We start from the raw sequence: 56,498 nt of genomic DNA, 5'->3' as shown, positions 1-56,498 counted from the left end.
CAGTTGAGTACAGGTACGCGCACCAATTTTCAGCAGCAGCTTATTGCCGTCAATCAGCCTCGCTACTTCCACTCGGGTTTTCAGTTTCGGTTTCGGGCGACGGGCAACCTGGCTAACACCCGCGACGCCTGGAGTCTGGACTATATTCTGCTCAACCAGGGCCGCTCAGCCACCGACAATTCCTACCGCGATATTGCCACCAGTGCCCCGCTTACCAGCCTGCTGCGGCGCTTCGCGGCTATGCCAGTGGAGCAATTTAATGTCAATGCCGTCGATGAGCTAAACCCCAATACGCTTACGACCATCAACAACTTCGACGTAGGCCCCGCTCCTACGCCCATTGCCTGGAACGGCACCCTACAAGTACTGCCGAATGGTCCGCGAACTACCTTCCTGACCGGCAACAAATCGTTGTCGGCGCGCCAGCAGCAGGATGTTATTGCCGGCAACGTCCGTACTGCTCCCATCCCTGTTACTCCCCAGGCGAAGCGTATCACGCACCGTATTGCTATTCAAACCAACGAAACCAATCCCCTTACGCTCTCCAACGACACCATTTCGCGCGTTACGGAACTGGCTGATTACTACGCCTATGACGATGGCTCGGCCGAAGCTACCATAAGCCTGCCGGCCTTATCCACCGGGCCGGCCAGCTACCTTGCCTACCGCTTCGATTTGAACCGCCCGGACCGGGTGCTCAGTGTGCGTCTTTACCCCTCGCCTACTGGTGTTAGCCGAGCAATTACGGTGAACGTGTGGGACCATGACCCGCGAACTAACTTGCCTACGGCCGAGCCCAAGGCTTCTCAGAGCTTCACTATTCCGGCAACATTGCCCCCCGGACAGGCTTTTGTAGATATTCCCTTTGCCCAACCAATAAATGTGAGCGCCACCTTTTATGTAGGCTATGGACAAGCTTCGCTAGGCTTTTTTATACCGTTTGGCATTGACTTAAACAGCACCGCCCCGGAAGGCTACCTGCTTACCAACGCGGCCAACGCCTGGACCATCACCTCGACCACGCCCGCTGGCGCGCCCCTGATGCGTCCTGTCATGACGGGCAGTACCGTTACGGCCAGTGCTGATCCAGCCTTAGCCGCTACCATTAGTATATATCCCAATCCGAGTGCGGGCCAAGTGCGCGTGCAAGGCCGTTATACCCAGGCTATAGTGCTCGATGCCTTGGGGCGCACTGTTTGGGAGCAACAAAAAAACCAGGCTGGCCAAGGAGAGCTAACCCTACAAAATCTGCCTTCTGGAGTGTATACAATACGTTTTACGTTGCCTGGAGGTCAGACAATAATGAAGCGTCTAGCATTAAACCAATAAGTTTGGACACAATAATGAAACGCGTAAGGTGTGAGGAGTTAAATTTTCTTCCTAAACTACGCATCTAAACAGACGCTTCTCTCCCACAAATAGCCCCCCAGAGTATGAGTGATATTGCTTCCGATGAGTTGAAACAGCGGCAGGCCGCTGGTGAAAAACTGGTTATCTTGGACGTTCGTGAAGGCTGGGAATACGAGGAGTCGCGCATTGAAGGCAGCCAGCACATTCCTTTGGGCTCCTTGCCCCAGCGCGTTGATGAGTTAGAAGACTTTAAGGAAGGGGAAGTCATAGTGCACTGCAAAGGCGGTAGCCGGGCAAATTCCGCTAAAGCTTTTCTGGCTCAAAATGGCTTTCGCAACGTGCGCAATCTGATCGGTGGCATCACGGCGTATCAGCAGTAGCTGCTGTTGGCTGATGGCTGACCCAAGTGGAGTAGCCGCCGGGCGGCGTTATGTATTAGAAAACGGGTAGATAGTGTACCCTAGCCGCCGTGCGGCGGCAGCTCTGCCACTTGGCTGAAATAAGGAATTGTTAAAAAAGCCCCCCAGCCAACTTACTAGGTCCGGGGGGCTTTTTTCCCTTTGCACTATAACCCCCGGAAGCGTATTGCTGTTTAAGTAGCCGGTCCAGAGATGTCAGGCTACGGGCAAAGCTCTTACACACAATCGTGGCTGATTTGATCGCTAAAAGCCTGGCCTGCATTAGACAGCCAATGACAGCAGCCCAACACCTTGATGGAAAAAGCCCGAAAGGCATCAGCCCGCAGCTAATACAGCCTGCTTCTTCACCGAACGCCACCAGTGAGCGCTTCCTTTTTTTACAACCAACTCCATGAGCTTCAAACGACTGTACACTGCCAAAGCCAAAGCCACCGGTGGCCGCGACGGCCGCGCCATCTCCTCCGACAACGTGATTGACCTGCCCCTGACCACACCCAAAGAGATGGGCGGCTCCGGTAAAGTCGGCGCTACCAACCCCGAGCAGTTGTTCGCGGCCGGCTACGCGGCCTGCTTCGACAGCGCGCTGAACCTGGTGGCTCGCTTCGAGAACCAGCCCATTGCCGGCAGCTCCGTCGCCGCCGACGTCAGCCTGGGCCACGAGGGCGACAAATACGACATCGCCGTGGACCTGCATGTGAACATCCCCGGCATGGAGCAGGCCCAGGCCGAAGACCTCGTGGCTAAGGCCCACCAGATCTGCCCCTACTCTCGCGCCACCCGCGGCAACATTGAGGTTAACCTGACCACGACGACAAACGCATAACTCCTTTTTAAGTAGGACTATCGCAGTTGCGGTTGCTGAAGCAGCTCTTACCCCTCCAGCAACCGCAACTGCGGTAGTCCTATTAAGGAAAAAAGAGGGCACGGCCAACCGGCTGTGCCCTCTTTTTAGGTGCTTACGCTTTCCGGTTACGCCCGCAGCTGGCCGTTGGCCTCATAGCGCAGCACCCGCGTATCTATCAACTCGCGGAGCAGCTGGGTTACGGTTTCGGCCTGCTGGGGAGCAAATTGAGTGAGCAGCTCGCGGGGCGTCTGGGGGGCTTTTTTCAGCAAGTCCACGAGCTGGGTGCTTAAAGTGGGGTTGGGCGCGGCAGGTTGCTCGGCTTTCTTTCTGGCCAGGCAAAAATCGCAGACCCGGCAGGCGGGCGCATCCATTTCACCAAAATATTCCAGTAATAGCTGCTGCCGGCACCGCCCGCCCAGACTGTACTGAATCACGGCCTCGGTTTGGTGCTGGGCCAGCTGGCAGGCGGCCCGCAGCGCCGGCTGATTCAGGGGCAGTTTGTCCACGTCGTGGCGGGGCGTGGTAAACAGGGCCTGGGGGGCATTATGCTGAGGCTGATACTGAAGTATGCCCGAGCGGTGCAGAAACAGCAGCATTTTGCGCACGTCTACCACGCTTAGGCGCAGGTGCTGGGCCAGGCTGTTCTCGGATATTTTCTGAAAGCCCGCGAAGATTTCGCCCCCGTTCAGGCGCAGTAAGGACTTGATGAGCTTATCGTGCGCCGCGTTGGCGACCTGAAAGCGGTACAAGTCGTTGTGGTCGATGGGAATATGGACGCGGGCCGGATTGTTTACGGCCTCATTTATCTGCACCAGGCCTTGCCGGGCCAGCGCTTTCAAGGCATTATGGGCGTCGAGGGCTTTGATTCGGTAGGTTTCGGCGAACTGCTGAATGTCGAAGTCAAACGCTACCAGCTCGCCCCCGCCCACGGCCGTCCGCGAGAAGTTGGCCAGCGCTTGGTACACACGCCGTACCGTATCGAGGGGTGGGTGAGCCAGCTCGGCCCGGCGGCGCTGGTCGGCCGCCTCGTTGGGGCCGGCGAGCAACACGGCAAAGGCGTACTTTTCGTCGCGGCCGGCGCGGCCGGCTTCCTGGTAATAGGCTTCCAGCGTATCAGGCGCGTCGAGGTGCACAACCAGGCGCACGTCGGGCTTATCGATGCCCATGCCGAAGGCATTGGTCGCAACTATTACGCGGGTTTTGTTCTGCATCCAGTCCTGCTGGGTGCGGTGGCGCTGCTCGCTGGGCAAGCCGGCGTGGTAAGCCGCCGCCGACACCCTATGATGCTGCAAAAACGCCGCCGCGTCCTCTACCTGCCGGCGCGTGCGGCCGTACACGATGGCCGTTTTGTCGGGCCCCACGCCGCGCAAAACCTCCTGCAAGCGCCGCAGCTTATCTTCGGTCTGTAAGACGGAGTAGGACAAATTGGGCCGGGCAAAGCTTTGCTGAAAAACCTGATGGTTGGAGCTAAACCGCAACCTTTCGATGATATCCGCCTTTACGGGCTTGGTTGCCGTGGCCGTGAGAGCAATGACCGGCACCAAGGGCAACAACTCGCGCAGCTCCGCAATTTGCAGGTAAGGCGGCCGGAAATCGTAGCCCCACTGCGAGAGGCAGTGCGCTTCATCTACGGCCAGCAGGTTCACTTTCATCTTCGCCACCCGCACCCGAAACATCTCCGTCAGCAGCCGCTCGGGCGATACGTACAGAAACTTTACCGGCCCGTACACGCAGTTGTCCAGCGTCTGGTCGATTTCCTGGTGGCTCATGCCCGCGTACACCGCTTCGGCCTTAATGCCCCGCGCCCGCAGCTGCTCCACCTGATCCTTCATCAGCGCAATCAGCGGCGACACGACCACGCAAATACCTTCCCGCGCTAGTGCCGGCACCTGAAAGCACACGCTTTTGCCCCCGCCCGTGGGCAGCAGCGCCAGCGTATCCTGGCCCGCCAATACTGAGCGAATTATATCCTCCTGCAACGGCCGAAAGGCCGTGTGGCCCCAATGCTGGCGCAGCAAGTGCAGGATGTCGTCGGTGGGTAGAGGCAAGGTTTTGAAGCGCAGGTAGGATAACGAAGATACTACTACCGCGTGGGAAACCGAATCAAACGCAGTTTGCGCCTCCTGCTTTTAGCTGACATGTAATGCTCCATACAGGCCAGATAGTTATCTGGTAATCCTATTTTTAGCTTAAACACTTTACGGCTTCTCAGAACGGCACCAAAAGTCAAGGGAACAAAAAGCACTGGCTAGCTGAACTGTAATTAAACATTTTTAATAATAAATATGATATTATTGTTGAAACCCAACGTACAACTGCTTATATTCAGTAGTCAATTGACTATCAGCATCGCTCCGTGGAGGGTGATAATACGCTGCCCCGAAACAGCAGTGCTTAACCAACAGAGCAATAGCGCCCTGTTCGAGTGAGTAGAAGAGACCCTTGGCCATAGCGCCAACGCCGGCAAGAGGCTACATCAAGCAGCTTCTTATAGAAATTCTGAAGTCATTCCTGGGCTCGACGAGCAATTTCGGACTGCCTTTCTGGCTAGCAGGGAGACCTATGCCTTTTTAGATCGATTTTTTAAAGCAGGTTTTATGAAAAAGACTGTTACGTGGCAGATGGGCCTACTATTTCCCATTGCGCTACTTTTTGCGGGCTGTGATTTATTAGATGACACTCCCCAGTGCGTGAACCACGCGGTTGCACCAGTTACCACCTTTGCCACCGGCCTGAATAATCCCCGTGGATTAAAATTTGGCCCCGATGGCAACCTTTACGTAGCAGAGGCCGGCACAGGCGGAACCAATTCCACGGCGGGCCAATGTGAGCAAGTAGGCGGCCCAGTAGGACCTTACACAGGCAGCCCGACCGGAGGGCGCGTTTCTAAAATTAGCTCTGCTGGTATACGCACTACTGTTACCGACAAACTACCTTCAAGTCAGGCGCAGGAATTAATTGGAGGAGATGTAGAAGGTGTAGCAGATGTTGCCTTCATTGGCAATACGATGTATGCGCTACTTGCCGGAGCAGGGTGCTCACATGGCGTTACATCCATGCCTAACGGAGTTGTAAGAATAAATCTGAACGGGTCCTTTACACAGATTGCCGATATCAGTGCGTTTTCTAATGGCTAATCCTGTGCAGTTACCGCACGAGGGTGGTGGATTTGAACCTGATGGGGTTCCATATAGCATGATCAGTGTGGGTGGTGATCTTTACGTCATCGAACCTAACCAAGATCAAATGCTCAAGGTAACAACTAGTGGTACCGTTAGTCGTGTCATTGATATCTCAGCCAAGTTAAACAAGCACATCACCCCGACTGTCGTAGCATCACGGGGGGGGGCAATTTTTATGTTAGCAATTTGGGTCTGTTTCCAATCGTTCAGGGGAGTTCTAGTATTTACCAGGTTACCCCTGGCGGCGAAATAAGTGTCTATGCAACTGGGTTTACAACTGTTCTGGGTATTGTTTTCGATAAGTTGGGCCGGCTGTACGTGCTGGAGAATACTACCGGAAATCCCTTTCCAACGCCCGGCACTGGCAGGGTTGTACGCCTTAATCCATCGGGAAGCAGAGAAACCATTACGTCAGGGCTTTCTTTGCCTACCGGCATAACGATAGGCCCCGATGGTAAACTCTATGTTTCCAATGTCGGCTTTAGCCCAGCTGCAACCGGCGGCGGACAGGTGCTTCAAATTAATGTAACCACCTGCAACGGCTTATTTGGCAGAACGCTTTAACGCCTTGTAAGTCAATTAGGGTAACCAGCAGATTAATGTATCAACAAAAAAGCCCGGCTCCAAACGGAACCGGGCTTTCGGTATAGTAAGTAAGCTAAACCTTAAGCGGCAGCCGACTCGCCGTTCTCACGGTCTTCGATGGCCTTGCGCAGCTTAGCCACGGCCTGGTTAGCACGCTCCTCGTCCAGACGATTGATGTTGAGCAACATCTTGGTCTTTTCCTGGCGCGTGATTACCGGATGGTTGAGCAGACGGATAATCTCCTCCTTCTGCGCAGCCGTAGCGTACGCAATGGCGGGCGCCGGAGCCTCGGTAGGCTCAGCGGGTACGGCCTTCATAGGCGTAGCCTCAGCAGCTACAGCGGCAGGAGCAGCAGTTGGAACGACGGCCAGCGCGGGCTTCACCTCGGGCTGATTGCCACCATACTCCATTTCCTCAGCAGGCGTAGGCTCGTAGCCGGCAGCGCGAATAATCCAAGCGAGGATATTGCGGTATGCCTTGCCGATAGCGCGCGTCTGCGCCATGCTCATGATGGCAAATTCCTGGTAGAACTTCTTGCCTGACTCTTTATTCGAGCACACAGCAAAGCCAGCGCCTACAGTATGACCCGAACGCAGGTCGAACAAGGTCACCTTAGCTTGATATTTTAACTCCGTCTCGGTGCTGACATTGATGACGTGGTCTACGATGGGCACGATGCCTAGGCGCGAGCCAGCATACTGCCAGCCTTCCACGTTCACAAACTCTTTGCCCTGCACCGTCGTCGTGAGCTTGTTTTCTTTGATAAACTTCGCCAGATCCGTAGCCAAGTGCAACGTCTCATCGGAGCGCGAAATGTCGTAGCTCTCAATCTTGCTCTTGCGAGCCTGGTCTTTAGCGGGTTTGGTTACTTCGTTCATGGCGGTTTCCATAAGTGTCCTGTAGTACGTTTTGTTATTTGGGTATATAACTAAGGATACGTTCGAAAGGTGCAAAAAGCGTACTTTTTATATGTAATTTTTATCACTGACTATCAGATACTTATGAATTAAATTCCTAAAATTTTTAGAAAACTAAAAAAATACGGATTCATAGCCGACAAACCACCCTTTTCTTTGCTTGAGTAAGCCTAAGTTGATAGCATAAAAAAGCCCCCCAGAAACGTTTCTGGGGGGCTTTTTTCTTATGGCAAATAAAAAGACGGTCATGCAGCGCAGCGCGAAGCATCTCGCGTGCTGATGTTAGATCACTATTCTCACTAAACACGCGAGATGCTTCCTTCGGGACGCTAGATAGAGCATGACTGTCTAGTGGGAACATCTTAATAGAGAGTCCTATTCCGTGATATAGCCATCCTTCATAGTAATGGTCCGGTCAGCCATTTCGGCGAGCTGGTCGTTATGCGTAACGATAACGAAGGTCTGCCCCAGCTCTTTGCGCAGGAGAAAGAAAATCTGGTGCAGTTCCTGCGCATTCTGCGAATCGAGATTGCCGCTGGGCTCATCGGCGAAGATGATTTCGGGCGAGTTGATAAGGGCCCGAGCTACCGCTGTACGCTGCTGCTCCCCACCCGACATTTCTGACGGTTTGTGGTCGGCGCGGCGCTCTAGGTTCAACATCCCAAGCAATTCGCGGGCTCGTACCCGCACTTCCTTCTCCGAGCGGCCCGCCAGATACGCCGGCAAACACACATTTTCCAGCGCTGTGAATTCCGGCAGCAGGTTATGAAATTGGAAGATGAAGCCAATATGCCGGTTGCGAAACCGAGCCAAGTCGGAGCGTCCCAGGGAGCTAACCGACTGGCCATCAAACAGCACCTCACCCGTATCTGGGTTATCTAACGTGCCCAGAATGTGCAGCAAGGTACTTTTGCCCGCCCCCGACGAACCGACGATGGACACGATTTCCGACTTCTCAATCGTCAGGTCGATGCCCTTGAGCACTTCCAGCGTGTTATAGCTTTTGCGAATATTGATGGCCTGCAGCAAACGATAAGCGGATTGGGGGTGAGCACTTGGGAACAAACAAAGCTACGGATGAATCGCAGATTATGGCATCGGATTCAATTCCTTAGCTTGCCGGGGAGCATCAGAAGGCAAATCCCGATTTTGCTGCTTACATTTTAGCTTTAAGCGGCTTATAATTAGTTGATAATCTGTTTATGCCAACCTCTCTGTTGCTCCGCCGCTGGTGGGCGTTCGTCCCACTCCTGACGATTTTGAGTATTGTGCTAGTGGTCGTGGCCAGTTGGTGGTGGCCTCGCACGGCTCCCTCGCGCGCCCTCCCAAGCACGGCCGCCAGCTTTGCCCCCTCAGCCAGTCCCAACCGCATGCGGGGCGTGAGCTGGGTTGGCAGCGACTCTATAACCGATGCCGAGTTGGCCCCACTCAGCCAGCACCATGTTACCTGGATAGCTCAAATACCCTTTGGCTGGCAGCGCGGCGCTACCTCCCCTACCATTGGTATGAACACCGGCCGAAGACGCGTGTATTGGGGCGAGAGCGACGCCGGCCTGATTCAGACCGCCCAACTAGCCCGCAGGCGCGGCCAGAAAATCCTGCTCAAACCCCACCTCTGGGTGCGCGGCGACGGCAGCTGGCCCGGCGACATCCGCATGACCTCCGATGCCGACTGGAAAGCGTGGTTTGAGAGCTACAGCACCTTTATCCTGCACTATGCCAAGCTGGCTGAGCAGCAAAAGCTCGACGGCCTGTGCATCGGTACTGAACTGGAGCAAACAACCACCGCCGCCCACGAAACCGAGTGGCGCGCACTAATCCGCCAGATACGCCAAGTGTATCATGGCCCGCTCACCTACGCCGCCAACTGGAGCGGGGAGTACGAACATATCCACTTCTGGGATGCGCTGGACTACATTGGGATTCAGGCCTATTTTCCGCTCACCAAAAATAGCAAGCCCACCAAAGCTGAGCTACTCGCCGGCTGGCAGCCGCATTTGAAGGCTATCGAACGAGTGCAAAAACGCTTTAATAAGCCGGTTGTGTTTACCGAAATGGGCTACAAATGCACCCCCGACGCAGCCGTAGAACCCTGGGTGTGGCCCGACCGCACGGCCGCCTTTCTCCAGCCCGATGAGGCCACGCAAGCCGCCTGCTACGCGGCCATGTTCGAGACCTTTTGGCCCAAGAAATGGTTTGGGGGGCTTTTTGTCTGGAAATGGTACCCCAACCTAGCTGCCGACGGCCCCGCCCGGCGCCATGCCGATTTTACGCCCCAGCATAAAGAGGCCGCTCAGGTAATGGCGCAGTGGTTTGGCAAGTAGCTTCTGCATTTGTAACACCCCGCGTCGCATTTTTGCCTACTTTCGTGCACTGTACACCACCCCATCATCCCCATTGAACTGACCTCTATGAACATTCACGAGTATCAGGGTAAAGAAATTCTTAAAAGCTACGGCGTACGCATTCAGGAAGGCGTCGTGGCTAATACGCCCGAGGAAGCCGTTGCCGCCGCCAAGCGCCTAACGGAGGAAACCGGCACCAGCTGGTACGTTATCAAAGCGCAGATTCACGCCGGCGGGCGGGGCAAAGGGGGCGGCGTAAAGCTGGCCAAAAACCTGGAGCAAGTGAAGGACATAGCTGGCCAGATCATTGGCATGCAGTTGGTTACGAAGCAAACGGGGGCCGAAGGTCGTAAAGTACACAAGGTACTCATTGCCCAGGACGTGTACTACCCCGGTGACTCGGAGCCTAAGGAATACTACATGAGCGTGCTTCTGGACCGCTCCACCGGCCAGAACGTTATCATCTACACCACTGAAGGCGGCATGGACATCGAGGAAGTTGCTGAGCAGCATCCCGAGAAGATTCACCGCGAGCACATTGATCCCCGCGTAGGCTTGCAGGGCTTTCAGGCCCGCAAGATTGCCTTCAACCTGGGCCTCACTGGCGAGGCGCAGAAGGAGATGGTGAAGTTTGTAACAGCACTGTACAAAGCTTACGACGAGACCGACTCGGCCATGTTCGAAATCAACCCCGTGTTGAAGACTTCGGACAATAAAATCCTGGCCGTTGATGCCAAAGTAACCCTCGACGAAAACGCCCTCTACCGCCACAAAGATTTCGCTACCCTGCGCGACACCAACGAGGAAGACCCGCTGGAAGTGGAAGCGTCGGAGTCTAATCTGAACTATGTGAAGCTCGATGGCAACGTGGGCTGCATGGTAAACGGCGCCGGCCTGGCCATGGCCACGATGGATATTATTAAGCTGTCGGGTGGTGAGCCGGCTAACTTCCTCGACGTAGGGGGTGGGGCCAACGCGCAGACGGTAGAAGCTGGCTTCCGCATCATCCTCAAGGACCCGAACGTGCAGGCTATTCTTATCAACATCTTCGGCGGCATCGTGCGCTGCGACCGGGTAGCTAATGGTGTAGTAGAAGCCTACAAGAACATCGGCGACATTCGCGTGCCCATCATCGTGCGTTTGCAAGGCACCAACGCTGAGGAAGGTGCCCGCATCATCGACGAGTCAGGTTTAAAAGTATTCTCGGCCGTATTGCTGAAGGATGCTGCTCAAAAAGTAAAAGAAGTACTGGAATCACAGAGCACATAAAGTAGCTAGTAGTTCAACAGTAAAAAATCCCCCCAGAGATGCTCTGGGGGGATTTTTACGTTAGAGCAAAAAGAACTAAGCTGTAACGTTCGTATTCTCAGTAGTACTAGAAGCTTCAACACCATTATTTCCGGCTACGCCAGCGTTTTCTTCCGGCTGTACTGGAACGGTCTTGCCCATTACACGCAATTCTACTTCCATATTGCCGCGGGTACCCACCGAGTAAGGGCAGATTTTGTGAGCCTGACGAACCATATCGATGGTTTTCTCCTCGTCAAATTTCTTCAAATCGACATCAAGAATGGCGCTCAGACCATACGCCTCACCTTCCTGAAACAGAGTTACGGAGCATTTCACCTCACTTTGTGAGTCGAGCCGGTCGCCGGCGCGCTGGGCAATTACCAATAGCGCCTGCTGAAAGCAAGAGGCATAACCTGCTGCAAATAGCTCCTCGGGGTTGGTAGCGCCTTTTTTGCCCCCCAGGCCCTCTGGCACCGACATATCCAGATCAATGATGCCCGTAGCGGAGCGTACGTGGCCGCTGCGGCCGCCTACGGCCGCAGCATCGGCCGTATAAAGCGTTTTTTTTTCGTTTGTAGACATAAGGTAAAGGTTCGGGTTGTATGTTGGGATTAACTGATTTTGGCCCTTTAAGGTTATACTGACTCGCAGAACCACCAAAACTGCCCCCCACGTTTGGCCAGGCGTATTTTTCTCTCTACTTTTGCCCACCTTCCGGTCACGTCGTACAACGGATAGTATGAGAGTTTCCGAAGCTCTTGATCTAGGTTCGATTCCTAGCGTGATCACTGTCTAAACTCATAACTAGCTGTTTTTTTAGCTAGTTATGAGTTTTTTTTGTTTCACTCTGGTATCGTCTGGGTATCGTTATATTCCAAGCAGGGAGACAATAACGCGCCTCATACGGAGTGAAAGTTTGTACGAAATGAAATTAAGTGAGGGCGATTTAAAGATGATTCCCCAACCCGACTCCGTCAGTTTACCCGTGCCGTATCCGCGCAAGCCATATCATCACCTGACTCCAACATTTCAGGGATTAACTATAATCTCCAAGTCCTGTTACGAAGGCACACGAAAGTCTCCTTTACTACGCGCAGCGTAACTAAGGGAGATGTCATAGGGGAAGTTTTTGAGACTAATGCTTCATGGGCATCGCTCCCATCTTACCCTTCCCCAACTGGTCGAGCGCGGCTCGAAAGCCCGTGGCAATCTGCATGGCTGGCCCCCGACCGTAATAATGCAGAAACATCATCCGAGGCTGGTCGAAGAGCATGTGATTGTGTACGGCTACGACTTCCAAGTTGTGCGCCCGCAAGGCCTTAATGACGGGGTTGACCTCGTGCTCCAGCATGGCAATATCGCCCGCAATATGGGCGTCGGCCTGTTTCCCCGCGAGGGCGGCCCAGGAGTTTAGACCGATGGCTGCGGTCATCTCCGTACCCATCATAATGGATTGCACATCGGCGCGGCCCACCGTATACTTGTAGGTGGGGCCATTGACTACCCCCTGATAGCCCACTAGTTTATTCAAGGCTGGAAGATCGAACAGCTCCTTGCCAGTTGGTGAGCCGGCGCTAGGTGTCGCATTGTTGCCGGGTTGGGCCGCCGTAACACCCGCGGCTGGCTGGGGCTAGTTAGCGGGCAGTAGCTTGGAATTTTTTAGCGTGGCCGCGAACTTCTGCGCCAGCTCAGCCGGGGAGCCCATACCGTGAATGTGCATATAGAAGATGCGGGGCTCCTCGCAGAAAAAATGGTTGTGCACGGCGCCAATTTCCAACCCGTTGGCTAGGGCAGCCGATATCAGAGGATTCACTTCTTCTTGAAGCAGGACCGTATCACTCATGAGCATGGCTGACTTACCGTCGAGCGTATGCTTGATAGCCACCCACCCACCGAAGCCAAAGGAAATGGGTACCGGCTCTCCCTTAATGGTTACTTTTAAATCGTTGCGCGGTAGTGGAGTGCTATGGGTGGCTTGGGCTTGCACGTAGATTCCTTTCTTGCCTAAGGCGGCCTCCACGGCAGTGATTTCTGCGGCCGTTAAAGTGGGGGTTTTGCCCGGAGCTGGGGCGGCTATAATAGGCAGGGCGGGCAGCCCCCCAGCAAGGCAGGAGTAGTGGCCAGCGCGGCGGTCTTTAGCCAGTCGCGACGGGAAAAGTGGGATGGAAGTATCATAGAGCGCAGGCAAGAGGATTGGCGTGTAGAATATCAGCTTACGAGAACCAGGAGCAAATAGTAAAGCAGCCCGGCCAGGGCACTACTCACAATCCAAAAAATTATGTTTACCCTGAAGCGGTAAAGCGCGACCAGCAACATCAGCAGCCAGACCAGGCTAGGGTATCGTGGTAGACGGGTTCGGCATCGTGGGCCTGGTTATCATCGACGCCATTCTGGATGCCTCGGTTCACTGGTAATCTGATGCCCCGCGATTCGTAAAGTCCGCGCTGGAATGGCTATGTCCGTTCCGGTGCGGACCTTTTTGCGCACCGGCTCTGGCCGGTCCCCCTATAGTTCTAGCTTATCCTCCTTTCGCTTAGCAGTCCATGCTCGACTGCATCACTCACTTTTCCATCACCCATAAGCTGCTCGTCGGCCTGCTCACGCTGGCTTTGGTAGGCTGGGGTGGATACTCGGTGGCACATCTGCCCATCGATGCCGTGCCCAACATCACCAACAACCAAGTACAGATCATCACCCAAACTCCCTTGTTCGGTGCGCCCGACGTGGAGCGGCTGGTCACCTCTCCCATTGAGCAGGCTATTGCGACCATTCCCGACGTGCAAGAGGTGGGTTCCTTCTCGCGCTTCGGCCTCTGTTACCATCGTGTTTCCCGATGAAACTGATGTGTACTGGGCGCGCAACCAGGTCACCCTCTCGACTGATGAGCAGCAATTAGCTGCTGTGCGAGTAACGAGTGCAAATTCAGGTTTAGGATATAGTTATTAATAAGGGTAGTAAAGGGTATTATATTTGATCCTAGCTCCCCCGGCTATTAACTCCGCGGATAGCATCTTGCAAACCAAATCATCTTTATGCCTTTATGGAACTACATCTACTCAATACCACTCCAGATTCTCAACGACTCAGCAAAAAAGCAGCGCAAACAGCCCTGCTCACAAGTCAGCATTGGATAGTAACGGATAATGAAACGGCGCGCAAAGTCAAGTATATTTTCCGGCCGAATGGGGACTTATTAATTGCTCAAGTAAAGGAAGGAAAGGCAGCCAACTGAGTACTTGGGGCTGGGTATATATGTTCCTTTTTCTGCTGTTATGAGTGTAGTACTTTTTTGGCTGTTGAGCAACCGCCATAGGCAGAGAGCTTACCACTCTGAGGATAAGCCAAAGACAATATCCTCCACCGGCAGCGCTATGCGCCACTTCATTAGTGACAAGATCGAGATTCCGATTATTATGCCTGATAGTAAGCAGGTTACAACTGCAAAATAGAGCAGCAATCGGGCATCTTTGAAATTCCATTGACTATCGTTGCTGCCCATCCTACCTGCCGGGGCGAATTGCAGACCTATATACTTTAACGCAGCAGTGGTCGGGGACCGCGAAAAGCATCAGCGGGCAATAGGGGAAGCACGGCGGCAAGACCACAGTTCTCTACCCGTGCCCGCACCGCCGGGCACAGACCGCACACATGCAGGGCTGAGCCATCGGCATGGAGCTTACGAAACCAGGAAAAAACCATTCGCAGTCCCTGGGTGTCAACATCGGCTAATTGCTCACAATCAAGCCAGATTTCGGCGGCATGCGTTGCGTGGGCCTCTCCTAGCAGTGCATCCAGCTGCGCGCATGCGGCTGCTCCTACGCAGTGGCCCTGAAGTCCGATGCTGAAGTACCGAGGATGAACACTTTTGAGCAGCACAAAAGAAGTGATATGTGGCATTACAAGCACTATAGCAGCACCGGAGCCAAATCCGACTCTTACACCAAATATATCATAATCGGGTAGCTAGCTCCTCCGTTTTACTACGGATTGAATTGGGTCGCAATACCTATTATTAGCTAAGTATATTCTACCAGCCGTCGCTTGTGCATATACAACTCAGGGCAGCGCTATTGGCTTTTCGCAGGAATGGGAAGGGCCACCCGTACAGTAGTTCCGAGTTCGGGATGAGAGTCAAGCGAAAAACGCCCCCCAAGTAGCTCAGCACGGTTGCGAATACTGACAATACCCATCCCCGGATCGGCGGCGGGCAGTGGGGTAGCGGGCATACCCCGACCGTCGTCTTGCACGCTGAGAACTACCTGGTCATCCTCGTGCTCCACTTGAATATGTACTTCATGGGCGTGCGCGTGTTTGATAACGTTGCTGAGCAGTTCCTGAATAATGCGGTATACAGCCAGCTCGAGGAGCAGCGGGCGGAGCTGGTGCAAACCAGTCAAATGCAGGTAAACCTTAAGCGTGCCCTGCGGAATATGCTTGACCAACTCCTGCAATGCTACTTGTAAACCAAAGTCTTCCAGGATGCCGGGCGTCAGTTGGTGCGACACGTTGCGCGTGGCCTGAATGGCTTCGTTCAGTACCTGCAACACAGCCGGATCGGGCGGGAACCGGCTGCCATTTTCGAGGGTAAGCTTGGTAACGTAGAGCAGTTGGCCGACACCATTGTGCAATGCCTCGGCGATACGCTTACGCTCAGCTTCCTGGGCGGCAAATACGGCCCGAACAACAGCTTGCTGCTGCTGGCGCTGAAGCTGGACAGCGGCGGCGAGCATCCGGTTACGTTCGGTTATATCACGAATGGTGATTAGAATACCGGTCACTTCGCTACTGTCAGGGTTCTGTAGGGGCACGCAGTAGATATCGTAGCTACCAGGTCGGCGCCCTAAGGTCTGGTTAAATAAAGTGATTGACTTTCCTTGCCGTACCTGCTCCAGCAGATGGGGAAATTCAGCTGTTTCGAGGTGATGAGGGAGGAGTTCGAAAAATGACTGACCTATCGCCTTTTCCTCAGGCACGGAAGCATACTGAGCGACCTTCTGGTTCCACGCCGTCACGCGCAGGTTCAGGTCCAGAGCGATCAGGGCATCCGGACTGTGGTCAATTACCTGCTTGGTAAAAGCCTTCTCGGCGTGTAGCTTCTGCTTTGTCTGCTCTGACTCCGTAACATCGATGGCGAAGATGACGGCTTCATGCCTTTCCTGGTCGAAGAAGCCGTAGTTCTGATAGTAAATCCGCTCGCCCTGCTCAACGACAAAAGTTACATACTTAACCGACTCCCCGGCCAACAGGCGGCGCATGGGCTCAGCATGCTCAGGGAATGCCTCGAACGTACTCACGCCCCGGAGCTGATTATCCTGGATATTCAGATGCCGCAGGCCCAGCCCTATCAGCTCCAGAAATACTCCCGTATTACTGAGCCTGCCCAACACCAGCGGCATATTGTGCACCACATGCTCCAGCAGCCGGTTTTTGTAGCTTAGCTCTTCTTGGGCCTGGCGCTTAGCACTGATATCGCGCATTACCCCGAGTAGCCGACCTGGTTGGCCTTCCTTTTTCTCGATCTCGCCGCGAAACCGAATGTGGTGAATCGAATTATCGGCCCATACCACCCGAAACTCCAGCACTACGGGTTGGCCGGTTTGCTGCGCCCTCGTCATAATCTCGCTGGCCGGGACCAAATCTTCAGGGTACACTTGCCTGATAACTTCCGTAGAGGGCAGAGGCCCTGCGGCGGGGGGCAAACCGAGTAAGGCGCGGGCACGCTCATCAAGCACCACTTCTTTGCTCCCTAAGATATATATCACGGTGCCTACACCCGCTGCCGCCAACACCCGCCGCCGGTCTTCCTCGCTCTCGCGACGCTGCTGCTCCGCCATTTTGAGCGGAGTGGTATCGCGCCACACGGCATGCAGTAAGGTGTGCGTGTCCATCTGGACTGGGGTGAGCAGGATTTCTCCCCAAAACTCCTCCCCGGTGCAGCGTTGGCCCAGCCACTCGTAGCGATGGCGCCCCTGAGCTATGGCCAGCCGGCAATAATCGTCGGCGCGCTCGCGGCTGGGATGGCCATCAGGTTGGTGCGAAGGAGCCAGCTCCGCCATATGCTGACCCAGAAGCTGTTGCTTATCCGTGGCCCCAATCAGGGCCAACATAGCGGCATTGCAGTCGACGAAGTAATTGTCGAGCAGCAGAAATACGGCATCGCTACTGTGCTCAAACAGGCGCCGGAATTTATCGGCGGCGGGGTCGGCAGCGGCAGTGGCGTGAGCGGCCGCCACCGCAGCGGCTTGCTGCAGGGCTTTTATCTGGGCTTGGGCGCGGTGCAGCTCCTGCCGCTGCAACGTCAGCATGGTGTGATACAGCAGTTCCGCAGGCGGCTCCGCCGCCAAGCTGGCGGCATCTGTGGCGGCCAGGTGCTGCAATGCCTGTTGGTGCAGCGCGCTAAGCTCTGCGGATAATGGAGAAGGGGAAAATCTACCCATGATCAGATCGACTGGCTACGGCATGCGGCCATTGCTGACCGAACAGTTCGAATAGTGATGAATTTGCCCCCCAGTGCCCTCAGAAACTAAGCTGACCGTTTTCTGGGTAGAGCACTTGGTGAAGCAGTAAGCCGCCATTAGTCCAGCAGGCCGTGCGCAACGGCATATTTGATTAAAGCGGCCGTGTTTTTTACCTGAGTCTTTTCCAGAATATTCTGTCGGTGCGTTTCTATCGTGCGCCGGCTGACAAATAGCTTTTCTGCGATGGCGTTGTTGGTGAGGCCTTCCGCGATGAGCCGGAGTACCTCCAGCTCCCGATACGACAAGCCATCCACTTTTTTGGTCTCCGCGGACGCTTCCGGGTGCAGAACTTTTTGCAGCAGCATCAAGCCAATTTCGCTGCACAGAAAGCGCTTCCCGGAGGAGACGGCCCAGATGGCGGCGATTATTTCGGTCTGATCCGCGCTTTTGAGAATGTAGCCCGCCGCGCCGGCATCCAGCGCCTGTCCCACGTACCGCTCGTGCGCCAACATCGTGAGCACCAGCACGCGCACCTCCGGAAAACGGGCCAGCAACAAAGGCAGCGTCGCGAAGCCATCGAGTACCGGCATTTGCAGGTCCATCAGCACAATATCGGCCGGAGTAGTTGACAGGCGGTCGAGTAGTTCCTGCCCGTTGCTGGCATCGCCTACTATAAGCAGGCCGGGAGCCCCCGTTAGCAGGGCCCTCATGCCATCGCGAATAAGGCAGTGGTCGTCGACCAGGAACAGGCGAATCATGAGAGCGTGTGCAAATAAAATTTTGACCCCCCCGCCAGAGCAGCTAACCAAGCTGCCCATTTCCCCCGCATTTACCTATGAATGTAAGTAATTGTAAATGAGCTAAAAAACAATTCGCGACCAAGAGCCATATAAAGAAGCGGAGGTAGCCGAAATTTATAAAATAGATACCCCACCCCTCGTCGTCTTTAAAACGAGTATAAAGCAGTATAAGTCTCTAAAAAGCAGCCTTCGGAGCGAGTCTTATTCGTAGCTTTAGCTACAGAGAAGACTTGCTCCTCTAACGCTGTAGTTTACGCAGGGCCAGCAGACATAAGGCTACGGAGCCCGCCACCCGAATCTGGCCGCTGAGAATCATGCTTTCTATCTGCGCGAGGGGCGCGGTCAGGACCTCAATATTTTCAGTTGCGTCGAGCTGTTGTGAGGCTATCTGGCGCGCGTTGCGGGCCAGAAAGAAGTAAGTAGTATTCGTGTCTTTGGTGGGGTTATCGTTTACCGCCAGCAACAGCTCCAGCTCGTGGGCAGTGTAGCCGGTTTCCTCCAGTAGCTCGCGTCTGGCCGCTTCCTGGGGGGCATTTTCATCCTCGTCTATCACGCCGCCTGGCAGTTCAATCAGTATCTGGCCGATACCGTGCTTGTACTGGCGAACCAGGACTACTTGTTCGTCTTCGGTCACGGCAAATATCAGCACCACATTGTGGCGCACACTCACAAAGTAGTCGTCAAGCTGTTGCCCATCGGGCAGCTCCACATGGTCGCGACGAACCTTGTACCACGGATGATCAAAGATCAGCTCCGATTTAAGCGTCTTCCAGGGTTCAATTATTTTTGTCATGCTGTGTCTGTCAGAAATCAGCTGGCAAGGTACTACACGAGTGCATAACGAGTGCATAGCGCCCGTACGGGCTTATGATTGCGGAGCCAAGTTCTACCAGTGCTCCCTCGCGGATGAGCCTCAACAGATATGCGGGCCGTTTTTGTGTCTTCGAACTCCTTAGAGCATATTTGGCGGGTAAATCAGCACGGCAACCAAAAAAATTTATGCTCTCCTAGCCTTTATTATGCAGGAGTGCTGATGCAGAGTCTGGCAAGCTATTCGCACCAAGTGCTATTTCCTCCAAGGGGTCGTAGAGAGGGTTGCCCCCAAGGCTCTATTGCTCTTTTTTTCTTCCTCCATTTGTGAGCATCGCTACTCAATATTTTCACAATGCTGCCGCGGTTATCTCCTATCACGCGCCGGGCTATCTGCGAGTTACCTGGCATCCAACGGTTGTATCTGTGGCCGACTTGCAGGCCATTTATGAGCACGTCCTGCGGGCTATGCATCATTATGGCTGTACCCGGCTGATGAGCGTACATGGGCAGCGGCCGCCTATTCCGCCGCAGATTCAGGAGTGGCTTACCGCCCAGTGGGTGCCACGGGCTATGGAGGAAGCGGGCTACGACAGATGCGCCGTGGTAGAGGCCGACGCCCCCCTGAGCCAGCTCGCGGCTCGCTCTATTGGCAATAGCCTTATGCAACCGCTACGCTACCACTACTTTCCAACCGTGCGGGAAGCGGCCGACTGGCTCCAGAAAAACTAGTACTAGTGAACCAGTAGCCCCCCCAGGCCCCGCTTGCTCTCCTCGCTTGCCGTGCTCACCATCAGGCCCCGACGATACACGTAAGCGGTGGCGCTAGCCAGCAGCGACTGGCTGCTTAAAGTGAAATAGGCATTCTCGGTACGAGTACGAAACGAGACGATAGAGGCCGTTACCTGCTGCCCTACCCACTCCTCCCCCAGCGGGCCGCTGGTAGGCAGGCCATAAAGCCGAATAAATTCTTGTCGCAGGCCGGCTATTACTTCAGCACCGGTGGCCAGCAGGTCGATGCGGTAGAGCTGCTCGTCGAAGAAGCGGTAATGAATCTGCCGCAGCGGATAGCTTAAGTAAAGCAGCTCATCCACTTCGCGGGCGTACGTGGATACGCGTGGATCATGCAAGACCGACACCAGCACCAGCCTACTTAGCTCATTTACCTTCTGTCCGAACCGAACCTCACGGAAGCCATTCTGCTGATCAAGATAGTGCGTGCTGCCCACCATTACTTTTTACTGAGATTGGGCCAGAAATGACCGTATTGCCATGGCAAATATATAATTTTTATGGGCCGCTACAAAGGTTATAGAATTCAGATCGAAATGCTACTCAGTTACTTCGATCGGGTATAAAAACGGTTAATTAATTAGCTAAAAGCATTTTATAAACATAATCACAACTAGCCCGCGGGTTTTGCCTTCACTTCGATCAGCTGTTGAGCTTATTTTTATAATCCAATATTGACGCGTTATCGTATAGTAGTGCAAATCCATTTATTCCTTAACTCAACCGTAATGAAAAAGTCTTTGTTGACTACCCTCGCATTTGCCTTCGCCATAAGCCTGACCACGCCGGCGCTGGCCCAAACCACTGCCAAAACCAAGTCAGACGCCGACAAGATCAAAACCAAAGAAGACGGCAACATGTCGAAGACCAAGATGGCCGACGACGGCAAGATGAAAATGAAGGGCAAGACGGCCGCTGGCGACAAAATGAGAGCCAAAGGCAAGCCCGGCAAAGCCGCTGAGACGATGGTGAATGCCGCCGACCTGCCCATGAGCAGCGCCGAAGGGATAATGGTAGGCGGCGCCATGATGGTGCCAAGCAAAGACATCGTCGACAATGCCGTGATGTCGTCGGAGCATGGCACGCTGGTAGCGGCCGTGAAGGCAGCTGGCTTGGTAGAAACGCTGAAAAGCGCCGGCCCTTTCACCGTATTTGCGCCCACCAACGCGGCCTTTGACAAGCTGCCCGCTGGCACGGTGAACACCTTGGTAATGCCCGAAAACAAAGCCAAGCTTACTACCATCCTGACCTATCATGTGGTGCCCGGTGCCGTGCGCGCGGCCGACCTGCAAAACGACCAGACCTTAACCACGGTTCAGGGTGAAACCTTGACGGTGATGAAAAGTGGCACGAGCGTGATGCTAAAAGACGCGAAAGGCGGGATGGCCACCGTAACCACCGCCGATGTAATCTCCAGCAACGGCGTGACCCACGTTATCGACAGCGTTTTGATGCCTGCCAAATAAGCGGCATTAATCTCACAAAAAAGCCCCCCGGACTACTCCGGGGGACTTTTTTGTGAGCAGTTAACTTGGCGCGATGCCGCGAAAGGTTAGGTTATCCCTATTGTGGCTTCGGCCGGCTGGTTTGGGCTGGCCTCACTTCGAGCAAAATATTTTTCCGGGCGTCAACAGTTGTCGGGCAGACGTTTTGCGTAGAATGAGGATACTGTCCCAAACAGGCTTCCAACCTCTACCTATGAAAGACTCTTCGAAAAAAGCCCCCCAAAACTCCGACGAGAAGCCCCCGCGTCGGACTACGCAGAACCAGCCGGCTACGACGGCTGACCCGAATGCCGCGTTTCCCGGCACCGCCGATGAGCATCGGCCCGGCGAAAACCTTTATACGCTACCCGAAATGCAGGAGCCCCAGCCCCGCAACCCCTCGGAGCCACAGGCTACGGCGGCTGGTGAGCCTGCCGCGGCCGAAACATCAATGCTGGACCGCGAAACCCACGGCCAGCTCCTCGATGAGCCCGCGCCGGATGGCAAGTCCGGCATCAGCGACAGCGTGATTACCCCCGTCATTGCGCAGTCGAGCAGGCTCGAAGACAATAACCGCGGCGAGTAAACTGCTCTTCTAACCGTTGGTATAAAGCCTGTCCGGCGCGCGAACTGTACGATTCGTGCGCCGGACAGGCTTTATTTTGATAGTAAGTTTTCGTATTCCGCCTGATGGCGCTTCACGAAGGCGGCCACAAAATGACAGCTGGTAAGCACCTTAAAGTGTTGGTCGCGGGCATAGGCCAGGGCAGCACGGGCCATTTCTTCGCCTACCCCCTGGCCGCGCAGGTTCTCATCGACGAACGTATGCGTAAAATCAATGGTGTCGGCCGCGGGCATGCTGTATGCTAGCTCGGCTTCGTAGCCATGAACGGTAGCGTAGAATGCTTGATCTTCCTGATTATGAATGACGGAAACGGCCATATGAGTAAGGGTTATAAAACGGGTAAAAGCCAGTCTGGCCGCCGCTAACAATCGGGGCAGCTTGTTACTCACTACGCGGCTGGGGCCATATGGATGGAATTTTATTGACCCTTCAACCGTCGTTTTGCGTACTAGCCAACTAGTTGCCTGATACTAAGTATCTTGTTACACCTTCACTCTTCACTCCACCTTCCCTATGAAAACACAAGCAGATGACCCTAATACCGACGATAACAACAGTCGTTCGTTAGCCGAAAATGAGAAGGTAGGCGCTAAGCTGGCCCAGGAAAATCCGGAACACACCACCGGGAGAACAGCTGGCAAAAACGCCGTGCCCCAGACTTCGCAAGACACGCCAAACTATGGTGACTTTGGCCACGCGCCTCTCTCGGACGAGGAAATGAACGGTCCGGTAGCGGCGGGCGCTAACCGGGGTGCGGCCGCGTCGAGCACGCCCGCCCCCGACCAACGGGGCGCGGCTCCGCAAAACCTGAACAATGAAGCGGTGCGCGCCACCACAAACGATGAGTCGGACGACCGGCGCGAGGCCGCCAAGCTCGACGACCCGCGCTACGGCAGCGGCACCCGCAACTGGGAAACCGCCGAGCCCGCCAACCGCACCACGCAGGCCGATATTGACACGAATGAAGAGTATCGGCCCGCCGCCGACTAAGCTGGTTTTAGCTTCCGGAAAACGCCGGGTGTCGCGAGGTGCGAGGCCCGGCGTTTTCTTTCACCTTTATTTGAACGCCATACACCGATGAAAACGCCCGAAGAACAAGCGAGTAATCAACAGATTAATCCGGCCGCCGCCCAGCCCACTGATGCGCCCCGCGTAGACGCCGGCTCCGACGAAAGCGCCGGCTCGGCTGCCATGCTGGATGCCGCTACCCACGGCCAGGTGTTGGGTGGTACTACACCCGACCCCGACACCTCCGATATGACGGATGAGCGCATGAACCCCGGCGCTGAACAGGCACCGGCTGCGGACGAAGATTAAAAGTTGAAACACCGGCAAAAAGCCCCCCATCGTACTTTGGGGGGCTTTTTTGTGAGCGGAGGTACCTGGAACGCGAAGCACTAGTATACTTGCACAGCTTACGCTTGACCTTAACACTATGATTAAGCACTGGTACCTAAGCACACCTACTCTCTTACGCCCATGCCACTCCTATCAGCCACGGCCGCTCACTGGCCTGCTGTGGCCGCCATTTATACCCAGGGCATTGCCACCGGCAACGCTACATTCGAGACCCAAAGCCCGAGCTGGGAAGCCTGGGATGCCGGCCATTTGGCACACAGCCGGCTGGTAGCCGCTGATGCCAATGGCAACGTGCTAGGCTGGGCGGCGTTGTCGGCAGTTTCGGGGCGGTGCGTGTACGGGGGTGTGGCGGAAGTGAGCGTATATGTAGCCGATGCCGCCCGCGGGCAGGGCGTAGGCCGGCAGCTACTGAGCGCGCTGGTAGCCGAGTCAGAAAAGAATGGTATCTGGACGTTACAGGCAGGTATTTTTCCCGAGAATACGGCCAGCATCCGTCTGCACGAAACCCAGGGCTTCCGGGTGCTGGGGCGGCGCGTGCGCATCGGAAGGCTGTCCGGCGCGTGGCGCGACACAGTGCTGCTGGAGCGCCGCAGCGCCGTGGTGGGCGTCTAGGGTCATTTTTTCTTTGTCTTACTTGCCCGAAGCCTAACGCACCTTCCTGCTGAAAAAAGCCCCGCACGCACGCACGCGACCAACGACTCACCCTAAAGCATCCCTGACGGCAGCGGTGGCGTATAGCATCGGATACCGCCTTCCTTACGCGCCTGCTATGCCTGCTCCGCTCCTACTGCTCACCGATTTTACGCCCGCTGCCGACCGCGGTCTAGCTTACGCCGCCGCAATAGCCGCGGAGTTGCGGGCGCCACTCGTGCTGCTGCATGTGCGCCGTACTTCTCTGCTCGACCCGGAAGCCTTAAGCGGTCGAATTCCGCACCGGAGCGAGGGCGAAATTGCCGCGGAGCTGAGTAGCCGCACGGCGACGCTGACAGTGCCCGTTACGGTAGAGATTTCCAACGACATATTGGAGAATGCGGTAGCGGCGGCGGTAGAACAGCATCAACCCCAGCTCATTGTGTTGGGTCGCCCCGACTATAACAAGCCCGATGAACTCATCGATACTACCTCGTTAAACTTGTTGCGCCATTCGCCCGTGCCGCTATTGGTAGTGCCCGTTATGGCTCCCGCCAAGCCCAATTTGTGCCGCGTAACCATCGGAGCCGATAATCAGTCTTTCTCGCTGAGCCCCCAGGTAGTGGAGTTGGGTCAACGGCTGCTGAGCGCCTTCAACGCCACCATAAACGTCGCGCATGTGGTAGAGCCCGAAGACGACGATACCTCGTCGTTGGCCTGCCAACAGGTTGAAAAAAGCGGCCTCACCGCTGGGTTTCAGCGCGTCACGATGCGGGGACAGCGCCACTTACACCCTATAGATGGAATTTTGGCGGCGGCAGAAGAAGATGGTGGGGGTCTGCTGATCCTTATTGCCCGGCAACACAGCATCCTGCAACGGCTGTTTTACCAAAGCGTATCGGCGCAGGTGGTGCGGCGTAGCCTGGGCCCGGTGCTGGTATTGCCGGCGCAGCCGTAAGGTTGGGCCAATAGCCACGAAAATTACCACCGCCACCCCAGCTGCACGCCACTGTACCAATTTCGCCCCGGCGCGGGCTGGAAATACCGTTGCCCAAAGGCATTCAAATCGTTGCCGAGACTGTAGCGCCGGTCGGTGGCGTTTTCGAGGCCAGCGAAAATGTCGGTTTCCAATTTGCCCCCCAACACCCGTCGCCAGCCGGCGCGCGCGGCAAGTGTCCAGTAGCCGGCCGCGTATACGGTGTTAGCATCGTTGAGAGGAATCTGCGCCTGGTGACTGAGGGTGGGCTGGAGGTAAAAGCCGAACTGCTCACTAAAATCGAGGCCGGCGGTGAGGGTGTGTGGGGCGGTGCCGGTGAGGCGGTTGCCGCTAAAGTCCTGATCGCGTTGCTGATAGTCACGGAAGCGGAAATGATTGTAGGCGTAGCTGGCCCAGGCGCGCAGACCGGGAGACAGGCTAGTGGGCGAAGCGCTGGAAATGCCCCCCGCAGCAGTGACGGGCCGCCACAGCCAGCCGCTTAGCGCCGCCTCCACCCCGCGCTGCCGGGTCGAGCCGGAGTTGAAAAACACATTCACGCCCGCCGCCGTAGTGCGCGTAACGATGGTTTGCCGCAGGCGAAAATCGAACGCGGCCACGTCGAAGGTGAGGCGGTTATTAAATAGCGTGCCCCGCGTGCCCAGCTCATAGCTCGTGCCGCGCTCGGCTTCCAGGTCGCGGTTGATGCTGCCGTCGGAAGGGCGTATTTCTTCCTCGCTGGGGGGCGAAAATCCGCTGCTCACGCTGGCGTAGGCCGATACCTGGGGGGCAATTTCTTTGAGCAGCGCCACCCGCGGCGACACTACAGGCCGAAATCCGCGCCGCAACGCGAAGCCATCTGGCCGCGCCGCTGCGTCCGACACCCGCACGATGCGGTAGCGCAAACCGTTCAGGCTCGCGCCCACGGTCAGCAGAAAGTCGGCGGGCAGCTCCCAATCGGCCTGCGCGAAGCCGAAGCCCGCGCTGGTCATGATTTCGTCGTCGTAGCGCAGCGGGCCGGGCGTGCCGCGGCGGTTCTGGTAGTTGCGGGCATTCTCGAAGCTGTTTTGCAACTCACCACCCGCGCTCAGCCGCAACAGGTGGCCGGCCAGGGCCGTGCGGTAGCTCACCACCGAGCGCGCCCCCCAGCCCAGCGCCGTATTACGCTCTATATCAACTAGAAACGGTGTTTTGATTGTGGTGCCCGAGGCGTAGAGCGTCGTCTTATTCGACCAGCGGCTGGTAAACTGGTATTCGTGCGTGACGCCCAGCAGCGCCGAGCGCGAGGCGTAGCCCGCCTGCTGCGCCACGGTGCCCGGTTGGGTGCCAACGGTCGGCCGCGCCTGCCGCGGATTCTGCTCAAACTGCGCTCTGGTCAGGCTGCCCGGAATTTGGTAGTCCAGATCGGCGTAGAGCGCGTGGACGGCCACGGTGCGCTGGGCTGAGGGGGCAAATTCACCGTCCACGGTCAGCACGTCGCGGCGCAGGGCGCTGTTCTGGCGGTAGCCATCGAGGGTCTGGCGGGTGTATTGGGCGCGCAGAATGGCCGTGGCCGAGCCGGTTTCGGCCGCCACTGTGTAGCGCCGCAGTCCGAAGCTACCCGCCGTGAAGCCCGCCTGCACTCGCGCCTCGCCAGGCGTTGGGCGGCGGGTGCTCAGCAGTACCGCTCCGCCGGTGCCGGCCCCATACACGCTACCCGCCGGCCCTTTTATCACCTCAATCTGCCCGATAGAGGCCGGATCCAGCAAGTTGAGCGGACTGCTGCCGCTGGCTTCGGTGAAGGGAATATCATTGTAGTAGAGCTTCACATTGCGCACCCCAAACGGCGAGCGAAGCGTGCTGCCGCGCACGCTCAGGCGGTAGCTGGCCGTGGCCCGCTCCTCCAGCCGCACGCCCGGCAGCGTATTCACGGCCTGGGTAAGCGAAGTCTGGTTGAACCGGTCGATGACGATGGCATCGAGCACGCTCACGCCGGCCGCCGTGCGCCGCAGCGGCAGGTTCTGGCCGTAGCCAACCACCGTGGCCTCGGGCAAGCGCACGGTGCGGGCAGTATCGGGGGTTTGGGCGCGCAGAGGAAGCTGAAGCAGCAAAAGCAGCGGCAGAAGCTGGCAGGAACGAGGAAGCATTGGGGAAGTGTAGCGTAACCTTTGCCCGAACGGGAAAGCGGCCGGGCAGGTTGGTAAAAAAGCCCCCAAGCTGAATTTAAACCTTGAAAGCATCTCACTATTAGGCGGTCATGCTGAGCGAAGCCGAAGCATCTCTCCCGCTTCGTTGATGTTACCATTGCAGTAGAGATGCTTCGACCAGCGGACGCCAGATCAAGCATGACCGCCTATTTGGGTGAGTTAGCTTGGCAACCAAACACGCGAGATGCTTCGCTGCGCTCTGCATGACGTTGTGTAGTGAAATCGGCTAAAGACTATTGGCTTATTCTTACCTTACATTACCTCCCTTTTCACTGCCAGTTATGCTTTACAATCCGCGCCGCCACCGTCGCAAACTGCTGCTTCCGCCGGGCCTGCTAGCGCTGGCGTTTCTGCTGTTGCTGGGGTGTGGAGTGATTGCACGAAGCATTGGGCACAGCTACAGAGTTTTACAAATACGCTTCTCGCCTCTTTATGCCAGAAACGAATTTGAGAATAGGCTTTTTTTCTCTTCACCGCATGCAAAAGCAACTCAATGGAATGATTTTGAAATAACAGGGAACTCCCTTTTAGATTGGTATAACTGGCAACTAGCCCAACGAAGCATTAAATTATTGCATAACGCTCCAGATTCCGCACATGGCATTAGAATCCGTTTCCGTCAGAAGGCCAAATATAAATATGTAGTTAAGGCGTTTTCTTATATGAATGAGCTAGGCATAAGAAGGTACGCTTTTGATATGCGTGTCCCCACTCCAACAGTATATGTTATAGACAGCGGGGTAGCCAGTCAAAGACAGCTTAAGTGCACCTATATAAAGTAAGATTGACTCCACAATAGCTTTAATTATCAGAAGCTAACTTCTTTGCATTCATCCGCCTTTCGTAGTCCTATGCATTCCCTTGCAGGGAGTTGTTGTACAGAACATTGTTTCTCAGTAAGATTAGAATGATTACGGTGAATACTCAACCACCTCAACCTTTTCGTAACCCAATTCTATCTAGTTCAGTTGAATAGAACGATCTCATCTATTCAGCTATGACCATTCTTAAAAATACGCTCACGGCCGCGGCACTTTGCTCGGCTCTCACCGCTGTTGCCCAGAACGATTACTAGAAGACCGTCACAGCGTCCTACAAAGGCAACATCTTCAAGCCCGGCCAAGTGGAAGCCACCGACGCCCGCGTAGCCCAGCTCAAAGCACCCGCCGGCTTCGCCGTCACCAAGTTTGCCGACAAGCTCGAAAAGCCCCGCATGCTGGCCGTGGCACCCAACGGCGACGTGTACGTGAGCAACCGCGACAAAGGCACCATCACGCTGTTGCGCGACACCAACAAAGACGGCAAAGCCGACCTCACCAAGCAAGTAGCCCAGCGCGACAATCTGCACGGGCTGGCCCTGAAAGATGGCAAGCTCTACTTAGCCGCCGTGCGCGAAGTTTACTCGGCTGATGTGAAAGCCGATGGCACGCTAACCGAGCTGAAAACGCTGTACAAAGATCTGCCCGACGCGGGCCAGCACCCCAACCGCACGCTCAACTTCGGGCCCGATGGCAAGCTTTACCTCTCGGTGGGCAGCACCTGCAACGCCTGCGACGAGCCCAACAAGGAAAATGCGACACTGCTGGAAATCAAGCCCGACGGCTCCGGCCGGCGCGTGGTGGCCAAGGGCCTGCGCAATACCATCGGCTTCGGCTGGCACCCCACCACCAAAGTGCTCTACGGCTTTGACCACGGCATCGACTGGCTCGGCGACGAGGACCAGCGCGAGGAGCTAAACGAGCTGAAAGAAGGAGCCGACTACGGCTGGCCTTACGTGTTTGCCGACGGCAAAGCTAACCCCGCCGACGAGCCGCCCGGCGGCATGACCCACGAGCAGTACGCGGCCAAAACGGAGAAGCCCAAGCTGCTGTACACGGCCCATGCGGCCCCGCTGGGTATGGTATTTAACACTGGGGGGCAATTTCCCAAAGAGTACCACCACGACGCTTTCGTAACGATGCACGGCTCCTGGAATCGCGCCGAGCCTAGTGGCTACAAAATCGTGCGCGTGCACTTCAACGACCAAGGCCAGCCCGAGAAGTTTGAGGACTTCGTGACGGGCTGGCTGGTGAATAACAACAAGGAGCAGTTCGGGCGCGTCTGCGGCATTGCCCAGCACGCCGACGGCTCTCTGTTGGTGTCGGACGACGCGAATGGCGTAATTTATCGGGTGGCGTATGCTGCGGCCGCACCGGGGGGCAAATCAGTGAAGAAAACACGAAGCCGCTAGGGAGCAAGTCTCGAAGCGTAGGTTGGTGCTTATTTAATCTTGGCGACGGGCGTTTTGCTGGTCATCACGCCCTCGGGTACCAGCTGAGCAGCGGCGATGTTGTCAAGGCGGCTGGGTTTGGTGGCCTCGTCGCGGCCGGCGGCTAGCATCAATTGTCCGTGCTTGGCGTATTCGTTCCAGCGGCGGCGGAAAGCGGGCTGCTCATCGGTGGCTTTGGGAAAATAAGTCCATTCTTCCACCAGATTAGTAGCGCGGTTTACCAGCACTTCGTAGCGGTTCTGAGGCGTGACGCCCACGTTTTTGAAGGTCATTTGCAGGATATCGGCCGGGGCACCGTCCATGGTTTTGCCCTCGCCCTTGTAGGTCAGCGTCACGCCGGAGTCTTTGAGCTTGAAGGGCATTACGAGCCAGTAGGAGTTATTAATCCAGATGGGCGTGAGCTTGTCGAGCACTTTCTGCCCGGCAGGCGTGGCCGAAATATCCTGGCCACGGCTGTATACTTCGCCCTTCTTCGAGTTGAGGTTGTAGTTGGCCACCAGCGTATCTTTTTCCCAGTGAAAATCGCCGGTGTATTTGTCCCAGATCTGATATTGCCCCCCAAAGAAACTCCAGCCCAGAAAGCGGGTGTTACGCCAAGCATCGTAGCCACCCATGGCGTTCACCACCTTGTCGGCAATGGCTATGGCCTTCGGATCGGAGCCGGCCTGGTCGAAACCTTCGGCGGCCGGGTAAGCACCTTTTTTCGTCGGCGCTTTTTGGGCCTGAGCCGGGCCAGCCAGCAACAACCCACTGAAAATGGCAGCTGCGGCCAGGCGCAGAGATTGAGTAAAAGGTCGCATAAGGAAAGAATAGAACGGTTGGGGCCACCGCGAGCGGCTGTGCTGTAAGATACGGCCAAGTTAGGCTATATGGTAAGAGCCATAGCGCGGGAATCCGTTCCGCGTCGAGCCGTCGGCGAGAATCCGGTACCGCACTGTTGGCACCTACGCGTCGGAACTCGCCGTGCTCGTCGCGGAACGGATTTCCGCGCTACGGGGCTCAGAGCATATTGAGCGGTGTTGTAGCTTTGACCTTCTATGGCCGCCCTCCCACCCGACCTGCGCAAAGCCCTTCTCAATCTGCCCCAAAAGGAGAAAGACCAGCTCCTCGCCCGCCTCGTGAGTCAGGATGCAGTACTCACCGAACAGCTGGCCTACCGCCTGCTCGAAGGTCCGGAAGCTTTGGAAGACCGCCGCACGTTTCTGCGCACGCAGATAGACGACCCCGTGCGCGGCTACCATCAGACCCCCAACGACTTGCTGGTTATCGTGCGGCAGCTGCAGGCGCGCATCGGCTACCACGCCAAAATCACGGGCGACGTATTTGGGGAAGTGGAGCTAACGGTGCGCCTGTTGAATAATGTATTCGAACACCAGCCTGCTGCCGTGGCGCGCCTGCACGGCCCCACCCAACCGCTGCTGCAACACCTGGCCCGCCGCGCGCAGGAGGCCTTGCGGCAAGCCGAAAAGCTTCACCCCGACTATCACCTGGAGCTGGCCGACGCCATTAATATAATGCTGGCGGGTTTGTGGGCTTCGGGCGCGGCACCGTTGGCGCGGGAACTGGGCTTGCCGCCGCACTGGGGGGCTTTTTAATGCTTTTTTTCGGCAGAAATAAGAAGAATGACTACTCTTCTCCTACTCAAGGAGGGGATATTTTCGCGAAGTGAATAGGGGAGTGGTGCTACTGGAGGGTAGGCATTACTAGCGCTGGCGGGCATCCTTTAGTTGGCAAAAACAGTACATAGGAACAGCTCAACGTATCTATTTCTTTTGGTGAGCCCGCGCGGGCTGCCGCTTTTGCCGAATCTGTATGTCTTACACTCCCAAACCCGAAAATGTGCGTGTGCCCAACCATCTCTCCGACGCTGAATTACAACAGGCACTGGAAGAGCTGGACAGCAAGATTAAAACGCTGCAAAACCGCGCCCACGCCACCACCGCCAGCTCCCACCACACCTACCACGAGCACGTAGCCGCCTTGGAAGTGAAGCGCGCCAAGCTGGCCGAAATGCTCGGCCGCGACACCGACAGCACGAACCGCGCCCCCAGCACCTGGGATGAAATCCGGCGCGGCATCGACACCCTGCGCGACGATTTACGCAACCTTATTTGAAGTGGTGAGATGGTGAGTTTGACGTACAGTCTTGCGCAAACTGCGCGGATGGCGCAAACCGAACATCAAACTCACCATCTCACTACTTCACCATTTCGCATGAAAAACACCTTTTCCCTGGCTGCTCTAGCCGCCTTGTTATGGCTGTTGCCGGCTTGCACGGCTCAGGAAAGCTACCAGAATGCCAAGAGCTGCGCCGAGGTCGAGATTGGGATGAGCCAGGAGCAGGTGCGCCGTATTATGGGTGAGCCCACCGGCCGCGACACCACCGCCGCGCCCGGCCAAACCTGGTCGTACCTATTCGGCAGCGCCACCGACACCAGCCCCATCCGCATCGAGTTCGGCGACGATGGCCGGGTAAAGGCCAAGCAATGCGCCCCCCAGGCCTCCGGCTCCGAGCGGCCCACGGGCAATTAAAAGTGAGAAATCAGAGGTGAGAAGCTGGTTAAACAGACTGTCCTGGTTTTCAGGTAGACCTCTGCGGACCTCTGCGGACCTCTGCGGACCTCTGCGGGAACCCAACATCCGCATTCGCTAGAAAGCCCCTCAAAGCAACGTTGGGGGGCTTTTTCCATTCAGCCGGATTATTCCCCACTAACCCGCCGCTGTTACCGTTCGCTGAAATTGCGTTTCCGGGGGGCAAATTCACGACTAGGTTTGAGTCAGTTATTCACCTCAAAAGCCTCAGCCGTGAACAAGCCCTTTTCCTTCCGCCAGTATTGCTACTCGCTCATTCTGCTATTGCTGCTGAGCCTCTGTCTGCCCGTGTTGCTGAGCGCCACCGATAACCCCACCGCTCACCCTTCTTTTTCGGTAACCGTAACGGGCAAAGGCCGGCCCATGCTGCTGATTCCGGGCCTCACCTGCCCCGGCGCCGTGTGGGACGAAACGGTGGCGCGCTATCAGAAGCAGTACCAATGCCACGTCGTATCGTTGGCGGGCTTTAGTGGCCAGCCGGCCCAAACGGCCGCGCCCGAGCACTTGCTGCAAACCGTCCGCGACGAGCTGCTCACCTACATCAAAACCCAGAAGCTCAACCGGCCCATTGTGGTTGGACATAGTCTGGGGGGCTTTTTGGGCCTCTGGATGAGCACCTCCGCCCCCGAGGCCATCGGCCCGCTGGTCATCATCGATTCACTGCCGTTTCTGGCGGCTGTTCAAAACCCGGCTATGACCGCCGAAATGGCTAAGCCGATGGCCGAAGGCATGCGCCAGCAGATGCTGGGGGGCAAAATGCCGGTGGCGGCGCAGCGCCGGATGGTAGCGGGCCTGATAACTGACACGGCCCGCATCAGTCAGGCCACGCGCTGGGGCCAGGCCTCCGACGCCCGTACCGTGGCCCAGGCCATGTACGACCTTTACACCACTGATTTGCGTGCCGACTTGGGCCGCATTCAGCAGCCAACGCTGGTGCTGGGTGCCTGGGCAGCCTACAAAGCCTACGGCTCGACCAAGGAAAGCACCCGCGCCATTTTCGCCCAGCAATACACCAAGCTTCCCCAGCACCGCATCGAAATGTCGGAAGCCGGCAAGCATTTTCTGATGTGGGATGATACGGCGTGGTTTTTTGCCCAAACCGATGCATTTTTAAAGCAGAATGGTATCGCCAAAAAATAGCCATACCGCCTCTATTTCACCGGCGTCCGGCTTCAATGCCGGGTGCCGGCGGCAGGCAAAATATCATCTGAAGAAACCCTAAAAAGCAGCTGCTAATGATACTCGAAAAAGACTTCGCTGCCCTGAAACTGGAGCTGGCGGTGAAGGCAAAAGGCGGAATCGACTTTATCGTGGCGGCCAGCATATTGTGGTCGGTCATTACCGTTATCTGGCTACAGCCCCGGTCTCCGGCGCTGAATAGTCTATATACCTTTATCATTGGCGGCGCCATGCTGCCCCTGGCCTTTACTTTTTCCAAAGTATTCAAGACGACCTGGACCATAAAAAGCAATCCGTTGCAGCCGTTGGGCTTGTGGCTGAATTTTGCGCAGCTCTTTTATTTTCCTTTCCTGATTTTCATTTATATAAAACAACCTCAATGGTTTATCATGACTTATGGCATTATAACCGGTGCTCATTTTTTTCCTTATGCCTGGTTTTATAATGTAAAAGCCTACGCAGTTATGGCCGGCGTCATTGCCTTTGGCTGCATGTTCATCGGCCTGAACGCCGCTGTTCAAGACCTGTATTTGATTCCGCTTTTTATCGTGGTTTCACTCGTCATCCTAAGCGTTCTGCTTTCTGTTTCTTACCGAAGAAACAAAGCAGTGTATCAGCTTTCCGGCCCGCCAGAGCAAGTGGTGGTACAGCTGGCTTAACCTTATTTCCTTATGTCGTTTTCCATCTCGCGCCGTCGGCTTTACTGGACTTTGCAGGTAGTTTGCTGGGGACTGTTTGGGGCCTTAGGCAGCCTAATTATCGTGCTCCTGGGGCAAAAGCTTACGCCCGGCATGCTGGCCACGCAGGCGTTTATGATGGCCCTTTACATCGCCACCACGCACGGATTACGCGCTCTTATTCAGCGCGGCGACTGGTTGAGGCTGTCGGTGCCTCGGGTGGTGCTCCGGCTGCTGCCGCTCAACCTGACGCTGGCTTTCCTGACCCAGTGCGTGGTCTGCGTGCTCATGATGTACGGGTTGAAAGTGTTCACGCCAGAGCAGTTTCGGTGGAGCTTTTTGCTGCTGTACACTCTGAATATGAACTTCGTGTTCTGGCTTTGGGCGGGCTTGTACTTCAGCCTTCACTACCTCGACAACTACAAGCGGGCCGACATTGATAAATGGAAGCTGGCCGCCGCCGTGCGCGAAGCCGAAATGCGTACGCTGAAGGCCCAGATTAACCCGCATTTTATGTTTAACGGCCTCAATAACATCCGGGCTCTGGTGATGGAAGACCCGTTGCGCGCCCGTGAGATGATTACGCACCTGTCGGATTTGCTGCGCTACTCCATTCAGCTCAACAGCACGGAGCAGGTGACGCTGGCCCGCGAGCTGGAAATCGTAGCGCATTATCTGGAGCTCGAAGCGGTGCAGCTGGAGGAGCGTCTGACTTATTCCCTCAACGTTGATCCGGCGGCCCTTGACGTGCTCATTCCGCCCATGACCTTGCAGCTTTTGGTGGAGAACAGCATTAAGCACGGCATCGCGCCCCGGCCCGCCGGGGGGCAAATTTCCTTGAGTGCCCGCCTCGACGACGCCCACGAATACTTACAGGTAACAGTGCGCAACACGGGCCATTACCAACCTGTTTCCGGCCACGAGGGCGTAGGGCTGCGCAACGCGCGGGAACGGCTGCAACTCTTATTTGGGCAGAAAGCCGCCCTCACCATCGGGAACGACGCCGCAGCGCCCGATGTCGTGACGGCCCGGCTTCAACTTCCGCTCACCGCCCAACTGCAACCGGTATGAACGCCCTGCTCATCGACGACTCCCGCCTGGCCCGCACCGAGCTGCGCCACCTCCTGCAAGCCTTCCCCGACGTAACCGTAGTAGGCGAAGCCAAAAACGCCGCCGAAGCCCGCATTCAAATTCAGGCGCTCAACCCCGACCTTCTGTTTCTGGACATTCACATGCCCGGCGGCAGCGGCTTCGATTTGCTGGCCTCGCTGGAAATTGTCCCCCAGGTCATTTTCACCACCGCCTACGATGAGTATGCCCTGCGCGCTTTTGAGGTCAACGCCTTGGATTATCTGCTCAAGCCGGTGCAGGAAAACCGCCTGGCCGCCGCCCTGGACAAAGCCCGTACCCAGAACGGCTCTCCACCTGTTTCCTATTCAAGCGAGCCTGCCTCCGCGCCCCTCACCGCCCACGATCAGGTATTCGTGAAGGACGGCGAGCGGTGCTGGTTCGTGCGCCTCTCCGACATCCGGCTGTTCGAAATCAACGGCAGCTACACCCAGATCTATTTCAACGACTGCCGCCCCCTCATCCCGCGCACGCTTCAACACCTCGAAACCAGGCTTGACCCGAAGGTTTTTTTCCGCGCCAACCGTCAGCAGATCATCAACCTAAAGTGGATTGACACCATCGAGCCGTGGTTTAGCAATACGCTGAAGATCAAGCTCAAAGACGGCCCGGAGGTAGAGGTATCGCGCCAGCAGTCGGTGCGGTTTCGGGAGGTGATGAGCTTATGAGGGGCTTTACCCCCCGTTCAACGAAGCTCTAACCAGTAGCCTGCGCCGGCTCGCGGAAGCCAACCCACGTAAAGCGCTTGATTACAAACTCAGGATTGGTAAACGAAGCGTTACCCGCCGGATTGCCGCCCGTTACGTGGAAATCGGAGAAGCCGGCGTTCTGGTTTACATAAATGCCCCCCGTGAGGTTGAAGCTCACCGGTGTACCAGCCAGGCTCATCTCATCCATAATTTGCTCTTTTATTTCCTGGTCGGTGGTGTAAGCCCCGCAGCTGATGGCACCGTGCTCGCGTGCCAGCTGAGCCGCCAGCCGGATGCTTTCCTGGGTGTCTTTAGTCTTGATAATCAGCATAATCGGCCCGAACAACTCCTGACTGTACTGCTCCACCTGGCTCGACTGCACCTCATAGATGCTCGGCGAGCAGGTGCGGGCATTCTGAAACGTGGGGTTGTTTACGGTGCCGTGGGCCAGAATACTGCGGCCGCCGTTGAGGGCCAGCTGCTCCACCCGCGCCTGGGTAGCGGGGCTCTGAATGGCCCCCAGCACATGCGGGCCGGCTTTCGGGTTCTGGGCCAGGCCCGTAACGGCGGCAGCCAGCTTCTGCACCACGTCTTCGTAGGGCACTGGCTCACCATTCACCGTTACGCCGGTTTCGGGAATAAAGAAGTTCTGCGGAGCGGTGCACATCTGCCCGGAGTACAGGCTGACCGAGAAGGCCAGGTTCTGGGCCACCTTGTCTAGGTCGTCGCAGGAGTCGAGGATGATGCTGTTGACGCCGGTTTTTTCGGTGAACACGGTTTTGCCTTTCAGGCCTTCCACGTAATCGCCAAACTGGTTGCCGCCGGTGTAGTCGATGAGCTTGACGGCGGGGCTTTCGCAGAGGTCCTTGGTGATGAGGCGGTCCTCCGCGTCCACGGCTAGTTGGCAGATGTTGGGGTCGAGGCCGTAGGCGGCCAGCACCTTCTGCACCTCAGCAATCACGATGGCGATGGGCAGCACGGCCTTAGGGTGAGGCTTGATAATGACCGGGTTGCCGGTGACCAGCGAGGCAAACATCCCCGGCACCGTGTTCCAGGTCGGGAAGGTAGAGCAGCCGATAACCAGCCCTACGCCCTTCGGCACGGCTCGCCAGGTTTTTTGCAGGGTGATGTTGTACTTGCCCATGGGCTTCTCCCAGGTGGTCTCCTCCGGAAAGCGCGTCTGCTCCTCGTAGCCGGCCGCGATGGCCTCCAGGGCGCGGTCGGCGGCGTGGGGGCCGCTGGCCTGAAACGACATCATATAGGCCTGGCCGGTGGTGTGCATGGTGGCGTAGGCAATCTCAAAAAACCGCTCCTTCATGCCGTCGAGGGCTTCGGTGAGCAGGGCGGCGCGCTGGGCGGGCTTTATTTTGCGCCACTCACCAAAGGCCTTTTCGGCCCGCTCAATCAGGATCTGGGGGGCAAAATACGGGTACTTGATGCCCAACGGCTGCTGCTCATAAGGCGAGTCTTCCTGCCCGGCCCAGGCTTCGGGCTCACCTTGTAGCAGCTCGGTGTAGTGCTGGTTGCGGCGGGCCTCGAAGGCCTCGCGGCCGAGGCGGTCGGCATCGGGTCCGTAGATGTCGGGGGAAGGGTTTTCGGGGAAGTGGGCGAAGAACGTACGACCGTGCAGGGCTTTGATTGCCGTGTCGAGGGTGGACTGGTGTTTTTGGGTAGTTTCAGTCATCGGGGAGTCAAAAAAGAACCGTAGCTTGTGAAAGGGTGCAGGGTGAAGTGGTTTCCTTGAAAAGTGAAACCACGGCATGAAAAGTGTTTTCACTTTGCAGAGCCTAAATTTACGTAATCCGCCCCGAATAGCCCCTATTGCACCCCGCGTATGAAGTCACAAGTACTTGCTTTTATCTTTTTGCTAAGTACCAGCCTGGGGCTACCGCTGGCGGCACAAGCGCAGCCGGGCGAAGCTCAAACCTCGGAGCCAGATACTCAGTCAGGCACGTTGGTTTTTAAGCTTAAATCAGCCGCTACCGGCGCGCTACCGCCCGAAATAGCCCCCCAGCTCGCCGCGGCCCTGCGGATGCTGGGTGCTACAAAAGTGGAGCAGAAGTTTCCGCGGGCACTTCCACCCACCGCCTACCAGCCCGGCTCCGTGGACCTGCGAGGGGTATATCAGGTGTGGTTCGCGCCCACTGCTTCGCTCCAAAAAGCCCGCTTTGCTCTGCTTCAAACGGGCACTCTGGAGTATGCCGAGCCGCTCTACGACCGTGGCCTCCTGCGCCAGCCCAACGACCCCTTTGCCGACTCTACCCGCGCCGATGGTCAGTATTATCTAAAGAAAATTCAGGCTTACCGGGCCTGGGATGTTACGCAGGGCGATACCAGCATCGTCATTGGCGTACTGGATACGGGCATGCTGTTCTCCCATCAGGACATGCAGGGCCAGATAAAATACAACTATGCCGATCCAATTGATGGTATTGATAATGACGGTGACGGCTACGTAGATAACTTTCGCGGCTGGGACTTTGCCGACCAGGACAACGACCCGGCCATCCGGCCCACCTTCGACCATGGTCTGATGGTAGCCGGCTGCGCCAGCGCCCGTCCCGATAATAAAAAGGGTATCGCGGGCGTGGGCTTTCGGTGCAAAGTACTACCCATTAAGGTATTCTCTAACCGACCCGGCCGGCCGTTTGGCGGCGGGTTCGAGGCCATAGTATACGCCGCTGACCACGGCTGCCGGATTATCAATCTTTCCTGGGGCTCGGTTGGGGGGCAGTCGCAGTACGAGCAGGACGTGATTAACTACGCCGCTATCAACCGCGATGCCGTGGTTGTGGCGGCTGCCGGCAACGATGGCCGCGAGTCGGATTACTACCCGGCCAGCTATGCTAACGTGCTCTCGGTGGCGGCTCTTACCGCCCAGGATACCCAGGATGCCACGTACAGCACCCACGTTACCCTTTCGGCGCCGGGCCGCGACATTCTGACTGCCTGGTATGTGGGTGATAGTTCTTACGCGGCGGTGCGGGGCTCCTCTTTCGCGGCCCCCATCGTGGCGGGCGCGGCCGCTCTCGTACGGGCACGCTTCCCGCAATACTCGGCCGTGCAGGTGGCCGCGCAGCTTCGGCAAACCACGGATGATATTTATAGCCTGGCGGCCAATGCGCCGTTCCGCGGAAAGCTGGGCACGGGCCGCCTGAATGTGCACCGCGCCGTGGCGCTCACTGATCGGCATCAGGTACGCGTGGTAGCCAGCCGATTTGCCCCCCAGCGCACGTTTTTTCGCCCCAACGAAGCCTTACGCCTCACTGCCGAGCTGCAAAATCAGCTCCGGGCAATAGCAGGGCTCACGGTCACGCTCACCTCGCTTTCGCCTTACCTAAGTGTGCAGAGTGGCACGTTTTCAGTGGGCTCCATGATGACGCTGGGCCGCGCTACTAATACCGCTTCGCCCTTTTTGCTGACGGTGGCCGTCGCGGTGCCACCCAACACCCACGCCACGCTACGCTACGCCTTTACCAGTACCGACGGCTACACCGATGAGCAGTTGTTGGAGGTAGTGCTCAACCCCGATTACGTGGTGCTCGACGCTGGCAACCTGCGTGTTTCCTTGAATAGCCGCGGCAATCTGGCCTACGACGACGCGTATTCTAGTGTGGGCGCAGGTGTAACGTACCAGGAAAGCCCCTCGCTGTTGGCAGAGGGTGGTTTGCTGGTGGGCACCTCACCTACCCGCGTTGCCGACCGGATACACAATGACCAAAGCAGTGGGGGTCGGTGGCGGATTGACGATGACTTTCAAGCCCTCAGCCAAGTTGCCTTGCAGACTCAGCCGGTTCGGGCTACGCAGGAGGGAGAGGCTAATTTCCAGAATTCGCGACCCGCCGGCGAGTTAGGCGCGGCCTCGGTGGGGGTACGCGTTCGGCAGCGGGCTGCTGCCTGGGCCGATGCCCCGCACCGCGACTATGTGATGCTGGAATATCAGCTCACCAACATCACGCCGGATACGCTCAAGTCGCTGCACGCGGGCCTTTACCTCGATTGGGATTTGCCGCCCGCCATTAGCAGCAACTTAGCGGAGTGGGATGCGGTGGGCAGCTTTGGCTACGTGCGCGCCTTCGGCTCCTCGTCTCAGTACACAGGCGTCAAACACTTGGGCGGCGGCACGGCAACGTATTATGCTATTGATAACCAGGTCGTGACTAACGAAGCCGTTACGATGGGCAATGGCTTCAGCACGGCCGAGAAATTTGCCGCCCTCAGCAGCGGCACCGCCAAGCGCACGGCCGGCGCCATAGCCGGCAGCGACGTATCGCAGGTAGCTGGTGCCAGCTTAGGTGCATTGGCCCCCGGCGACTCCATCAAGGTGGCTTTCGCCTTACTGGGGGGCAATTCTTTGCTGGATATACGAGCGGCCGCTACGGCGGCCCAGACGCGGTACCGAGCGGTGGTGCTGCCGACCCGCATGGCGGCCGCTCCTACGGCGTGGCAGCTTTATCCGAACCCAACCAGCGGCAAGGTGCGCATGGAAGTGCCCGCTGGTTTTGGCGCCCAAGAGCTGACCGTACGTAACGCGCTCGGCCAGGTGCTGCTGCACCAAAACCTCTCCCCTACCAAACCTATCACTGACTTGGATTTGACGGAGCTGCCTACTGGCCTTTACGTGGTTCAACTCAGTGGCCAGGGGGGCAATTTGCAGCGGCGGGTAGTTGTTCGGCGCTAAGCTTCCCCTCGCAGGCAATAAGAGTGCCGCCAGTAGCTCCCCTGTCACCTGTGTAAAAACCAGAAAGGCGCCCGGCAAAACCGGGCGCTCTTTGCGTGGCTAAACAAGCTCAGGGTTGGCTAAGCTTCGTTTATTGACTAGCTGCATCATGTATTCACGCCAAATACAGGGCGTCTTCCGATGCCTTGCTATGGGCGCGGCGGCAGCGACCGAACCAAAGCCGATTTCCTGGTAATCAGCGCGTGGATAACATGCGTCACGACGCCCCACACGTCCAGCCGTGCCCCCGCCAGCAGCTCCAATGCCGGATAGACCTCATTTTCGGCTTCGAGCCAAGTGCGGTCACCGCGCAGGCGCAGGCGCTTCAGCGTATGCTCCCCATCAACCACCGCCACCACGATATGCCCATCGGTGGGCGCGAGGGCACGGTCAACGGCAATCAGGTCGCCGGGATAAATGCCAGCCCCAACCATAGAGTCGCCCGTGACGCGCGCCAGAAAGGTAGCGGCGGGGTTAGCAAACAGATGGCGGGATAAGTCGAGGGCCGCTTCCTGATGGTCATCGGCGGGCGCGGGGAAGCCAGCCGGTATCGGACAGGCATAAAATGGTAGCTCGAGGTTCAGGCTCTCCAGCGGGAAATCATAGATCAGAACAGCACTCATCAGCTAGGGGGCGGCTTGTACCTACCCAGGGTGCTATTTACTAAATAAATTAGTAAATAGTTCCGCTTAGCTACCTTAAAAGCTTAATTAAACAATTTGATTAGCACCAGGTTTTAGCAGTTAGATAACCGTTTTTCGTAGCATAGAACGTTTAAATTGTTGGCTCTTCATAGAAATTTCACCTAAAAAGACCAGACTAATATATTTAGTTTATCAGAAAAATTAGTATCTTTGTATATGTCGAAAGTAAAGCTCCCTACTCCGCTTCCTGTACAACAATACGCCCGTTGCGTGGATGACAGCCGCCGCCCCACCGACTACATCGGCGACTGGCCTACGGCGCAGCAGGTGTATCCGGTGCGTGTGCTTCCGAACGCGCGTACGAGGCAGCCCCAGGTACATGTTCTCGGCTTCTACGCCGAGCGTCCTTACGGCGCATTTGCCCCCCACCGCTTCGAAATGGTGGCACAGGTGTGGCTTAATTAACTGGCCAGTATTTCTCCTCACCCCACCTTAGGCTTTCGGCTGTTTCCGAGTTTCGGGAGCAGCCGTTTTTCTTTTTGGGGGTTTGTTGGCAGCCGGCTAATCGTGTTGCGAGCAGTTTCGTGCTGAGGGCATTTACACGAAACCCGAACACTACTCACTTGGCGGCCATTGCTTTCAGGTAGCGCAGCAGGACACCCTTTTTTCGCTGCTTAATTCCAACCAGCATTTCGAAGAATATATTTGGGGACAATTATCCCCTTATGGACCAGCCCACCGAACAGGTTTACAGCATTCCAGCTCCTTACCGCCGCATGGAAAACATGCATATTCTCTTCTGGCTACTGAAAGATATTGGCTGGTGCATTATTTGGAAACCCCTGGCTCTCAGCATGATTATACCCACGCTGAGTATCGCCCTAATTATTACCTGGCGCACTCGCACCATCAAGGCTGAGCTAGCCCATAATCTGGCCATCGTGTTCTGGATCAGTGCCAACTCCTACTGGATGATCAGCGAGTTTTTCAACTTCGAAGCCGTCCGGGTGTGGGGCAACGTTACGGGTAAGCACATGGCGCTACTTCCTTTTCTGCTGGGCCTCTTTACTTTGCTCTACTATTACCTGGTGCAGAAGCCACGGGAAGCGCGTTTGGAGCCAGTAGCAACCATTTAGTTTGTTCAACGATTCCCTCGCGCCAGCTATGCTTCAGATCCACAAACCATAATGATAGCCTTCGCTTACATCGTGGATACCGCTGACTGCTGATTTATTTGCTTGTCTGAATTGGTATGATTCATTGCTGTGATTAACCAAACATTAACATTCTTTCTATGGAGCCCATCAATCTAAATCAAAAATTTGCGCAGTTCCATGACCATTGGAATCCGCGCATCATTGGCGAGCTGAATGACCAGCACATCAAGATTGCCAAGGTACAGGGCGAGTTTATCTGGCACAGCCACCAGCACGAGGACGAGCTGTTTATTGTGGTGCAGGGCACCCTGCTCATGGACTTTCGCGACAAAACTGTGGCGCTACGGCCCGGCGAACTGCTGGTAGTACCGAAAGGCGTGGAGCACCGCCCCCGCACCGAAGGCGAAACCTGGATTATGATGATTGAGCCAAAAACCACCCTGAATACCGGCAACGTGGAAAATGAGCGGACCCGCAAGGAGTTGGAGGTTTTATAAACCTTACGGTTAACTCACCCCATACGCGGTGTTAAACTTAAATAAAAAAGCCCCCCAGAATAGATCTGGGGGGGCTTTTTTATGCAAACAAAATGCTACTTCTGCGACATCTGAGCCGCGCCTGACTCTTTCAACCGAATCAGGTTCAGTGCCGAGCCAGCCTTGAACCATTCAATCTGACCCTGATTGTAGGTATGGTTCAGGTTTATCAAATCCGTATCGCCATCATCATGGTGCAGGCGGGCCTGAATCTGGCTGCCGGGGGCGAAACTTGTCAGACCGATGATGTCGATGGTGTCGTTTTCTTCGATCAAGTCATAGTCAGCCTTGTTGACGAAGGTGAGGGCCAGCATGCCCTGCTTCTTCAGGTTGGTTTCGTGAATGCGGGCAAACGACTTCACGATAACAGCCCGAACGCCCAAATGACGAGGTTCCATGGCAGCGTGCTCACGCGAAGAGCCTTCGCCATAGTTCTCATCACCCACTACCACCGTTCCAATACCCATCGATTTATAGGTACGGGCTACCTGGGGTACCGTATTGTAGGGGTTGCCCTGGGTTACCTGGTCCTTCACCGCATTTGCCTCGCCGTTGAAGGCATTCATGGCGCCGATGAGCATGTTGTTGGAAATATTATCCAAATGACCACGATATTTCAGCCACGGGCCAGCCATCGAGATATGGTCGGTGGTGCATTTGCCCTGGGCTTTGATGAGCAGGCGCAACCCTTTCAGGTCGGTGCCTTCCCAGGGCTTGAAGGGCTCCAACAGCTCCAGACGCTCGGACTCCGGGTCAACGAGTACCTGTACGCCCAAGCCATTCTCGGCGGGGGCCTGGTAGCCGGCATCCTCTACGTCGTAGCCCTGAGGGGGCATTTCTACACCCGTGGGCTCGTCGAGCTTCACCTGGCGGCCGTCTTTGGTGGCCAGCGTGTCGGTGAGCGGATTGAACGTCAGGTCGCCAGCAATGGCGAAGGCCGTCACTATTTCAGGCGAGGCCACGAAAGCGTGGGTGTTGGGGTTGCCGTCGTTGCGCTTGGCGAAGTTGCGGTTGAAGCTTGTGATGATTGAGTTCTTGCGCTTCGGGTCGTCGGAGTGCCGCGCCCACTGGCCGATGCACGGACCGCAGGCGTTTGCCAGTACCACGCCGCCCATCTGGGCGAAGGTATCGAGCAGACCGTCGCGCTCCACGGTGTAGCGCACCAGCTCTGAGCCGGGCGTTACGGTGAACTCAGCATTCACGGTTAAGCCTTTTTGCACGGCCTGGCCGGCGATGGAAGCGGCGCGGGTGATGTCTTCGTACGAGGAGTTAGTGCACGAACCGATCAAACCTACTTCCAGCTTGGCGGGCCAGCCATTCTCGCGAACAGCGGCGGCAAACTGCGAAATTGGCCAGGCAGCGTCCGGCGTGAACGGACCGTTCACGTAGGGCTCCAACGTATTCAGGTCTATTTCAATAAGCTGGTCGTAGTAGTCCTGAGGGTTGGCATACACCTCATCATCGGCGCGTAGGTGCGCGGCCACGTCGTTGGCGAGGTCCGCGATTTCGGCCCGACTAGTGCCGCGCAGATAATCCGCCATCTTCTCGTCGTAGCTGAATACCGAGGTGGTAGCCCCGATTTCAGCCCCCATGTTGCAGATGGTACCTTTGCCGGTAGCCGAGAGGTTATTGGCACCTTCCCCGAAATACTCGACAATAGCACCCGTGCCGCCTTTCACGGTCAGGATGCCGGCCACACGCAGAATTACGTCTTTGGCTGAAGTCCAGCCGCTGAGCTTTCCGGTCAGCTTCACGCCAATAACTTTCGGAAACTTCAGCTCCCAGGCCATGCCGGCCATTACGTCCACGGCATCGGCCCCGCCAACGCCGATGGCAATCATTCCCAATCCGCCAGCATTTGGCGTGTGCGAGTCGGTCCCGATCATCATGCCACCGGGGAAAGCGTAGTTCTCGAGTACTACCTGGTGAATAATACCGGCGCCGGGCTTCCAAAAGCCGATACCGTATCTATTGGAAACAGAAGCGAGGAAATCATATACCTCACGGTTTTCCTCGTTGGCCTGAGCCAAGTCGGAATCGGCACCTACACGGGCCTGAATGAGGTGGTCGCAGTGGACGGTGCTGGGCACGGCAGTTTTGTCTTTGCCGGCCTGCATGAATTGGAGCAAGGCCATCTGAGCGGTGGCATCCTGCATGGCCACGCGGTCGGGGGCAAAATCGACGTAGGAAACGCCACGCTCGTAGGCCTGCTGTACGTTGCCGCCGTAGAGGTGGGAATACAGAATTTTCTCGGTCAGAGTAAGCGGACGGCCAACGGCAGTGCGGGCGGCTTCGATGCGCTCGCCCATACCAGCGTACACGGCCTGAATCATTTCTAAGTCAAACGCCATAGTCGGGAGGGAAAAAGGGTAAAGTGGTAGGCTTCTTAGAAGCAGTACGCAAATATAGGCGGCCGGCGTTGCGGTGCATACATTTTATCTTTGCGAGTCTACATAGGTAAAACTTAAAATTACCTCCACGGTTTGCGTCTCGATTTCTCCTGCATTTGCCCCTCCTCATGACTCTTTCTTTCGCATTTCGTTCGTTGGTACTAAGTGCTGCCTTGACCGTAGGCCTGGCGGCTTGCCAATCCAATTCCTCCTCCGAAAATACCGCTGCCGTGCAAAATGAATCTGCCTCCGCCCTTAAGCCCGGTACCTGGCGCGGCGTGCTCTCGGCTCAGGGCCAGGAAATTCCGTTTTTGTTTGATGTAGAAGCCGTGGGGGGCAAATCGGTGGTGTACCTGCGCAACGGCGAGGAGCGCCTAAAGCTCGACGAAATTACCACGGCCGGCGACTCAACGACGATTACGCTGGGTGTGTTTGACGCGGCCTTAGTGGTGCGGGCCGATGGCGCGGATAAGCTGAAGGGTGCTTGGGTGAAGTACGATGCGCCGGAGCCGTACCGGGTGCCGTTCGCGGCGACGGCTGGGGGGCAAAAATCATTCCCCGCCGCCTCTGAAACGTCGCGTTCTTTCGACGGCACCTGGAGCGTAACCTTCAAAGATGATGAAGGCCAGACATATCCCGCGGTGGGCGTCTTCAAGCAGAACGGTAGCGACGTAACCGGCACTTTCCTTACGACTACCGGTGATTATCGGTATCTGGATGGCCAGGTGAATGGCGATATGCTTCAGCTTTCTACTTTCGACGGAAACCACGGGTACCTATTTGTCGCTACGCGCAACAGCGGCACCAATACTATTATCAACGGCGACTTCTACAGCGGCAAAAGCGGCCACGAAACCTGGACCGCCAGGCTCGACGCTAACGCCAAGCTCCCCGACGCCAACTCGCTCACCTTCCTGAAGCCCGGCGAGAAGAAGCTCGACTTCAAATTTCCCAACATCTACGAAGGCGGCTCCATCTCCCCTTCCGACCCCAAGTACCGGGGCAAAGTAGTGGTGGTGCAGTTGCTCGGCTCCTGGTGCCCCAACTGCATGGACGAAACCAACTTTTTGGCTCCCTGGTACGAGAAGAACAAGAGCCGCGGTGTAGAAGTAATTGGCCTCGGCTTTGAGCGCAGCCCCGACCAGAAAAAAGCCTCCCAGCGCCTCCTCAAAATGAAAGAGCGTCTGAATGTAGGCTACGACCTGGCCGTGGCCGGCATTGCCGATAAAGACGCGGCCGGGAAAGCATTGCCCCAAATCAATAAAGTATTAGCCTTTCCCACTACCATTATTCTGGATAAAAAAGGGGAAGTGCGGAAGATTCACACCGGCTTTTCGGGACCAGGCACGGGCAAGTATTACGAGGAGTTCGTGGCCGATTTCAACCAGACGATTGATCAGCTGGTGAAGGAGTAAGCGCCAGCATTGAGGCTCTGCCGCTAAAACGGCTTAAACGGGGTAGAGACACATACTTGTGTCTTCTCGTTGAACGATTGATGTAGCGCCATTCAATTAAACAACGCGAGGAGACACTGTTCGAGTGACCCCAAAAACGAATGCTCTTTTTCGTTAGGCCTTGTGCCGCCTAAAGCGGACTTTTATTTCCTGGCGCGGGCGGAGTGTTATGAGCGGCATCAAGTCAATAGCTGGCTGTTCAACCCATTCCACGTCGAAGCGGCGCAGCATTTCCAGGAGCACGAGCTGCATTTCGGTGAGGGCAAACTGATTGCCGATGCACAGGCGCGGGCCGCCACCGAAGGGAATGTAGGCGTAGGGCACCTGTTGCCGAACCTGGTCGGGACCGAAGCGCTCGGGGCGGAAGGCTTCGGGTTCATCCCAGAGCTTGGCGGAGTGGTGAATGCCGTACAAATATCCTGAGATGAGCGTGCCTTTCGGCAGCGCCAGGCCATTGTAGGTGTCATCTTCCTGAGCCACGCGGTCCAGAATCCAGGCAGGCGGGTAGAGGCGCATAGTTTCCTGAATCACTTGCAGGGAATAACCCAGGCCAGGCAAATCGGCGAAGGTGGCGGGCCGGTCGCCGAGCACCTGGGTTATTTCGGTGCGCAGTTTGGTCACTACTTCCGGGTGTTGGGCCAGCAGATACCACATCCAAGACAAGGCGTTGGCGGAGGTTTCGTGGCCGGCTACCAGCAGAATAGCCGCCTCGTCGAGTACTTGCTCTTCGGTCATGGGCTCGCCGTTGTCCTCGTAGCGCGCATCGAGCAGCATTTGCAGCAGGTCGTCGGGTACGGGGCCGCTGGCTTCCTTCCGCTGACGGATGTAGCCGCGCACGATATCCCGCAGCTCGGCTGCCAGCTGGTCGTGGCGTCGAAATTGCCCCCTGGCGTGCTGCCAGGGCCGTAGATACGGCTGCCGCACGGTGCGCACATAAAAGGCCTGAATAGCGGTCAGCAGCTCGGCCATTCTGTGCAACTGCCTTTCCGCCAGACTATTACTAAACACCGAGCGGGCGATAATCCGGAACGCCGTCGTGATCATTAGCGCGTGCACGGCTACTTCCACAAAGCCGCCCTGCTTGGCTAGTTGGCGCTCCAGCGGCTCCAGACAGTCATTTATTTCGGTCTGCATAAGCGCGACTAGGCCAGCTATGCGCTGGCGATGGAAGCCGGGCTGAATCAGGCGGCGCTGCCGGAGCCAGTAGCTGCCCTCGCTGGTGAGCAGGCCGTGGCCGAGGTAGCGCGCGACGCCGTGCGACAAGTCGGACTTGGGGTAGTTGCGGTGGTTTTTCTGCAGCATATGCTGTACCAGGCCAGGATCGCGGGTGAGCACCGTACGCCGAATGCCCCCCAGATACACCACAATGGTGTCGCCGTACGTGTTGAGGTAAGTATCAAGCACCGGAATCGGGTTGGCCGCCAGCGTGATGGAGTTGCGCAATGACCGCAGGCGTGGCACCACGGGCAGAAAGGCAGATGCAGTGGAAGAAGGAGCAGGCATACACAAGCTGGTTAAATAAACTTCAAAGTACGGCCTACCTGGCTTTTCTGCTCGCAGAAAAATGGGTTGAATCTTCCCGCACTTCAGTGGCGGGCTTTGCGCGCTGCGCTGGGGGGCTTTTTGGCGAAGAGCAACACAAAACGCCGTGCCCTGCGTACACCTGCCTAACAGTGCCCATTATGTGGCGCTACCGTTGCCGCTCCCTAGTTTTCTCCAAAACCAAACCCTACTTTCCTATGTGGATTCAGCAAAAACAAGGCACCCTCGCTCCTCTCGATGAACTCCAAGGCCGCACGGTAGGCCTCAAATTTGAGTGCAACCACTGCAACACCGAAGTTTTCACCGACCTGATTGGGGTGCCGGCCCCCGATCTGCTGGCCAACTCCATGGAAGACGACGGTCAGTTCGAAACTGAGGAAATAAAGTGCCCCAGCTGCGACATGACTCATTCCCTTACCGTGCGCAGCACCTTCGAAGGTGTACAGTTTGATGTGTCGGAAGTAAAGCCGGACAGCGTAAGCTATCAGGTAGCCGAGCCGGAAGCGTAACCCTTACTATGTAAAAGCTCTGATTTTTCTCTTCTCTGAGCACTACGCCTGCCGGCTGCTTTCTTAGGCACCCGGCAGGCGTAGTGCTGAGTGGACCTCACCCCTCAAATGAAAGCTTTCATTTTCGATCTGAACGGCACGATGATCCATGACATGGAGTATCACACCCGCGCCTGGCAATACCTGCTTAATAATGACCTGGGGGGCAATTTTACTTGGGAAGAGGTCAAGCCGCAGATGTACGGCAAAAACCAGGAAGTACTGGTGCGCCTCTTCGGCCCGGACAGGTTTACGGAGGCAGAAATGCAGCGCTACGCGCTGGAAAAGGAAAAGCGCTACCAGCAGGAGTTTTGGCCGCATCTACGGTTATTGCCAGGCTTGGCGGAGTTTCTGGCCGACGCCCACCGACGCCATATACCGATGGCCATCGGCTCGGCGGCCATTCCCTTCAATATTGACTTTGTGCTGGATAACCTGCATATCCGCCACTATTTCACAGCTGTGGTCAGCGCCGACGATGTAACGCTGAGCAAGCCCCACCCCGAAACGTTTTTCAAAGCAGCCGATGCGCTGCACGTTGCGCCCGCCGACTGTATCGTCTTCGAAGACGTGCCCAAAGGCGTAGAGGCTGCCCGCAACGCGGGCATGCCAACCGTAGTACTGACCACCACGCATCAGGAGTCGGAGTTTGCTGTCTTGGATAATGTGCTCCATTTCGCCGCCGACTTTCATGATCCGATTATGAAAACGCTGCTCTAATTCTCTAATTCCCAAGAGTCAGGCTTACTTCTCCCGCTCAATCGTGTAGTTAATGAGCTGCTCCAACGAATCGCGGGAGGGCGAATCGGGGAAGGTACGCAGGATGGTCAGCGCCTCATCGCGGTAGCGTTCCATCACCCGGATAGCGTAGTCGAGGCCGCCGGTTTTCTTCACGAACTCGATGACGGCCTGCACCCGGTCTTTGCGGCCGTCGTTGTTTTTCACGTTGAAGATAACGCGGCGCTTGGTCAGCCAATCGACTTGCTGCAAGGAGTAAATGAGGGGCAGCGTCATCTTTTTCTCTTTGATATCAATGCCCACGGGCTTGCCAATTTCATCGGTACCAAAGTCGAACAGGTCGTCTTTGATTTGAAAAGCCATGCCTACTTTCTCGCCAAAAAGCCGGGCGCGCTCAATGGTTTCTTTGTCGGCCCCGGCCGAGGCGGCCCCTACGGCACAGCAGGAAGCGATGAGCGAAGCCGTTTTTTGGCGAATGATGTCAAAATACACATCCTCCGTAATGTCGAGGCGGCGCGCTTTCTCAATTTGCAAAAGCTCGCCCTCACTCAACTCCCGCACGGCATTATTCACGATTTTGAGCAGATCGAAATCGTCGTGCTCCAGCGCCAGCTGCAAGCCGCGCGAGAGCAGATAGTCGCCCACGAGCACGGCAATCTTGTTTTTCCAGAGCGCATTGATGGAGAAGAAGCCGCGGCGGTAGTTGCTCTCATCCACCACATCATCGTGCACGAGCGTGGCCGTGTGCAGCAGTTCGATGAGGGCCGCACCCCGAAAAGTAGCTTCGGGCAGCGGGTCGCCGCCGCTGATTTTGGCCGTAAAGAACACGAACATCGGGCGCAGCTGCTTGCCTTTGCGCTTGATGATGTAGCCCATGATCTTATCGAGCAGGAGCACCTTAGTTTGCATCGAAGCCCGGAATTTGCGTTCAAATTCCTCCATTTCGGCCGCTATCGGGGCCTGTATCACGTCGAGCGTTCCTTTCATGCGGGGCATTGGGCGCCACAATGATACGCGGCCGCCGCCCGGTTTCCTAACCAGCTAGCACGGCGCTGACCTTCCGCTTTGTTCATCCTAACTCTGTGGGGGGCAAATTTCGTAGCTTACTTTTGCTACTCTCCTTAATTGGTACCAAAATGCCCCCCAGCCTCTCTCCTACCGCCGTTGAGTTCTTATTAACCTGCGCCCGCCATACCCGGCCCTTTGCCGCCGACGCCCACTTTCTGCCCGATGGCCAGGCCAAGCCGGTAATCATATTTGTGCACGGCTTTAAAGGCTTTAAAGACTGGGGCCATTTTAATGTGTTGGCCGATTACGTTGCGCGCCAGGGTTTTGTGTTTGTCAAGCTCAACCTCTCGCACAACGGTATTGTGCCCGGCGGCACCGGCGACCTGGAAGACATGGAAGCCTTCGGCAATAACAACTTCAGCCTGGAGCTGGACGACCTGGGCGCTCTGCTCGACAGCCTTTACTGGCCCGGCAAAGCAGCTATTCCGCCCGCCGAAATGGATTTGAGCCGTCTGTTTCTGGTAGGCCACAGCCGCGGTGGCGGACTGGCGATGCTCAAGGCGGCCGAAGATGCGCGCGTGCGGGCCGTGGCCGCCTGGGCACCCATCAGCGATATTGATCAGCGCTGGTCGGCGGAGGTAATGCAGCGCTGGCAGGCAGAGGGCGTACAGTACATCGATAATACCCGCACCGGCCAGCGAATGCCACTCTATTATCAATTGGCAGAGGATTTTAAAGCCAATAAAGACCGCCTGGATATTCCGACGAACGTGCGCGAAAAGCTGCGGCAGCCTCTGCTTATTCTACACGGCGACGAGGACGAAACCCTGCCCGTGAGCATGGCCCACGACCTGAAAAGCTGGAAACCCGACGCCGAGCTAGTGATTCTGCCCGGCGCGGGACATATGTTTGGCGGCAAGCATCCCTGGAAGGAAGACCAGCTGCCCACTCTAGCCCAGGAAGTAGCTGACCGTACGATAGCCTTTTTCAAAGGCATCGAATAGCTTGGCCAGCACCTTGACTACCCACACGGCTTACCTCCTGCTCGGCAGCAACCTCGGCGACCGGGCCGCCACTCTGCGCACTGCCGTGCGACAGCTCGGCGAGCTGGCGGGTACCGTCGTTGCCGCGTCATCTCTGTACGAAACGGCACCCTGGGGCTTATCCGAGCAGCCAGCTTTTCTGAATCAGGCAGTGCGGCTGCACACGGATTTGCCCCCCGAAGTGCTCTTGGATGTTTGCCTTCGCGTGGAGCAGCTATCCGGGCGGGAGCGGCGCGTGCGCTGGGATGCCCGCACCTTGGATGTCGATATTCTCCTGTATGATGCGCTGGTGCTGGATTCGCCCCGATTAGCGGTGCCGCACCCGCGCCTGCCGGAGCGACGCTTCGCGCTGGTGCCGCTGGCTGAAATCGCGGCAGCGGAAGTACATCCGGTACTCGGTCAAACGGTAGCGGAATTGTTGGCAGCTTGCCCCGATACTTTGGATGTGCAGGCGGTACTTAATGGGTAAAGCTGGCACGTTTATGTGTTGCTGCTACTGCTCATTATACTTCTCGCAATGCACCCAGATTCTACTTTATCAAAAGGGTCGATAACTGATCTTGTGTTAAATCCTGCCGCTTTTTTCCGTTCTACGTACGGTCAGCAAGATGCCCCAGCCTGGGTATTCCTTGTTTTTGGCTTGGGGTATGGAATAGATAAAGTAGACCAGCGCCTAGTGAAATATGATCTACAAGGGAAACTGGATCAGATAGACTTTCTTAATTACTGGAGCGGCTTCTGGCTTATATCCAGCATCGATATTATTGGTGGCTATATTGTGTATCTAATTGGGGGCTGGTTTTATAATGTTCGCCTTAAGTGGGCTAACGGAAGCTCAGATTTCACCAAATCCCGCTACTTATATCTTTACTCAGGCATTATCTCCAGCAGTGTCATTATACTTTCGGCATTGATTGAGACTTGTATTCAGAAGCGCCCTTATGAACCAGACGCTGATACTACTGTTGTGAGCTTAGCAACCTTTGTGGCCATCCTCACAGCCGTATATTATTCGGTATATGTTAGTTACCAGGGTGTTTTAGCAGTCACAGATGCTGACCCTAAGAAAGCCCGAATATGGTTTTTCTACCTGCCTATCTTGATTTACACACTTAGTTACATTGCCATATTCGGCGTGATTATAAGCATGCTAATCAGCTAAATAAAGTAAGCTCATTCCCAATGGAAACGGCCGGTTATCATAACTGGCCGTTTCCATTGGGAATGAGCTTACTTTCTAAACAGCCGAGCTTGCCGCCACCTGGGGGGCAATTTTCTTCACTAAGCCCTGCAATACCTTGCCCGGTCCGCACTCCACGAACTCCGTGGCGCCGTCTTGAGCCATCTGCTGAATAAGCTGGGTCCAACGCACGGGAGCGGTTAGCTGGCGCACGAGGTTTTCGCGGATTTCGTAGGGGTCGCGGTGCGGAGCGGCGTCTACGTTCTGGTACACCGGGCAAATACCAGCCGCGAAAGGTGTCGTTTCGATGGCGCGGGCCAAGGCCGCCTCCGCTGATTGCATAAGCGGCGAGTGAAAAGCCCCCCCGACACTCAGGGGCAGCGCACGCTTGGCACCAGCGGCTTTCATCTGCTCGCAGGCAATTGCAATCCCCTGCTGGGTACCCGAAATAACTAGCTGACCGGGGCAGTTGAAGTTGGCGGCTACCACTGTATCACCGTTCTGGCTGATCTCCTGACAAATACGCACCACTACCTCATCATCCAGACCCAGAATCGCGGCCATCGTGCCGGGCTGCTCTTCACAGGCAGCTTGCATGGCCTTCGCCCGTTGGGCAACCAGTTGAAGGGCATCTTCAAACTTCAGGACTTTGGCCGCCACCAAAGCCGAAAACTCACCTAGCGAATGACCAGCCACCATGCCGGGAACCAGGTCCGGGAAACTGACGGCCAGAGCTACCGAGTGCAGAAAGATGGCCGGCTGGGTTACGTTGGTTTGGCGCAGGTCTTCGTCGGAGCCGGTGAACATGATATCCGTGAGGCGAAAGCCCAGGATGTCGTTAGCTTGGTCGAACAACTGGCGGGCGGTAGGCTGCTGCTCGTACAGGTCGCGGCCCATACCGCTAAACTGACTGCCCTGGCCGGGAAAAACTACTGCTTTCATAAATCGCGGACTTGAACGGATTTTTTGGGTTACACGGATTTCGTGAGTATCTGCTTGTGGGGAGCTTTTTCCCCATTAAAACAGGCGTGCAAGCTGCACAAATTGACTGGTAAGCCCAAAAAAGCCCCCGACCGCTCTATTTTACCCCGGACCAAAAAAGAGCAGGGCGAGCCATGTGGTCCGCCCTTTTCTTTCGCCTATTACCTAAAGATGAATAAGTTATCGCGTGATTTCCACCCAGCCTTTGTACGTACGCTTCGTGCTGTTGAAATCGGCGAATTCGACCTCGGCAATGTAGTAGTAAACGCCTTCGGTCACCTTCACGCCACCCTTGCTTTCAGTGGCGTTGCTGGTGCCTTCCCATTCAATTAACGGGTTTTGGTCGCTTTCATACACCTTAACGCCCCAGCGGTTAAAGGCCTGGAAGCGCGTGCGCCGTATCGGACTAGCCACTTTTGGCCGGAACGTGTCGTTGCGCTGGTCGGCATTGGGGGTGAAGATGTTGGGCAGCACAAAGAACAAACAGTTGTCCTTACACTCAATGTTGCTCAGCACACTTCGGTTGCCGACCGCATCAACGGCCTGAATAGCGTAGCAACCCGCGAAAGTGGCCTTGCCGGGTCGGTTCGGCCTATCCCGATCCAGCCGATCCACGTAGCTTTGCTGCGTCACGGAGTCAATGGCCACTAAAGGCCCCTCGGGCGTCCCCCGATACAGAATTCGATAGTATGCAATCTCGCGGCTGCAATCGGCGGGCGTGTTGCCCAGGGTCCACCGCAGCTTGTTGCTATACACCTGGTTGGGCGCCGGGAAGTTGGGCAGCGCCGCCAGGCTGTCGCAGTTGGTAGGCACCAGCGTCAGCACGGGCGGGCAGGGCACGGTATTCAGCGCGATACACTTTTCCTGGCTGCGGTTCAGTAAGGGGTCAGGTATATCAGGGTTATTATACGTGCCATTCGTTTCCACATAATAGCAGTACACCTGCCCTTTGCGCAAGGGGATAGCCGTAGTACCCTGATCGACAAATGTGCCTCCGGTGGTGGTGCCCGTCACGGTGCCCACCTGCACAAACTGACTTCCTGGTGCTGGGTCGCGTCGGTAAATAGTTGTAGGTCGTAGCGCGTTATTCCACGGCACGGCGTACGTCCAGTTCAGCGTAATGCGGTTAAGATTCGGGTTGCTAACATCAGCCGTTCCTTCCAGCCGCACGCTGGAGGCCGTAGAGGTTTCCGTCAGCACTGCTGAGCCCGGCCCGGCTACCGCATTGCTGAAGAACTCCAGTCGGTAAGTGTAGGTATTAGCCAGCGTATTCAGGCCGGTATCCACAAACGATAGTTCGTCTAGGTTATTAGTAGTGCGCACCAGCGTAGGCGTGGCCGTGCCTACCGAACGCAGCAAACGGTAGCCCACGGGCGGGATAAAACCGCTTTGGCTGAATGGCTTGGTCCAGCGCACCGTAATAGCGCCATTTGTGGCATCGGTCCTATCTACGGTTACATTGGTCAGTACCGCACTCCGACCCTGCAAGTTCAGGCATACCTCCGCGGAGGCAATGCTGGCACCACCTTTCGGCCGCGGAAATTCCGCGTAGATGCGGTAGCAGTAGTTTTTGCCCCGTTCCAGCCCTAAACCGCCCCGGTCATCGCGGAAAATATCCGTCCCGACTGGCACTGACCCAACCTGCACAAAACCAGAGCTGGCCGGAATGCCGGTTTCGCAAGGGCCAGGAGTAAAGGTAGATGGCCCTTCTTTCCGATAAATTAAAATCCGGCTGGCATTGGTACAGGTATACCGATCCCAGGTCAGGATAGCAGTATTGCCTTCGCCGCGCACGCCCAGGTTTTGCGGGGGCGGCCCGACTACCGTGATACGCCACGCTTTTTCGTCGATTAATACAGTTCCCGACGGTGGTTGGTCGTCCGCCTTAAAAAGAACGGTGTAAGGATCGGAAGCAACATCCGTGCATTGGGGCGTCCAGCGGAAAGTGCCGCTTGCCAGCGGTGGCCCCGTCGCATTTTGAACAAAAGTGGCCGGCGGGAAAATGCCCCCGAAAGCGGCTAAAGTTATTTTATCATTATTCGGATCGGTAGCCGTGATGGTTTGGGTGATAGGTGTGCCGGCTACCACGCAGATGTCGGCCGGAACGGTAATAGTAGGGCGCAAGTTGTTGGTAGGCTCTACCAGAATCTGCATGTCGCGGATCACCTCCCCTATCAGGCGGGCCGGACCTGTCCCACTGCGTCGATACTCCATGACCGCGAAGGCAAAATTATAGATGCCCGCTACGTTGGGCGCATTCCACACGATCTGCCCCGTCTGCCGATCTTGCGTAAAGGTTGACAGTCCACCACCCGGCGCATTCAAGTAGGGCACCTGCACCCCACGCGGCTCCGTTAGGTTAGGAAACCGATAATTAGTGGTTTCAACTGGATTAGGCCGACATTTATCTATATTAATCGATCCTTCTACGCCGTTAGCAACTTGCCGGCTTGGGCGCAGCTCAAATACCAGAGAGTCGCCGTCGGCATCAAAGGCAGCAGGGTTATGCAGCCATACTTGATTGGCTCCGGCCTTATCATAAGCCGGCGCATTGAGTACCGGCGACCTGTTTATATTTAGCTCCGGGGCAATCGTAACGCGGGTTGATATATAGAAGGTTTGCGTATTGGAGTCCGACATGTTGCGTACTCCCGCATTGCGCAATTCTCCAATGTAGCTAACCAGATAGCTGCCCGGCGCGTTATACGTATGCTCAAAGTAATAGACATTTATCTGGGTGCCAGGCGATACCTGACGCAGCGTAGTACGAGGTATTTCACGCGGTCCTGTACAACTGCCATCTCCAAAAAATATAGCTACTTTATCTTCATCAACGCTGGAAGTCGCATTATCGGTGAAGAGCACCATCTTGAAAAAGATGCGCCGTGGGTTACGAGCGCTGACAGGCAACGTAGTATCTGACTTGGCCTGTATATCGCCGGCCCGGATGTGGGAGGCTTGGGCTGTCGGCGTG

Annotated in this window: 54 protein-coding genes, 1 tRNA gene and 1 pseudogene (1 of these 56 running past the window's edge); 35 read left to right on the top strand and 21 right to left on the bottom strand. The window is 56.3% G+C overall.

The features are described 5' to 3' along the window. The 3 genes from B9A24_RS08225 to B9A24_RS08215 all read left to right on the top strand — a co-directional run. On the top strand, positions 1-1,329 hold the 3' portion of the coding sequence (locus tag B9A24_RS08225; protein WP_084444696.1) for a T9SS type A sorting domain-containing protein. Its footprint begins 528 nt before the window's first position; 1,329 of the gene's 1,857 nt are visible here — the last part of the coding sequence; the start codon falls outside the window, past its left edge; its stop codon occupies positions 1,327-1,329. A gap of 104 nt (positions 1,330-1,433) precedes the next feature. Next, a complete protein-coding gene (locus B9A24_RS08220; protein WP_084444695.1) occupies positions 1,434-1,730 on the top strand; it encodes a rhodanese-like domain-containing protein in 297 nt (98 codons plus the stop codon). A gap of 430 nt (positions 1,731-2,160) precedes the next feature. Continuing rightward, entirely contained in the window at positions 2,161-2,592 is a 432-nt protein-coding gene (locus B9A24_RS08215; protein ID WP_084444694.1) for an organic hydroperoxide resistance protein, read from the top strand. A 146-nt stretch (positions 2,593-2,738) separates the two neighbouring features. On the opposite strand, the gene B9A24_RS08210 is transcribed toward B9A24_RS08215, so the two are convergent. Further along, on the bottom strand, positions 2,739-4,661 hold the full coding sequence (locus tag B9A24_RS08210) for a RecQ family ATP-dependent DNA helicase (protein ID WP_234997095.1): 1,923 nt from the start codon (positions 4,659-4,661) through the stop codon (positions 2,739-2,741). Between the two features lie 549 nt (positions 4,662-5,210). Between B9A24_RS08210 and B9A24_RS08205 the strand changes: the two genes are divergently transcribed. Together B9A24_RS08205 and B9A24_RS23210 are read left to right on the top strand one after the other, a co-directional pair. Next, positions 5,211-5,750: a ScyD/ScyE family protein gene (locus B9A24_RS08205; RefSeq protein WP_084444693.1), complete on the top strand. Its 540-nt coding sequence runs from the start codon at positions 5,211-5,213 to the stop codon at positions 5,748-5,750. Positions 5,751-5,948: 198 nt separating this feature from the next. Then, positions 5,949-6,359 (top strand): ScyD/ScyE family protein, encoded by a 411-nt coding sequence (locus B9A24_RS23210; protein ID WP_143434836.1) that lies wholly within the window; start codon positions 5,949-5,951, stop codon positions 6,357-6,359. 101 nt (positions 6,360-6,460) lie between these two features. Here the strand turns inward: B9A24_RS23210 and B9A24_RS08195 are convergent, their stop codons facing one another. Together B9A24_RS08195 and B9A24_RS08190 are read right to left on the bottom strand one after the other, a co-directional pair. Then, positions 6,461-7,270 carry a hypothetical protein gene (locus B9A24_RS08195; protein ID WP_234997093.1) on the bottom strand — a complete coding sequence of 270 codons (810 nt, stop codon included), beginning with the start codon at positions 7,268-7,270 and terminating at the stop codon, positions 6,461-6,463. Between the two features lie 402 nt (positions 7,271-7,672). Beyond that, positions 7,673-8,326: an ABC transporter ATP-binding protein gene (locus tag B9A24_RS08190; RefSeq protein WP_084444691.1), complete on the bottom strand. Its 654-nt coding sequence runs from the start codon at positions 8,324-8,326 to the stop codon at positions 7,673-7,675. 173 nt (positions 8,327-8,499) lie between these two features. Here B9A24_RS08190 and B9A24_RS08180 point away from each other — a divergent pair, with 173 nt between their 5' ends. Together B9A24_RS08180 and sucC are read left to right on the top strand one after the other, a co-directional pair. Then, positions 8,500-9,621, top strand: a complete 1,122-nt coding sequence (locus tag B9A24_RS08180; protein ID WP_234997091.1) for a glycoside hydrolase family 113 — start codon at positions 8,500-8,502, stop codon at positions 9,619-9,621. An 87-nt stretch (positions 9,622-9,708) separates the two neighbouring features. Beyond that, the gene (sucC, locus tag B9A24_RS08175; protein ID WP_084444688.1) at positions 9,709-10,911 is read left to right on the top strand and encodes an ADP-forming succinate--CoA ligase subunit beta; all 1,203 of its coding nucleotides are present in this window, start codon (positions 9,709-9,711) and stop codon (positions 10,909-10,911) included. Between the two features lie 75 nt (positions 10,912-10,986). Here sucC and B9A24_RS08170 read toward each other — a convergent pair whose 3' ends face one another. Further along, positions 10,987-11,514 (bottom strand): Ohr family peroxiredoxin, encoded by a 528-nt coding sequence (locus B9A24_RS08170; protein WP_084444687.1) that lies wholly within the window; start codon positions 11,512-11,514, stop codon positions 10,987-10,989. 134 nt (positions 11,515-11,648) lie between these two features. On the opposite strand from B9A24_RS08170, the gene B9A24_RS22040 reads away from it, so the two are divergent. Beyond that, positions 11,649-11,720 (top strand) — tRNA-Arg (locus B9A24_RS22040). A 347-nt stretch (positions 11,721-12,067) separates the two neighbouring features. Here B9A24_RS22040 and B9A24_RS22640 read toward each other — a convergent pair. Continuing rightward, entirely contained in the window at positions 12,068-12,463 is a 396-nt protein-coding gene (locus tag B9A24_RS22640; protein ID WP_234997089.1) for a DUF1259 domain-containing protein, read from the bottom strand. A gap of 99 nt (positions 12,464-12,562) precedes the next feature. After that, positions 12,563-13,120 (bottom strand): DUF1259 domain-containing protein, encoded by a 558-nt coding sequence (locus tag B9A24_RS23205; RefSeq protein WP_394334635.1) that lies wholly within the window; start codon positions 13,118-13,120, stop codon positions 12,563-12,565. 355 nt (positions 13,121-13,475) lie between these two features. Between B9A24_RS23205 and B9A24_RS08160 the strand changes: the two are divergent. Beyond that, positions 13,476-13,800 (top strand): annotated as a pseudogene (locus B9A24_RS08160) (efflux RND transporter permease subunit); the annotation flags it as partial. A 666-nt stretch (positions 13,801-14,466) separates the two neighbouring features. On the opposite strand, the gene B9A24_RS08155 reads toward B9A24_RS08160, so the two are convergent. The 4 genes from B9A24_RS08155 to B9A24_RS08140 form a co-directional block, all read right to left on the bottom strand. Further along, positions 14,467-14,829, bottom strand: a complete 363-nt coding sequence (locus tag B9A24_RS08155) for an STAS domain-containing protein (protein ID WP_084444685.1) — start codon at positions 14,827-14,829, stop codon at positions 14,467-14,469. Positions 14,830-14,999: 170 nt separating this feature from the next. Next, positions 15,000-17,369 (bottom strand): sensor histidine kinase, encoded by a 2,370-nt coding sequence (locus tag B9A24_RS08150; protein WP_084444684.1) that lies wholly within the window; start codon positions 17,367-17,369, stop codon positions 15,000-15,002. Between the two features lie 137 nt (positions 17,370-17,506). Then, entirely contained in the window at positions 17,507-18,148 is a 642-nt protein-coding gene (locus tag B9A24_RS08145) for a response regulator (protein WP_084444683.1), read from the bottom strand. 280 nt (positions 18,149-18,428) lie between these two features. Further along, positions 18,429-18,983: an NUDIX hydrolase gene (locus B9A24_RS08140; protein ID WP_084444682.1), complete on the bottom strand. Its 555-nt coding sequence runs from the start codon at positions 18,981-18,983 to the stop codon at positions 18,429-18,431. Positions 18,984-19,327: 344 nt separating this feature from the next. On the opposite strand from B9A24_RS08140, the gene B9A24_RS08135 reads away from it, so the two are divergent. After that, positions 19,328-19,732, top strand: coding sequence for a hypothetical protein (locus tag B9A24_RS08135; protein WP_084444681.1), 405 nt, complete (start codon positions 19,328-19,330; stop codon positions 19,730-19,732). 2 nt (positions 19,733-19,734) lie between these two features. On the opposite strand, the gene B9A24_RS08130 is transcribed toward B9A24_RS08135, so the two are convergent. After that, positions 19,735-20,232 carry a hypothetical protein gene (locus B9A24_RS08130; RefSeq protein WP_084444680.1) on the bottom strand — a complete coding sequence of 166 codons (498 nt, stop codon included), beginning with the start codon at positions 20,230-20,232 and terminating at the stop codon, positions 19,735-19,737. A gap of 525 nt (positions 20,233-20,757) precedes the next feature. Between B9A24_RS08130 and B9A24_RS08125 the strand changes: the two genes are divergently transcribed. Both B9A24_RS08125 and B9A24_RS08120 read left to right on the top strand, forming a co-directional pair. Continuing rightward, complete coding sequence (locus tag B9A24_RS08125) at positions 20,758-21,258, top strand: fasciclin domain-containing protein (RefSeq protein WP_234997100.1); 501 nt, start codon at positions 20,758-20,760, stop codon at positions 21,256-21,258. 232 nt (positions 21,259-21,490) lie between these two features. Continuing rightward, a complete protein-coding gene (locus B9A24_RS08120; RefSeq protein WP_084444678.1) occupies positions 21,491-21,862 on the top strand; it encodes a hypothetical protein in 372 nt (123 codons plus the stop codon). Positions 21,863-21,933: 71 nt separating this feature from the next. Here the strand turns inward: B9A24_RS08120 and B9A24_RS08115 are convergent, their stop codons facing one another. Next, positions 21,934-22,218 (bottom strand): GNAT family N-acetyltransferase, encoded by a 285-nt coding sequence (locus B9A24_RS08115; protein ID WP_084444677.1) that lies wholly within the window; start codon positions 22,216-22,218, stop codon positions 21,934-21,936. Between the two features lie 196 nt (positions 22,219-22,414). Here B9A24_RS08115 and B9A24_RS08110 point away from each other — a divergent pair, with 196 nt between their 5' ends. From B9A24_RS08110 to B9A24_RS08095, 4 genes are all read left to right on the top strand, one after another. Beyond that, positions 22,415-22,891, top strand: coding sequence for a hypothetical protein (locus B9A24_RS08110; protein WP_084444676.1), 477 nt, complete (start codon positions 22,415-22,417; stop codon positions 22,889-22,891). 87 nt (positions 22,892-22,978) lie between these two features. Then, on the top strand, positions 22,979-23,218 hold the full coding sequence (locus tag B9A24_RS08105; protein ID WP_084444675.1) for a hypothetical protein: 240 nt from the start codon (positions 22,979-22,981) through the stop codon (positions 23,216-23,218). Between the two features lie 162 nt (positions 23,219-23,380). Then, entirely contained in the window at positions 23,381-23,872 is a 492-nt protein-coding gene (locus tag B9A24_RS08100; protein ID WP_084444674.1) for a GNAT family N-acetyltransferase, read from the top strand. A gap of 157 nt (positions 23,873-24,029) precedes the next feature. Next, positions 24,030-24,848, top strand: a complete 819-nt coding sequence (locus tag B9A24_RS08095; RefSeq protein ID WP_084444673.1) for a universal stress protein — start codon at positions 24,030-24,032, stop codon at positions 24,846-24,848. A 23-nt stretch (positions 24,849-24,871) separates the two neighbouring features. Here the strand turns inward: B9A24_RS08095 and B9A24_RS08090 are convergent, their stop codons facing one another. Further along, positions 24,872-26,989 carry a TonB-dependent receptor gene (locus B9A24_RS08090; RefSeq protein WP_084444672.1) on the bottom strand — a complete coding sequence of 706 codons (2,118 nt, stop codon included), beginning with the start codon at positions 26,987-26,989 and terminating at the stop codon, positions 24,872-24,874. A 341-nt stretch (positions 26,990-27,330) separates the two neighbouring features. On the opposite strand from B9A24_RS08090, the gene B9A24_RS21580 reads away from it, so the two are divergent. Both B9A24_RS21580 and B9A24_RS08085 read left to right on the top strand, forming a co-directional pair. Further along, positions 27,331-27,831, top strand: coding sequence for a hypothetical protein (locus B9A24_RS21580; protein WP_143434834.1), 501 nt, complete (start codon positions 27,331-27,333; stop codon positions 27,829-27,831). Between the two features lie 341 nt (positions 27,832-28,172). Continuing rightward, a complete protein-coding gene (locus B9A24_RS08085) occupies positions 28,173-29,279 on the top strand; it encodes a PQQ-dependent sugar dehydrogenase (RefSeq protein ID WP_234997084.1) in 1,107 nt (368 codons plus the stop codon). 29 nt (positions 29,280-29,308) lie between these two features. Here B9A24_RS08085 and B9A24_RS08080 read toward each other — a convergent pair whose 3' ends face one another. Then, positions 29,309-30,118 (bottom strand): DUF6503 family protein, encoded by an 810-nt coding sequence (locus B9A24_RS08080; RefSeq protein WP_084444671.1) that lies wholly within the window; start codon positions 30,116-30,118, stop codon positions 29,309-29,311. Positions 30,119-30,355: 237 nt separating this feature from the next. On the opposite strand from B9A24_RS08080, the gene B9A24_RS08075 reads away from it, so the two are divergent. The 7 genes from B9A24_RS08075 (at position 30,356) to B9A24_RS08045 (ending at position 35,562) form a co-directional block, all read left to right on the top strand. After that, positions 30,356-30,913: a hypothetical protein gene (locus tag B9A24_RS08075; RefSeq protein ID WP_084444670.1), complete on the top strand. Its 558-nt coding sequence runs from the start codon at positions 30,356-30,358 to the stop codon at positions 30,911-30,913. A 217-nt stretch (positions 30,914-31,130) separates the two neighbouring features. Continuing rightward, entirely contained in the window at positions 31,131-31,433 is a 303-nt protein-coding gene (locus B9A24_RS08070; RefSeq protein ID WP_084444669.1) for a sll1863 family stress response protein, read from the top strand. Positions 31,434-31,532: 99 nt separating this feature from the next. Continuing rightward, positions 31,533-31,850, top strand: coding sequence for an outer membrane protein assembly factor BamE (locus tag B9A24_RS08065; protein ID WP_159451984.1), 318 nt, complete (start codon positions 31,533-31,535; stop codon positions 31,848-31,850). Positions 31,851-32,123: 273 nt separating this feature from the next. After that, entirely contained in the window at positions 32,124-33,050 is a 927-nt protein-coding gene (locus B9A24_RS08060; protein WP_143434832.1) for an alpha/beta fold hydrolase, read from the top strand. A gap of 95 nt (positions 33,051-33,145) precedes the next feature. Beyond that, positions 33,146-33,748 carry a DUF7010 family protein gene (locus tag B9A24_RS08055; RefSeq protein WP_084444666.1) on the top strand — a complete coding sequence of 201 codons (603 nt, stop codon included), beginning with the start codon at positions 33,146-33,148 and terminating at the stop codon, positions 33,746-33,748. A 12-nt stretch (positions 33,749-33,760) separates the two neighbouring features. Further along, on the top strand, positions 33,761-34,837 hold the full coding sequence (locus B9A24_RS08050; protein WP_084444665.1) for a sensor histidine kinase: 1,077 nt from the start codon (positions 33,761-33,763) through the stop codon (positions 34,835-34,837). Next, entirely contained in the window at positions 34,834-35,562 is a 729-nt protein-coding gene (locus B9A24_RS08045; protein WP_084444664.1) for a LytR/AlgR family response regulator transcription factor, read from the top strand. Before B9A24_RS08050 ends, B9A24_RS08045 begins: the two co-directional genes overlap by 4 nt. 28 nt (positions 35,563-35,590) lie before the next feature. Here B9A24_RS08045 and paaN read toward each other — a convergent pair whose 3' ends face one another. After that, positions 35,591-37,267: a phenylacetic acid degradation protein PaaN gene (gene paaN / locus B9A24_RS08040; RefSeq protein ID WP_084444663.1), complete on the bottom strand. Its 1,677-nt coding sequence runs from the start codon at positions 37,265-37,267 to the stop codon at positions 35,591-35,593. A 150-nt stretch (positions 37,268-37,417) separates the two neighbouring features. Between paaN and B9A24_RS08035 the strand changes: the two genes are divergently transcribed. Then, positions 37,418-40,264: a S8 family peptidase gene (locus tag B9A24_RS08035; protein ID WP_084444662.1), complete on the top strand. Its 2,847-nt coding sequence runs from the start codon at positions 37,418-37,420 to the stop codon at positions 40,262-40,264. Between the two features lie 188 nt (positions 40,265-40,452). On the opposite strand, the gene B9A24_RS08030 is transcribed toward B9A24_RS08035, so the two are convergent. Continuing rightward, entirely contained in the window at positions 40,453-40,926 is a 474-nt protein-coding gene (locus tag B9A24_RS08030; protein ID WP_084444661.1) for a LexA family protein, read from the bottom strand. 237 nt (positions 40,927-41,163) lie between these two features. Here B9A24_RS08030 and B9A24_RS08025 point away from each other — a divergent pair, with 237 nt between their 5' ends. The 3 genes from B9A24_RS08025 to B9A24_RS08015 all read left to right on the top strand — a co-directional run bounded on the left by B9A24_RS08025 (position 41,164) and on the right by B9A24_RS08015 (position 42,601). After that, positions 41,164-41,412, top strand: coding sequence for a hypothetical protein (locus tag B9A24_RS08025; protein ID WP_143434831.1), 249 nt, complete (start codon positions 41,164-41,166; stop codon positions 41,410-41,412). Between the two features lie 260 nt (positions 41,413-41,672). After that, positions 41,673-42,083 (top strand): hypothetical protein, encoded by a 411-nt coding sequence (locus tag B9A24_RS08020; protein ID WP_200813883.1) that lies wholly within the window; start codon positions 41,673-41,675, stop codon positions 42,081-42,083. Between the two features lie 158 nt (positions 42,084-42,241). After that, on the top strand, positions 42,242-42,601 hold the full coding sequence (locus tag B9A24_RS08015) for a cupin domain-containing protein (protein WP_084444659.1): 360 nt from the start codon (positions 42,242-42,244) through the stop codon (positions 42,599-42,601). A 95-nt stretch (positions 42,602-42,696) separates the two neighbouring features. Here the strand turns inward: B9A24_RS08015 and B9A24_RS08010 are convergent, their stop codons facing one another. Next, positions 42,697-44,991 carry an aconitate hydratase gene (locus tag B9A24_RS08010; RefSeq protein WP_084444658.1) on the bottom strand — a complete coding sequence of 765 codons (2,295 nt, stop codon included), beginning with the start codon at positions 44,989-44,991 and terminating at the stop codon, positions 42,697-42,699. Positions 44,992-45,158: 167 nt separating this feature from the next. Between B9A24_RS08010 and B9A24_RS08005 the strand changes: the two genes are divergently transcribed. Beyond that, a complete protein-coding gene (locus B9A24_RS08005) occupies positions 45,159-46,445 on the top strand; it encodes a peroxiredoxin family protein (protein WP_084444657.1) in 1,287 nt (428 codons plus the stop codon). A 153-nt stretch (positions 46,446-46,598) separates the two neighbouring features. Here B9A24_RS08005 and B9A24_RS08000 read toward each other — a convergent pair whose 3' ends face one another. Continuing rightward, positions 46,599-47,987, bottom strand: a complete 1,389-nt coding sequence (locus B9A24_RS08000; protein ID WP_084444656.1) for a cytochrome P450 — start codon at positions 47,985-47,987, stop codon at positions 46,599-46,601. 236 nt (positions 47,988-48,223) lie between these two features. Between B9A24_RS08000 and B9A24_RS07995 the strand changes: the two genes are divergently transcribed. Further along, positions 48,224-48,535 carry a hypothetical protein gene (locus B9A24_RS07995; RefSeq protein ID WP_084444655.1) on the top strand — a complete coding sequence of 104 codons (312 nt, stop codon included), beginning with the start codon at positions 48,224-48,226 and terminating at the stop codon, positions 48,533-48,535. Positions 48,536-48,643: 108 nt separating this feature from the next. Further along, positions 48,644-49,294 (top strand): HAD family hydrolase, encoded by a 651-nt coding sequence (locus B9A24_RS07990; protein WP_084444709.1) that lies wholly within the window; start codon positions 48,644-48,646, stop codon positions 49,292-49,294. 24 nt (positions 49,295-49,318) lie between these two features. On the opposite strand, the gene B9A24_RS07985 is transcribed toward B9A24_RS07990, so the two are convergent. Continuing rightward, entirely contained in the window at positions 49,319-50,299 is a 981-nt protein-coding gene (locus tag B9A24_RS07985) for a polyprenyl synthetase family protein (protein ID WP_084444708.1), read from the bottom strand. A gap of 122 nt (positions 50,300-50,421) precedes the next feature. On the opposite strand from B9A24_RS07985, the gene B9A24_RS07980 reads away from it, so the two are divergent. The 3 genes from B9A24_RS07980 to B9A24_RS07970 are packed head-to-tail and all read left to right on the top strand — an operon-like array spanning position 50,422 to position 52,525. Beyond that, positions 50,422-51,324: an alpha/beta hydrolase family protein gene (locus tag B9A24_RS07980; protein ID WP_234997081.1), complete on the top strand. Its 903-nt coding sequence runs from the start codon at positions 50,422-50,424 to the stop codon at positions 51,322-51,324. 13 nt (positions 51,325-51,337) lie between these two features. Next, positions 51,338-51,832, top strand: coding sequence for a 2-amino-4-hydroxy-6-hydroxymethyldihydropteridine diphosphokinase (gene folK, locus B9A24_RS07975; RefSeq protein ID WP_084444707.1), 495 nt, complete (start codon positions 51,338-51,340; stop codon positions 51,830-51,832). A gap of 48 nt (positions 51,833-51,880) precedes the next feature. Then, the gene (locus B9A24_RS07970) at positions 51,881-52,525 is read left to right on the top strand and encodes a YIP1 family protein (RefSeq protein WP_084444653.1); all 645 of its coding nucleotides are present in this window, start codon (positions 51,881-51,883) and stop codon (positions 52,523-52,525) included. Positions 52,526-52,600: 75 nt separating this feature from the next. On the opposite strand, the gene fabD is transcribed toward B9A24_RS07970, so the two are convergent. Together fabD and B9A24_RS07960 are read right to left on the bottom strand one after the other, a co-directional pair. Next, positions 52,601-53,485 carry an ACP S-malonyltransferase gene (fabD, locus tag B9A24_RS07965; protein WP_084444652.1) on the bottom strand — a complete coding sequence of 295 codons (885 nt, stop codon included), beginning with the start codon at positions 53,483-53,485 and terminating at the stop codon, positions 52,601-52,603. A 219-nt stretch (positions 53,486-53,704) separates the two neighbouring features. Beyond that, positions 53,705-56,498: T9SS type B sorting domain-containing protein (locus tag B9A24_RS07960; protein ID WP_084444651.1), on the bottom strand; the 2,794-nt coding region annotated here is incomplete at its 5' end.

The sequence above is a fragment of the Hymenobacter roseosalivarius DSM 11622 genome, from assembly GCF_900176135.1.
GTDB classification, from domain to species: domain Bacteria; phylum Bacteroidota; class Bacteroidia; order Cytophagales; family Hymenobacteraceae; genus Hymenobacter; species Hymenobacter roseosalivarius.
This window is presented reverse-complemented; position numbering and strand designations above follow the sequence as displayed.

Excerpts from the sequence above, each read along its gene's own strand:
- B9A24_RS08220 (WP_084444695.1), top strand. The coding sequence starts at position 1,434 with ATGAGTGATATTGCTTCCGATGAGTTGAAACAGCGGCAGGCCGCTGGT.
- B9A24_RS08215 (WP_084444694.1), top strand. The coding sequence starts at position 2,161 with ATGAGCTTCAAACGACTGTACACTGCCAAAGCCAAAGCCACCGGTGGC.
- B9A24_RS08205 (WP_084444693.1), top strand. The coding sequence starts at position 5,211 with ATGAAAAAGACTGTTACGTGGCAGATGGGCCTACTATTTCCCATTGCG.
- B9A24_RS08195 (WP_234997093.1), bottom strand. The coding sequence starts at position 7,270 with ATGGAAACCGCCATGAACGAAGTAACCAAACCCGCTAAAGACCAGGCT.
- B9A24_RS08180 (WP_234997091.1), top strand. The coding sequence starts at position 8,500 with ATGCCAACCTCTCTGTTGCTCCGCCGCTGGTGGGCGTTCGTCCCACTC.
- sucC (WP_084444688.1), top strand. The coding sequence starts at position 9,709 with ATGAACATTCACGAGTATCAGGGTAAAGAAATTCTTAAAAGCTACGGC.
- B9A24_RS08170 (WP_084444687.1), bottom strand. The coding sequence starts at position 11,514 with ATGTCTACAAACGAAAAAAAAACGCTTTATACGGCCGATGCTGCGGCC.
- B9A24_RS08155 (WP_084444685.1), bottom strand. The coding sequence starts at position 14,829 with ATGCCACATATCACTTCTTTTGTGCTGCTCAAAAGTGTTCATCCTCGG.
- B9A24_RS08150 (WP_084444684.1), bottom strand. The coding sequence starts at position 17,369 with ATGGGTAGATTTTCCCCTTCTCCATTATCCGCAGAGCTTAGCGCGCTG.
- B9A24_RS08145 (WP_084444683.1), bottom strand. The coding sequence starts at position 18,148 with ATGATTCGCCTGTTCCTGGTCGACGACCACTGCCTTATTCGCGATGGC.
- B9A24_RS08140 (WP_084444682.1), bottom strand. The coding sequence starts at position 18,983 with ATGACAAAAATAATTGAACCCTGGAAGACGCTTAAATCGGAGCTGATC.
- B9A24_RS08130 (WP_084444680.1), bottom strand. The coding sequence starts at position 20,232 with ATGGTGGGCAGCACGCACTATCTTGATCAGCAGAATGGCTTCCGTGAG.
- B9A24_RS08125 (WP_234997100.1), top strand. The coding sequence starts at position 20,758 with ATGGTGAATGCCGCCGACCTGCCCATGAGCAGCGCCGAAGGGATAATG.
- B9A24_RS08120 (WP_084444678.1), top strand. The coding sequence starts at position 21,491 with ATGAAAGACTCTTCGAAAAAAGCCCCCCAAAACTCCGACGAGAAGCCC.
- B9A24_RS08115 (WP_084444677.1), bottom strand. The coding sequence starts at position 22,218 with ATGGCCGTTTCCGTCATTCATAATCAGGAAGATCAAGCATTCTACGCT.
- B9A24_RS08110 (WP_084444676.1), top strand. The coding sequence starts at position 22,415 with ATGAAAACACAAGCAGATGACCCTAATACCGACGATAACAACAGTCGT.
- B9A24_RS08105 (WP_084444675.1), top strand. The coding sequence starts at position 22,979 with ATGAAAACGCCCGAAGAACAAGCGAGTAATCAACAGATTAATCCGGCC.
- B9A24_RS08100 (WP_084444674.1), top strand. The coding sequence starts at position 23,381 with ATGCCACTCCTATCAGCCACGGCCGCTCACTGGCCTGCTGTGGCCGCC.
- B9A24_RS08095 (WP_084444673.1), top strand. The coding sequence starts at position 24,030 with ATGCCTGCTCCGCTCCTACTGCTCACCGATTTTACGCCCGCTGCCGAC.
- B9A24_RS08090 (WP_084444672.1), bottom strand. The coding sequence starts at position 26,989 with ATGCTTCCTCGTTCCTGCCAGCTTCTGCCGCTGCTTTTGCTGCTTCAG.
- B9A24_RS21580 (WP_143434834.1), top strand. The coding sequence starts at position 27,331 with ATGCTTTACAATCCGCGCCGCCACCGTCGCAAACTGCTGCTTCCGCCG.
- B9A24_RS08080 (WP_084444671.1), bottom strand. The coding sequence starts at position 30,118 with ATGCGACCTTTTACTCAATCTCTGCGCCTGGCCGCAGCTGCCATTTTC.
- B9A24_RS08075 (WP_084444670.1), top strand. The coding sequence starts at position 30,356 with ATGGCCGCCCTCCCACCCGACCTGCGCAAAGCCCTTCTCAATCTGCCC.
- B9A24_RS08070 (WP_084444669.1), top strand. The coding sequence starts at position 31,131 with ATGTCTTACACTCCCAAACCCGAAAATGTGCGTGTGCCCAACCATCTC.
- B9A24_RS08065 (WP_159451984.1), top strand. The coding sequence starts at position 31,533 with ATGAAAAACACCTTTTCCCTGGCTGCTCTAGCCGCCTTGTTATGGCTG.
- B9A24_RS08055 (WP_084444666.1), top strand. The coding sequence starts at position 33,146 with ATGATACTCGAAAAAGACTTCGCTGCCCTGAAACTGGAGCTGGCGGTG.
- B9A24_RS08050 (WP_084444665.1), top strand. The coding sequence starts at position 33,761 with ATGTCGTTTTCCATCTCGCGCCGTCGGCTTTACTGGACTTTGCAGGTA.
- B9A24_RS08045 (WP_084444664.1), top strand. The coding sequence starts at position 34,834 with ATGAACGCCCTGCTCATCGACGACTCCCGCCTGGCCCGCACCGAGCTG.
- paaN (WP_084444663.1), bottom strand. The coding sequence starts at position 37,267 with ATGACTGAAACTACCCAAAAACACCAGTCCACCCTCGACACGGCAATC.
- B9A24_RS08035 (WP_084444662.1), top strand. The coding sequence starts at position 37,418 with ATGAAGTCACAAGTACTTGCTTTTATCTTTTTGCTAAGTACCAGCCTG.
- B9A24_RS08030 (WP_084444661.1), bottom strand. The coding sequence starts at position 40,926 with ATGAGTGCTGTTCTGATCTATGATTTCCCGCTGGAGAGCCTGAACCTC.
- B9A24_RS08025 (WP_143434831.1), top strand. The coding sequence starts at position 41,164 with ATGTCGAAAGTAAAGCTCCCTACTCCGCTTCCTGTACAACAATACGCC.
- B9A24_RS08020 (WP_200813883.1), top strand. The coding sequence starts at position 41,673 with ATGGACCAGCCCACCGAACAGGTTTACAGCATTCCAGCTCCTTACCGC.
- B9A24_RS08015 (WP_084444659.1), top strand. The coding sequence starts at position 42,242 with ATGGAGCCCATCAATCTAAATCAAAAATTTGCGCAGTTCCATGACCAT.
- B9A24_RS08010 (WP_084444658.1), bottom strand. The coding sequence starts at position 44,991 with ATGGCGTTTGACTTAGAAATGATTCAGGCCGTGTACGCTGGTATGGGC.
- B9A24_RS08005 (WP_084444657.1), top strand. The coding sequence starts at position 45,159 with ATGACTCTTTCTTTCGCATTTCGTTCGTTGGTACTAAGTGCTGCCTTG.
- B9A24_RS08000 (WP_084444656.1), bottom strand. The coding sequence starts at position 47,987 with ATGCCTGCTCCTTCTTCCACTGCATCTGCCTTTCTGCCCGTGGTGCCA.
- B9A24_RS07995 (WP_084444655.1), top strand. The coding sequence starts at position 48,224 with ATGTGGATTCAGCAAAAACAAGGCACCCTCGCTCCTCTCGATGAACTC.
- B9A24_RS07990 (WP_084444709.1), top strand. The coding sequence starts at position 48,644 with ATGAAAGCTTTCATTTTCGATCTGAACGGCACGATGATCCATGACATG.
- B9A24_RS07985 (WP_084444708.1), bottom strand. The coding sequence starts at position 50,299 with ATGAAAGGAACGCTCGACGTGATACAGGCCCCGATAGCGGCCGAAATG.
- B9A24_RS07970 (WP_084444653.1), top strand. The coding sequence starts at position 51,881 with ATGCACCCAGATTCTACTTTATCAAAAGGGTCGATAACTGATCTTGTG.
- fabD (WP_084444652.1), bottom strand. The coding sequence starts at position 53,485 with ATGAAAGCAGTAGTTTTTCCCGGCCAGGGCAGTCAGTTTAGCGGTATG.